This is a genomic window from Phenylobacterium sp. RIFCSPHIGHO2_01_FULL_69_31, from assembly GCF_001824475.1.
Lineage (GTDB): Bacteria > Pseudomonadota > Alphaproteobacteria > Caulobacterales > Caulobacteraceae > Phenylobacterium.
In genome coordinates this window covers 192,734-241,777 of sequence record NZ_MHXN01000046.1, presented here as the reverse complement: position 1 = coordinate 241,777, position 49,044 = coordinate 192,734, and the positions used below count along the sequence as shown (strand labels likewise).

The 49,044-nt window shown below is 67.1% G+C and carries 49 protein-coding genes and 1 tRNA gene; 28 read left to right on the top strand and 22 right to left on the bottom strand.

The features are described from left to right. The 6 genes from A2790_RS24370 to A2790_RS24345 form a co-directional block, all read left to right on the top strand. Positions 1 to 825, top strand: an 825-nt coding sequence (locus A2790_RS24370) for an isoaspartyl peptidase/L-asparaginase (RefSeq protein ID WP_293397833.1), incomplete at its 5' end; no start/stop codon positions are given. Further along, the gene (locus tag A2790_RS24365; protein WP_293397830.1) at positions 825 to 1,958 is read left to right on the top strand and encodes a homogentisate 1,2-dioxygenase; all 1,134 of its coding nucleotides are present in this window, start codon (positions 825 to 827) and stop codon (positions 1,956 to 1,958) included. The genes A2790_RS24370 and A2790_RS24365, both read left to right, overlap by 1 nt. After that, on the top strand, positions 1,955 to 2,320 hold the full coding sequence (locus A2790_RS24360) for a cupin domain-containing protein (RefSeq protein ID WP_293397827.1): 366 nt from the start codon (positions 1,955 to 1,957) through the stop codon (positions 2,318 to 2,320). The genes A2790_RS24365 and A2790_RS24360 overlap by 4 nt, the downstream gene beginning before the upstream one ends. 2 nt (positions 2,321 to 2,322) lie before the next feature. After that, positions 2,323 to 2,598: a hypothetical protein gene (locus tag A2790_RS24355; protein WP_293397824.1), complete on the top strand. Its 276-nt coding sequence runs from the start codon at positions 2,323 to 2,325 to the stop codon at positions 2,596 to 2,598. Further along, complete coding sequence (locus A2790_RS24350; protein ID WP_293397821.1) at positions 2,595 to 3,599, top strand: fumarylacetoacetate hydrolase family protein; 1,005 nt, start codon at positions 2,595 to 2,597, stop codon at positions 3,597 to 3,599. Before A2790_RS24355 ends, A2790_RS24350 begins: the two co-directional genes overlap by 4 nt. A 58-nt stretch (positions 3,600 to 3,657) precedes the next feature. Then, a complete protein-coding gene (locus A2790_RS24345; protein ID WP_293397818.1) occupies positions 3,658 to 4,161 on the top strand; it encodes a MarR family winged helix-turn-helix transcriptional regulator in 504 nt (167 codons plus the stop codon). 7 nt (positions 4,162 to 4,168) lie between these two features. Here the strand turns inward: A2790_RS24345 and A2790_RS24340 are convergent, their stop codons facing one another. After that, positions 4,169 to 4,465 (bottom strand): hypothetical protein, encoded by a 297-nt coding sequence (locus tag A2790_RS24340; RefSeq protein ID WP_293397815.1) that lies wholly within the window; start codon positions 4,463 to 4,465, stop codon positions 4,169 to 4,171. Between the two features lie 155 nt (positions 4,466 to 4,620). Between A2790_RS24340 and A2790_RS24335 the strand changes: the two genes are divergently transcribed. Beyond that, a complete protein-coding gene (locus A2790_RS24335) occupies positions 4,621 to 5,028 on the top strand; it encodes a DUF1801 domain-containing protein (RefSeq protein ID WP_293397812.1) in 408 nt (135 codons plus the stop codon). A 20-nt stretch (positions 5,029 to 5,048) separates the two neighbouring features. Here A2790_RS24335 and A2790_RS24330 read toward each other — a convergent pair whose 3' ends face one another. The 3 genes from A2790_RS24330 to A2790_RS24320 form a co-directional block, all read right to left on the bottom strand. Beyond that, entirely contained in the window at positions 5,049 to 5,369 is a 321-nt protein-coding gene (locus A2790_RS24330) for a hypothetical protein (protein WP_293397809.1), read from the bottom strand. Between the two features lie 92 nt (positions 5,370 to 5,461). Then, a complete protein-coding gene (locus A2790_RS24325) occupies positions 5,462 to 7,336 on the bottom strand; it encodes a ferrous iron transporter B (RefSeq protein WP_293397806.1) in 1,875 nt (624 codons plus the stop codon). Continuing rightward, positions 7,333 to 7,635 carry a FeoA family protein gene (locus A2790_RS24320; protein ID WP_293397803.1) on the bottom strand — a complete coding sequence of 101 codons (303 nt, stop codon included), beginning with the start codon at positions 7,633 to 7,635 and terminating at the stop codon, positions 7,333 to 7,335. The genes A2790_RS24325 and A2790_RS24320 overlap by 4 nt, the downstream gene beginning before the upstream one ends. 275 nt (positions 7,636 to 7,910) lie before the next feature. On the opposite strand from A2790_RS24320, the gene A2790_RS24315 reads away from it, so the two are divergent. The 5 genes from A2790_RS24315 (at position 7,911) to A2790_RS24295 (ending at position 11,449) form a co-directional block, all read left to right on the top strand. Further along, a complete protein-coding gene (locus A2790_RS24315) occupies positions 7,911 to 9,197 on the top strand; it encodes a site-specific integrase (protein WP_293397800.1) in 1,287 nt (428 codons plus the stop codon). Positions 9,198 to 9,283: 86 nt separating this feature from the next. Continuing rightward, a complete protein-coding gene (locus A2790_RS24310) occupies positions 9,284 to 9,601 on the top strand; it encodes a hypothetical protein (protein ID WP_293397797.1) in 318 nt (105 codons plus the stop codon). A gap of 80 nt (positions 9,602 to 9,681) precedes the next feature. Beyond that, positions 9,682 to 10,935: a site-specific integrase gene (locus A2790_RS24305; RefSeq protein WP_293397794.1), complete on the top strand. Its 1,254-nt coding sequence runs from the start codon at positions 9,682 to 9,684 to the stop codon at positions 10,933 to 10,935. Positions 10,936 to 11,039: 104 nt separating this feature from the next. Next, positions 11,040 to 11,124: transfer RNA gene (locus tag A2790_RS24300), tRNA-Leu, on the top strand. A gap of 133 nt (positions 11,125 to 11,257) precedes the next feature. Then, the gene (locus A2790_RS24295; protein ID WP_293397791.1) at positions 11,258 to 11,449 is read left to right on the top strand and encodes a hypothetical protein; all 192 of its coding nucleotides are present in this window, start codon (positions 11,258 to 11,260) and stop codon (positions 11,447 to 11,449) included. A gap of 1 nt (position 11,450) precedes the next feature. Here A2790_RS24295 and A2790_RS24290 read toward each other — a convergent pair whose 3' ends face one another. After that, the gene (locus A2790_RS24290) at positions 11,451 to 11,618 is read right to left on the bottom strand and encodes a hypothetical protein (RefSeq protein ID WP_293397788.1); all 168 of its coding nucleotides are present in this window, start codon (positions 11,616 to 11,618) and stop codon (positions 11,451 to 11,453) included. Between the two features lie 197 nt (positions 11,619 to 11,815). On the opposite strand from A2790_RS24290, the gene radC reads away from it, so the two are divergent. The 3 genes from radC to A2790_RS24275 all read left to right on the top strand — a co-directional run bounded on the left by radC (position 11,816) and on the right by A2790_RS24275 (position 13,943). Then, positions 11,816 to 12,517, top strand: a complete 702-nt coding sequence (radC, locus tag A2790_RS24285; RefSeq protein ID WP_293397785.1) for a DNA repair protein RadC — start codon at positions 11,816 to 11,818, stop codon at positions 12,515 to 12,517. Positions 12,518 to 12,651: 134 nt separating this feature from the next. Beyond that, complete coding sequence (locus A2790_RS24280; protein WP_293397782.1) at positions 12,652 to 13,392, top strand: toprim domain-containing protein; 741 nt, start codon at positions 12,652 to 12,654, stop codon at positions 13,390 to 13,392. A gap of 80 nt (positions 13,393 to 13,472) precedes the next feature. After that, positions 13,473 to 13,943 (top strand): GcrA family cell cycle regulator, encoded by a 471-nt coding sequence (locus tag A2790_RS24275; RefSeq protein ID WP_293397779.1) that lies wholly within the window; start codon positions 13,473 to 13,475, stop codon positions 13,941 to 13,943. Here A2790_RS24275 and A2790_RS24270 read toward each other — a convergent pair whose 3' ends face one another. Together A2790_RS24270 and A2790_RS24265 are read right to left on the bottom strand one after the other, a co-directional pair. Beyond that, the gene (locus A2790_RS24270; RefSeq protein WP_293397776.1) at positions 13,944 to 15,443 is read right to left on the bottom strand and encodes a DUF2779 domain-containing protein; all 1,500 of its coding nucleotides are present in this window, start codon (positions 15,441 to 15,443) and stop codon (positions 13,944 to 13,946) included. An 80-nt stretch (positions 15,444 to 15,523) separates the two neighbouring features. After that, positions 15,524 to 16,555 (bottom strand): class I SAM-dependent methyltransferase, encoded by a 1,032-nt coding sequence (locus A2790_RS24265; RefSeq protein WP_293397773.1) that lies wholly within the window; start codon positions 16,553 to 16,555, stop codon positions 15,524 to 15,526. A 138-nt stretch (positions 16,556 to 16,693) separates the two neighbouring features. On the opposite strand from A2790_RS24265, the gene A2790_RS24260 reads away from it, so the two are divergent. Beyond that, positions 16,694 to 18,622 (top strand): DNA phosphorothioation-associated putative methyltransferase, encoded by a 1,929-nt coding sequence (locus tag A2790_RS24260; protein ID WP_293397770.1) that lies wholly within the window; start codon positions 16,694 to 16,696, stop codon positions 18,620 to 18,622. 36 nt (positions 18,623 to 18,658) lie between these two features. Here the strand turns inward: A2790_RS24260 and A2790_RS24255 are convergent, their stop codons facing one another. From A2790_RS24255 to dndB, 6 genes are all read right to left on the bottom strand, one after another. Beyond that, positions 18,659 to 19,747, bottom strand: coding sequence for an HNH endonuclease domain-containing protein (locus A2790_RS24255; RefSeq protein WP_293397767.1), 1,089 nt, complete (start codon positions 19,745 to 19,747; stop codon positions 18,659 to 18,661). Positions 19,748 to 19,849: 102 nt separating this feature from the next. After that, positions 19,850 to 20,389, bottom strand: a complete 540-nt coding sequence (locus A2790_RS24250) for a hypothetical protein (protein WP_293397764.1) — start codon at positions 20,387 to 20,389, stop codon at positions 19,850 to 19,852. Beyond that, complete coding sequence (gene dndE / locus A2790_RS24245; protein ID WP_293397761.1) at positions 20,389 to 20,781, bottom strand: DNA sulfur modification protein DndE; 393 nt, start codon at positions 20,779 to 20,781, stop codon at positions 20,389 to 20,391. The genes A2790_RS24250 and dndE overlap by 1 nt, the downstream gene beginning before the upstream one ends. Then, positions 20,781 to 22,784, bottom strand: a complete 2,004-nt coding sequence (dndD, locus tag A2790_RS24240; protein WP_293397758.1) for a DNA sulfur modification protein DndD — start codon at positions 22,782 to 22,784, stop codon at positions 20,781 to 20,783. The genes dndE and dndD overlap by 1 nt, the downstream gene beginning before the upstream one ends. Next, positions 22,781 to 24,325 (bottom strand): DNA phosphorothioation system sulfurtransferase DndC, encoded by a 1,545-nt coding sequence (gene dndC / locus A2790_RS24235; protein ID WP_293397755.1) that lies wholly within the window; start codon positions 24,323 to 24,325, stop codon positions 22,781 to 22,783. Before dndC ends, dndD begins: the two co-directional genes overlap by 4 nt. Then, positions 24,309 to 25,403, bottom strand: coding sequence for a DNA sulfur modification protein DndB (gene dndB / locus A2790_RS24230; RefSeq protein ID WP_293397752.1), 1,095 nt, complete (start codon positions 25,401 to 25,403; stop codon positions 24,309 to 24,311). Before dndB ends, dndC begins: the two co-directional genes overlap by 17 nt. Before the next feature lie 85 nt (positions 25,404 to 25,488). On the opposite strand from dndB, the gene dndA reads away from it, so the two are divergent. The 6 genes from dndA (at position 25,489) to A2790_RS24200 (ending at position 31,468) form a co-directional block, all read left to right on the top strand. Continuing rightward, positions 25,489 to 26,628, top strand: coding sequence for a cysteine desulfurase DndA (dndA, locus tag A2790_RS24225; protein ID WP_293397749.1), 1,140 nt, complete (start codon positions 25,489 to 25,491; stop codon positions 26,626 to 26,628). Between the two features lie 325 nt (positions 26,629 to 26,953). Next, positions 26,954 to 27,886 carry a DUF2493 domain-containing protein gene (locus A2790_RS24220; protein ID WP_293397746.1) on the top strand — a complete coding sequence of 311 codons (933 nt, stop codon included), beginning with the start codon at positions 26,954 to 26,956 and terminating at the stop codon, positions 27,884 to 27,886. A 55-nt stretch (positions 27,887 to 27,941) separates the two neighbouring features. Further along, positions 27,942 to 28,694: a GntR family transcriptional regulator gene (locus A2790_RS24215; RefSeq protein ID WP_293397743.1), complete on the top strand. Its 753-nt coding sequence runs from the start codon at positions 27,942 to 27,944 to the stop codon at positions 28,692 to 28,694. Positions 28,695 to 28,801: 107 nt separating this feature from the next. Beyond that, complete coding sequence (locus A2790_RS24210) at positions 28,802 to 28,924, top strand: hypothetical protein (RefSeq protein WP_293397740.1); 123 nt, start codon at positions 28,802 to 28,804, stop codon at positions 28,922 to 28,924. A 53-nt stretch (positions 28,925 to 28,977) separates the two neighbouring features. Then, the gene (locus A2790_RS24205) at positions 28,978 to 29,637 is read left to right on the top strand and encodes a lasso peptide biosynthesis B2 protein (protein ID WP_293397737.1); all 660 of its coding nucleotides are present in this window, start codon (positions 28,978 to 28,980) and stop codon (positions 29,635 to 29,637) included. A 1-nt stretch (position 29,638) separates the two neighbouring features. Further along, positions 29,639 to 31,468, top strand: coding sequence for an asparagine synthase-related protein (locus tag A2790_RS24200; RefSeq protein WP_293397734.1), 1,830 nt, complete (start codon positions 29,639 to 29,641; stop codon positions 31,466 to 31,468). A gap of 13 nt (positions 31,469 to 31,481) precedes the next feature. Here A2790_RS24200 and A2790_RS24195 read toward each other — a convergent pair whose 3' ends face one another. From A2790_RS24195 to A2790_RS24175, 5 genes are all read right to left on the bottom strand, one after another. Further along, positions 31,482 to 31,877, bottom strand: a complete 396-nt coding sequence (locus A2790_RS24195; RefSeq protein ID WP_293397731.1) for a hypothetical protein — start codon at positions 31,875 to 31,877, stop codon at positions 31,482 to 31,484. Positions 31,878 to 31,915: 38 nt separating this feature from the next. Next, positions 31,916 to 34,357 carry a prolyl oligopeptidase family serine peptidase gene (locus tag A2790_RS24190; protein ID WP_293397728.1) on the bottom strand — a complete coding sequence of 814 codons (2,442 nt, stop codon included), beginning with the start codon at positions 34,355 to 34,357 and terminating at the stop codon, positions 31,916 to 31,918. Between the two features lie 9 nt (positions 34,358 to 34,366). Continuing rightward, positions 34,367 to 37,438, bottom strand: a complete 3,072-nt coding sequence (locus A2790_RS24185; RefSeq protein ID WP_293397725.1) for a TonB-dependent receptor — start codon at positions 37,436 to 37,438, stop codon at positions 34,367 to 34,369. 123 nt (positions 37,439 to 37,561) lie between these two features. Further along, positions 37,562 to 38,536: a FecR family protein gene (locus tag A2790_RS24180; RefSeq protein WP_293397722.1), complete on the bottom strand. Its 975-nt coding sequence runs from the start codon at positions 38,534 to 38,536 to the stop codon at positions 37,562 to 37,564. A 13-nt stretch (positions 38,537 to 38,549) separates the two neighbouring features. Then, positions 38,550 to 39,032, bottom strand: a complete 483-nt coding sequence (locus tag A2790_RS24175) for an RNA polymerase sigma factor (protein WP_293397719.1) — start codon at positions 39,030 to 39,032, stop codon at positions 38,550 to 38,552. A 57-nt stretch (positions 39,033 to 39,089) separates the two neighbouring features. On the opposite strand from A2790_RS24175, the gene A2790_RS24170 reads away from it, so the two are divergent. Both A2790_RS24170 and A2790_RS24165 read left to right on the top strand, forming a co-directional pair. Further along, positions 39,090 to 39,311: a helix-turn-helix transcriptional regulator gene (locus A2790_RS24170; RefSeq protein ID WP_293397716.1), complete on the top strand. Its 222-nt coding sequence runs from the start codon at positions 39,090 to 39,092 to the stop codon at positions 39,309 to 39,311. A 489-nt stretch (positions 39,312 to 39,800) separates the two neighbouring features. Beyond that, positions 39,801 to 40,391 (top strand): hypothetical protein, encoded by a 591-nt coding sequence (locus tag A2790_RS24165; RefSeq protein ID WP_293397713.1) that lies wholly within the window; start codon positions 39,801 to 39,803, stop codon positions 40,389 to 40,391. Positions 40,392 to 40,516: 125 nt separating this feature from the next. Here A2790_RS24165 and A2790_RS24160 read toward each other — a convergent pair whose 3' ends face one another. Then, a complete protein-coding gene (locus A2790_RS24160; protein ID WP_293397710.1) occupies positions 40,517 to 41,065 on the bottom strand; it encodes a hypothetical protein in 549 nt (182 codons plus the stop codon). A gap of 60 nt (positions 41,066 to 41,125) precedes the next feature. Between A2790_RS24160 and A2790_RS24155 the strand changes: the two genes are divergently transcribed. After that, a complete protein-coding gene (locus A2790_RS24155; protein WP_293397708.1) occupies positions 41,126 to 42,529 on the top strand; it encodes an efflux transporter outer membrane subunit in 1,404 nt (467 codons plus the stop codon). A gap of 228 nt (positions 42,530 to 42,757) precedes the next feature. Here the strand turns inward: A2790_RS24155 and A2790_RS24150 are convergent, their stop codons facing one another. Both A2790_RS24150 and A2790_RS24145 read right to left on the bottom strand, forming a co-directional pair. Next, a complete protein-coding gene (locus tag A2790_RS24150) occupies positions 42,758 to 43,177 on the bottom strand; it encodes a hypothetical protein (RefSeq protein ID WP_111275417.1) in 420 nt (139 codons plus the stop codon). A gap of 252 nt (positions 43,178 to 43,429) precedes the next feature. Continuing rightward, positions 43,430 to 44,017 (bottom strand): hypothetical protein, encoded by a 588-nt coding sequence (locus A2790_RS24145; RefSeq protein WP_111275416.1) that lies wholly within the window; start codon positions 44,015 to 44,017, stop codon positions 43,430 to 43,432. Positions 44,018 to 44,189: 172 nt separating this feature from the next. Between A2790_RS24145 and A2790_RS24140 the strand changes: the two genes are divergently transcribed. After that, positions 44,190 to 45,356 (top strand): helix-turn-helix transcriptional regulator, encoded by a 1,167-nt coding sequence (locus A2790_RS24140; RefSeq protein WP_293397703.1) that lies wholly within the window; start codon positions 44,190 to 44,192, stop codon positions 45,354 to 45,356. Positions 45,357 to 45,517: 161 nt separating this feature from the next. On the opposite strand, the gene A2790_RS24135 is transcribed toward A2790_RS24140, so the two are convergent. After that, entirely contained in the window at positions 45,518 to 46,534 is a 1,017-nt protein-coding gene (locus A2790_RS24135; RefSeq protein WP_293397701.1) for a hypothetical protein, read from the bottom strand. Between the two features lie 269 nt (positions 46,535 to 46,803). Between A2790_RS24135 and A2790_RS24130 the strand changes: the two genes are divergently transcribed. Then, positions 46,804 to 47,343: a hypothetical protein gene (locus A2790_RS24130; protein WP_293397699.1), complete on the top strand. Its 540-nt coding sequence runs from the start codon at positions 46,804 to 46,806 to the stop codon at positions 47,341 to 47,343. Between the two features lie 10 nt (positions 47,344 to 47,353). After that, positions 47,354 to 48,628 carry a DNA phosphorothioation-associated DGQHR protein 1 gene (locus A2790_RS24125; protein ID WP_293397697.1) on the top strand — a complete coding sequence of 425 codons (1,275 nt, stop codon included), beginning with the start codon at positions 47,354 to 47,356 and terminating at the stop codon, positions 48,626 to 48,628. Positions 48,629 to 49,044: the final 416 nt, after the last annotated feature.

Sequence of the window (49,044 nt, the reverse complement as noted above, 5' to 3'; positions counted from 1 at the left end):
GTCGAGGCGGCGATCCACATCCTGGAGGACGACCCGCTGTTCAACGCCGGGCGCGGCGCGGCCTTCACGGCCGAGGGGCGCAACGAGCTGGACGCCTCGATCATGGACGGATCAACGCTTGCCGCCGGCGCGGTGGCGGGGGTGACCACCACGCGGCATCCGATCTCGGCCGCACGGGCGGTGATCGAAGGCTCGGCGCACGTGATGCTGGGCGGGGAGGGCGCCGATGCCTTCGCCCGCAGCCAGGGCCTGGAGCAGGTGGACCCGCTGTACTTCTTCACCGAGCGGCGGTGGCGGTCGCTGGAGCGGGGGCTCGCCAAGCTGGGCCTGCCGATCCCCGAACGGCCGGTCGGCGCGCCGGAGGACACGGCGGGCAAGGCGGCCCTGGTCCACGAGGAAGGCAAGCACGGCACCGTGGGCGTGGTGGCCCTGGACGTCCACGGCAACGTGGCGGCCGGCACCTCGACGGGCGGCAGCTCGGCCAAGCGGTGGGGCCGGGTGGGGGATTCGCCGATCATCGGCGCGGGCACCTATGCCTCGAACGCCGGCTGCGCGGTCTCCTGCACCGGGGCGGGGGAGTATTTCATCCGCCTGGGCGTGGCGCACGAGATCAGCGCCCTGGTGCGGCACCGGGGCCTGTCGCTGCAGGCGGCCGCGGACCGGGTGATTCAGGACGAGCTGACCGCCCTGGGCGGGGACGGCGGCGTGATCGCCGTCGCCCCGGACGGGCAGGTGGCGTGGAGCTTCAACACAACGGGCATGTACCGGGCCCGCATCGCCGACGGCCAGCCGCTGGTCGTCGGGATCTACAAGGACGATCCGTGATGGCGAAGGGTGACTGGCTTCCGATCCGCGGCGCACAGGGGACGCATTCGCGCCAGGCGCACGCCGACCTGCCCGAAGGGACCTATGAGCGCGAGATGTCGAAGGAGGGGTTCTTCGGGCCCGCGGCCTTCCTCTACCACCCGCGGCCGCCCACGGGGTGGACCTCGTTCGAGGGGCCGCTGCGCCCGCGCGCCTTCGACCTGGCGCGGCTGAACGCGGCCGACCCCTCGCCCTGGGCCGCCGGCGTGGTGCTGCACAATGCGGCGACCGAGGTGCGCTTCTGGAAGCTGGCTGAGGCCATGCCGGCCCTGGCGCGCAATGCGGACGGGGACCAGCTGCTCTTCGTCCATCAGGGGATCGGAGACCTGTTCACCGACTTCGGGCGCATCGCCTACCGGGCCGGCGACTACCTGTACCTTCCGCGCGGGACCATGTGGCGGCTGGCGCCGGGCGAGGCCACGGCGATCCTGATGATCCAGGCGACCAACACCCACTACAAGCTGCCCGACCGCGGCCTGATGGGGCCGCACGCCCTGTTCGACCCGGCCCTGCTGGACACGCCGGTGATGGACGAGGCCTTCCGCGCCCACCAGGCCGAACCGGGAGAGGTGCGGGTCGAGGTGAAGAAGCGCGGCGCGGTCTCGACGGTGACCTATCCCTACAACCCGCTGGACGCCGTCGGCTGGCACGGCGAGCTGGCCCCGGTGCGGCTGAACGTGGCGGACATCCGGCCGGTGGTGAGCCACCGCTACCACCTGCCGCCCAGCGTGCATTCCACCTTCGTCTCGGACCGGTTCGTGGTCTGCACCTTCGCGCCGCGGCCCTTCGAGACCGATCCGGGGGCGCTGAAGATCCCGTTCTTCCACAACAACGACGACTACGACGAGGTGCTGTTCTACCACGCCGGCGATTTCTTCAGCCGCGACCACATCGAAGCGGGCATGATGACCTTCCACCCGAGCGGCTTCACGCACGGGCCGCACCCGAAGGCGCTGAAGAACATGCTGACCCAGCCCAAGCCGGCCACCGACGAATATGCGGTGATGATCGACACCCGCGACCCGCTGGACGTGGGCGAAGCGGCGGCGGCGGTGGAGAACCCGGCCTACGTCGACAGCTGGAAGGGCGCGTGAGCGACGCCATCGACATCGCGGCGAAGTTCGCGGGCTTCACCGAGCACTGGCGGCCGAAGGTCGCCGCGCGGCTCAATGGCCAGGACGTCCGACTGGTGAAGACCCAGGGACTGTTTCCCTGGCACACCCACGTCGACGCCGAGGAGATGTTCCTGGTGTTCAAGGGGCGCTTCCGGGTCGAGTTCCGCGACCGGGTGGTCGAGCTGGAGCCGGGCCAGATGATCGTCGTCCCCCGCGGTGTCGAGCACCGCACCGGGTCGGACGAGGAGGCCGAGGTGATGATCTTCGAGCCGTCCGAAGTGGTGAACACCGGCGACGCGCCGGTCTCGGAGTTCACCGCGCCCGTCGGCGTTGGAATCTGAAGATGGGCTTCCAGGACGACCTGACGGCTGCGGCCACGGAGGAACTGGACCGCGCCATGAGCCTGGGCTGGGCGCAGCTGTCCAAGCACACGCCCTGGGGCGACACCTTCGAGGGCTTCACGCCGGAGGGTCGCGAAGTCTGTTTCGAACGCGCCTACATGTGGGAAGGTGGAAGCGGTGGCGACATCCGCGTGGAGGTCAGCGTCTATGAGCCGCGAGCCTTCGAAGACGGGGTGCGGCTGACCCGAATGATAACCAAGGACGGGAGTGACGGATGAAGCTGGCGTCGTTGAAGGGGGGGCGTGACGGCCGCCTCGTGGTCGTCTCGAAGGACCTCGCCTGGTACTCGCCCGCCGACCGGATCGCCCTGACGCTGCAGGCGGCGCTGGACGACTGGGAGCGCTGCGAGCCGGACCTGCGGGGGCTGGCCGAGAGCCTGGAGCACGGCTCGGTGCCCAAGGCCCGGTTCCATGAGCACGACGCCATGAGCCCGCTGCCGCGCGCCTACCAGTGGGCCGACGGCTCGGCCTATGTGAACCACGTGGCCCTGGTGCGGCAGGCCCGCGCCGCCGACATGCCCGAGAGCTTCTGGACCGACCCCCTGATGTACCAGGGCGGCTCGGACGGGTTCCTCGGGCCGCGCGACCCGATCCCGCTGAAGGACGAGGCCTGGGGCTGCGACATGGAGGGCGAGATCGCGGTGATCACCGGCGACGTGCCCATGGGCGCCAGCCGCGAGGAGGCGCTGAAGGCGATCCGGCTGGTGCTGCTGTGCAACGACGTCAGCCTGCGCAACCTGATCCCGGGCGAGCTGGCCAAGAACTTCGGGTTCTTCCAGTCGAAGCCCGCCTCGGCGTTCTCGCCGGTGGCGGTGACGCCGGACGCCCTGCCGAACTTCAAGGACGGCAAGCTGCACGGCAAGCTGGAGGTGGAACTGAACGGCAAGCCGCTGGGCGAGGCCGACGCGGGCGTCGACATGACCTTCGACTTCGGGACCCTGATCGCGCACGCGGCCAAGACCCGGGCGCTGTCGGCCGGCAGCATCATCGGCTCGGGCACGGTGTCGAACCGTGGGCCGGACGGCGGTCCCGGCAAGCCGATCGGCCAGGGCGGGGTTGGCTATTCCTGCCTGGCCGAGGTGCGGACGGTGGAGACGATCCTGGATGGCAAGCCCTCGACGCCGTTCCTGAAGGCGGGCGACGTGGTGCGCATCCAGATGGTCGACGAGAAGCGCCACTCGATCTTCGGCGCCATCGAGCAGGCGGTCGCCGCGGGATGATCCTGCTTCGCCGAGGCTTCGCAGGACTTCGCCCTCGCGCTGCGGGGAGCGAGGCGGGATGAGCGGTCTGGCCAAGGCGAGCGGCGGGGAGGAGGCGGGGCTGCGGCTGGACGCCTATCTGCCGTACCGGCTGTCGGTGGCGTCCAATGCGGTCTCGGGGCTGATCGCGCGCGCGTACGAGGACCGGTTCGGCCTGACCGTGCCGCAGTGGCGGGTGCTGTGCGTGTTGGCCGAGGACGGGCGCCTCAGCCAGGTGCAGATCGTGGCCCGCACGGTCATGGACAAGGTGACGGTGAGCCGCGCGGCGCAGGGACTGGTGAAGCGGCGGCTGGTGGGACGCTCGCAGAACAAGGCCGACGGGCGAAGCCACGTCCTGGCCCTGACCGCCGAGGGGCGCAGCCTGCATTCGGAGATCGCCCCCCTGGCTCTGGCCTACGAGGCGGCGCTGATCGCGGGGCTGGCGCCGGAGGAGGTCACCTTGCTCAAACGCCTGCTGAGCCGCCTGCAGTCGGCGGCGGGCCAGCTGGCCGGCGAGGCGCCGCCGACGCCCAGCCTGCGGTAGGTCGGCCTCAGAACAGGCCGACGGCCAGGTGGGCCCAGGTCAGCAGGAAGGCCGCGGCGATGGCCAGGGCGATGGCGGTGCGCCAGGCCCGCGCGGTGGTGATCCGCAAGGCGACCTCATAGGCGGCGCAGGCTGTGACGAGCATTGCGGCGAACAGGGCGAAGTCCGCCGGGCCCCAGTTCACCTCCGCGGTGAACGGCATGGCCACGGCCGGGGCGAGCAGCAGGAGCGCCGCGCCGCCCCAGCGGACCAGGCGCCATCGGCGCCCGCCCTGGCGGCGGTCGTCGTGCTGAATGTCGGTCATGGCCCAGCCTCCGCATTTGTGAGCCGCCAGCTTCCCATCTCCTCCGCGCAGAGGTGATGGGCGCGTTGTGAGGTTGCGGTGCAGATCGGCCGGTGTCGACAGCGCCATGCGCGCCGTCGCAGGATGGCGGGTCAGTGAGAGGGAGGCGCCACGCCATGGATCGGACCACCGCGGGAGAGCCTTCGCCGTCCGCCCTGATCGACGCGCGGATCGCGGAGCTGGGGGACTGGCGGGGGCAGGTGCTGGCCCATGTGCGGGGCCTGATCCGGGCGGCGGATCCGGAGGTGGAGGAGACCTGGAAGTGGCGCGGCGTGCCGGTGTGGGAGCACGCCGGCATCCTCTGCACGGGCGAGACCTACAAGGCCGTCGTCAAATTGACCTTCGCCAAGGGCGCGTCGCTGGACGATCCGAAGGGGCTGTTCAACGCCAGCCTGGAGGGCAACACGCGCCGTGCGATCGACATCGCCGAGGGCCAGAGCCTCGACGAGGCGGCGTTCAAGGCGCTGGTGCGCGCCGCGGTGGCGCTGAACACCGCCAAGGCGGCCGGCCGCCGTCGGGCCTGACGCCGCCGGACGGGAGCGTCTTAGGCCGCGAAGGACTCGTTGCGGACGCTCCAGCGGTGCGACCCCTCGCCGAACGGGAGGTGGAAGCCGTAGGCGGCCCGCTTGCGTTCGTCGCGCCAGAACGCCTCGAACGACACGATGACCTGCTGCTGCAGCTCCTCGGGGATCTGGTGGACGTTGTGACCCAGGTTACGGGCCACTTGCTCGATCACAATCGATCGGTGCGCTTCGCCGCCGAGCGAAAGGAGGGCCTCACGGACGCGCTTGCACAGGGTTTCCTTGACCCGCACCGGCTTTTTGCCGTTCGGAGCGTCGTGGGCGATTTCGTGCTGGTTCTGCATGACGATACGAGCTTGCGCGCGTCTCGTTTATCGACGGGTTAAGGCGCACGGAAAAAGACGAGTTAACGCAACCGAAGCGCGAAAACCTCTTGCTAACCTCCGCCGAGGGCTACGGCCAGGTGGTAGACGGTGAAGGAGGCGAGGTAGGCGAGGGTGGTCATGTAGGCGAACATGACCCCGGTCCAGGCCCAGGAGTTGGTCTCCCGCTTCACCACCCCCAGGGTCGCCGCGCACTGGGGCGCGAAGATGTACCAGGCGAGGAAGGAAAGGCCGGTGGCCAGGCTCCAGTGCTGGGCGAGGCGCGCGCCCAGGGCGCCCACGTTGGCCTCGGCGTCGCCCACGGCATAGACGGTGCCCAGGGCGGCCACGGCGACCTCGCGGGCCGCGAAGCCGGGGATCAGGGCCACCACCATCTGCCAGTTGAACCCGATGGGGGCGAACAGCGGCTGGATCGCCTGGCCGATCATGCCGGCGAAGCTGTAGTCGATGGCGGGTTCGGTGGCGCCGGGGGGCGGGCCGGGGAAGGTGGACAGCACCCACACCGCCACCATCAGTGGCAGGATGATGCGGCCGGCCCGGTTCAGGAAGATCTGGGCGCGGAGCAGCAGGTTGCGGAACACGCTCTCGACGCTGGGCAGCTTGTAGGTCGGCAGCTCCATCAGGAACGGCTCGACCGCGCCGCGCCAGAACACCTTGCGGATCACGAACGAGACGGCCAGGGCGCTGAGGATGCCGGCGGCGTAGAGGCCGAACATGACGAGGCCCTGGAGGTTCAGGCCCGGGCCGACGGTCTCGTTGGGGATGAAGGCCGAGATGATCAGGGTGTAGACCGGGATCCGCGCCGAGCAGGTCATCAGCGGGGCCACCAGGATGGTGGTCATGCGGTCGCGCTTCTGGTCGATCACCCGGGCGGCCATGATCCCCGGAATGGCGCAGGCGAACGACGATAGGAGCGGGATAAAGGCGCGGCCGTGCAGGCCGGCGCCGCCCATGATGCGGTCCATCAGGAACGCGGCCCGGGCCATGTAGCCGAAGTCTTCCAGGAGGATGATGAAGAAGAACAGGATCAGGATCTGGGGCAGGAAGACCAGCACCGAGCCCACGCCGGCGATCACCCCGTCGGAGATGAAGTCCTTGATCAGGCCGTCCGGCAGCGCCTGGCCCACGGCGGCGCCCAGCCACAGGAAGGCGGCGTCGATGCCGTCCATCAGCGGCGTGGCCCAGGCGAAGACCGCCTGGAACATCACGAACAGCAGGGCGAAGAGGATGGCCAGGCCGGCCACCGGGTGCAGCAGGACGGCGTCGACCTTGCCGGTGAAGGTGTCGGGATGCTCCGGCGGGCGGACGTAGGCCTTCAGGATGCGCTGGGCCTCGCGGTGGGCGCCGCGGATTTCGGCGGCCGACGGCTCGTGCCAGACGTTGGTGGTGGAGATGGCGCCGGTGGCGACCAGCTCGTCGACCTTGGCGGTCAGCTCGGCGATGCCGCGCTTGCGGGTGGCCACGGTGGTGACGATGGGACAGCCCAGCTCGCGCTGCAGGCCCTCCAGGTCGATCCGCAGGCCCTGGCGCTGGGCGATGTCGTACATGTTGAGCGCCAGCACCATCGGCCGGCCCACAGCCTTCAGCTCCAGGATCAGGCGCAGGACCAGGCGCAGGTTGGTGGCGTCGGCCACGGCCACCACCACGTCGGGCTCGGCCTCGCCCGCCAGGCGGCCCAGCACGGCGTCGCGGGTCACCGCCTCGTCCGGGCTGCGCGCCCGCAGGGAATAGGTGCCGGGCAGGTCGAGGATCGACAGCGAGCGGCCGGCGGCCGTGGTGATGAACCCTTCCTTCCGCTCGACGGTGACGCCGGCGTAGTTGGCCACCTTCTGGCGGCTGCCGGTCAGGGCGTTGAAGAGGGCGGTCTTGCCGGTGTTGGGATTGCCGACCAGCGCGACCCGGGCCGGCTGCAGCGCAGATTCGCTCATTTCGGATCCAGCCGCACCCAGACATCCTCGGCGTCGCGGCGGCGCAGCGCCACGCGCATGTCGTCCAGCCGCACGGCGATGGGGTCGGCGCCGATCAGGCCCTGGTGGATGATCTCGAAGGCCGCGCCCTCGACGAAGCCGAACTCCAGCAGTCGGCGCTCCAGCTCGTGAACGTCCACCCCGTGGCCGCCGGCATGGTCGGCGCGCACGTCGACGATGACGCCGCGGTCGCCGGGCCGGGCCTGGCTGAGCTGCGTGAGCTCGGCGTCCACCGCCTGGCCGGCGAGCATCTCGTGCATGGAACGGAACATCCTGACGTCCGCCGAACTTTGCGAACGATTATCAGTTATGGCCTTGGCCGTTCCGGCGCAAGGCTCGTCTCGCCGCAGGCGCGCGCATGTTGCACCGTTGAACCCAATCTCTATAACCCCGACCCGATGCGGGCGTGGTGAAACTGGTAGACGCGCCGGACTCAAAACGAAGTCTGAATTTTTTCGTCAACAAAATCAGACGCTTAATTTTCTGAGCGACTTACACACGTCTTACACACTGCCGAGAGGCAGGAGGAGGCGCTGTGAGCGACAGTCTGACCATCATGGATGGTCGAGTTCACATCTACCGACGCGACCACAGTCGATTCTGGCAATGCGCAGTGTTTTTGGGCGGCCGGAACTACCGCCAATCCACCCGACAGGAGAATGTCGCCTACGCGATAGAGTTTGCTCGCGAGTGGTTCCTCGACAGGGTTGCCGAGGACAGGCTCCGTCGGCGCGGCATTGAGCCCCCCGCGGCTCCGGTGGCCGCGCAGCCGGTCCGACGCATCGTTGCCGAGCGAACTTTCCGCGAGGCGGCGGCGGACTTCATCGAGGAGTATGTCGCGCTCACCCAAGGCGAGCGGAACCCTCAATACGTCGCGAACAAGGAGCGCGTGCTCCGGAGGTACCTCACCCCGTTCTTCGGGGACCTGCCGCTCTCCCAGGTGAACGCTGGCCGCATCCAGGAATACCGGATCCACCGGGCCACGCCGCCCGACAAGCCACAAGCCCGCAGGATCCGCTACAAGAACCGCGACCTCATCGGCCGACCCCTGCCATGGCGAAAGCCCAGCCGCAGCAGCCTGCACAACGAGATCGTGTGCTTGCGGCAGGTCCTGAAGATGGCCAATCGCAAGGGCTGGATCAGCGGCCTCCCAGACATGTCGGCGCCCTATCGCGCCTCCGGAAAGGTCTCCCACCGGGCGTGGTTCTCGCCGGAGGAGTTCAAGGTCTTCTTGCGCGCCGTGAAGGCGCGCGCCGCCAATCCCAAACGGGACCGTTGGCGCGGCGAGTGCGAGCAATTTCTGGACTATGTGGAGTTCATGGTCAGCACCGGGCTTCGTCCGGACGAAGCCTCGCGACTTGAGTATCGAGACGTGAAGATCGTGCTGGACAGAGACACCCGGGAGCGGATCCTGGAGATCGAGGTCCGCGGTAAGCGCGGCGTCGGCTACTGCAAGAGTATGCCGGACGCTGTGGAGCCGTTCCAGCGGATGAAGGCCCGAAACAGCCCTAAGCCAGGCGACATCATCTTCGGCGCGGTGCAGCGAGAACTGATGAATGCGCTGCTGCATGAGGTCGAGCTCAAGACCGACCGTGAAGGCAATGCGAGGACCGCCTACAGCCTGCGCCACACCTACATCTGCTTCCGCCTCCTGGAGGGCGCGGACATCTACCAGCTGGCCAAGAACTGTCGAACCAGCGTGGAGATGATCGAGAAGTTCTACGCCGCGCACCTCAAGAACGCGCTCGATGCGTCCGCCATCAACGTTCGTAAGCCCACGCCGCGGCCGGCGCGCAAGTCGGCAAGACGCTCAGTGGCGTGACGAGTTGGCTCGTCCGCGATATGCAATCATGAGCTGTGAGTAGAGGCGTTGTGATGATGAGCTCTGAGGCAGACTGGGACGCCCTGGTGAAGGCCTACGAGTCAGCGCGAGCCCAGTCCGATCAGGCCTTCGACGCTTATGACGCTTTGGACCCTGCCACGAGCGACGACACGCCGGAGGAGCAACACTACGAGGCGTGTCGGCGTCTCTTCGAGGCTGCGGAGGACCAACTCCTCGATGCCGTCGCGCCAAGCCTCGAAGGCGTGGCCTACCAGATCCGCATCTTCGCTGAGCGCTTCCACCAGGCGGTGTTGGACGAAGCCGAGATGTCGGGTGAAGACCGCCCGGCGGGTGAATTTCTCCGCCGAATTCTGACGGGTCTGGAGCGCGCGTCGGCCGCGTAAAGGTACGACCGTAAGGCTACGACTTCTGCGCCGTGCTTCGGTGACCTTAGCCTTTCCTCCTCCCAGCGAGGCGCGAGGCTGTGACGGAGCGTCACCGGGTCATCGACGGCAAGGTCTACGTCTATCGACGCGAGAACAGCCCGTTTTGGCAGTGCGCCGTCTACCTGAGTGGACGCAACCATAGGCAAACGACGGGCCAGGAGAGTCTTCCGCTCGCGATGGAATTCGCAAGGGAATGGTACGAGGACCGGGTCGCGGAAGACCGGATGCGGCGGCGAGGTCTCATGCCGTCAGAAGATGGCCGGACGCGGCCGCGGACGGCACGACGAAGGCCGGGGGAGAAGTCGTTCGCGGACGCGGCGCACCTGTTCCTGCGACAGTACCGGACCCTTGTGGCCGGCGAGCGCAACGCCGCCTATGTCGCGTCCAAGGCGGCCACCCTGAAGCTGCACTTGCTTCCGTATTTCGGCGAGTTCGGCCTGGCCGAGATTAATAGCGGTCGCGTGCAAGACTACCGGATCGAGCGGCTGAGCCCGCCTGCCGATCCGCAGCGGCGCACGCGCCAACTGGGCGGGCGCCGACGCTGGAGCCGCCCGAGCCGCAGCACGTTGCACAAGGAAATCGTTTGCCTTCGCCAAGTGCTCAAGACCGCGGTCCGCCGCGGGTGGCTGACGGCCCTGCCGGACCTGTCGGAGCCCTATCGCGCGTCGACTAAGGTCTCTCATCGCGCCTGGTTCTCCCCGGCCGAGTACAAGCAGCTCTACGAGGCCACCCGAGCGCTAGCTCGCCGTCCGCGCCGCGAACGTTGGCGAGCGGAGAGCGAGCGGTTGCACGACTACGTGCTCTTCATGGTCAACACGGGTCTGCGACCCGACGAGTGCGCTCTCCTAGAGTATCGTGACGTCGCGATCGTCGAAATGCCCGAGGGCGACCCGATCCTCGAGATCGAGGTGCGAGGCAAACGGGGCACCGGCTACTGCAAGAGCATGCCAGGCGCCGTGCGGCCGTTCGAGCGGATGCGCGCCCGCGCAGCGGCGCAGCCGCGGGACAAGGTGTTCGGCAAGACACCGCGTGAACTCTTGAACCGGGTTTTGTCCGAGCTCGACCTCAAAACGGACCGTGAAGGGCGCGCCCGCACCGCCTACAGCCTGCGGCACACCTACATTTGCCTGCGGCTCATGGAGGGCGCGGACATCTATCAGGTGGCAAAGAACTGCCGCACCAGCGTGGAGATGATCGAGAAGTACTACGCCGCCCATCTGAAGGACGTGTTGGACGCGTCCGCCATCAATGTGCGTCGGCCTCGCCAGGCAGCTGTAGAAGCTGTGAACTAGCGGCCCGGACTTGGCGGCTCGGATCCGACGGAGCTGAGCGAGCGCACGTTCCAGTATTGCCCAGATTGCGCGGACGGGCCGAGGCGGTGTAACCAAAGCCCGCGGCCCCTGTGGTGAAATTGGTAGACGCGCCGGATTCAAAATCCGGTCCCGAGAGGGGTGTCGGTTCGAGCCCGACCGGGGGCACCACCGCTTCAAGTGACATGGACCTTGCGAGCGGGGCATATCCTGACCCGTTCACTCAGGTGACAACCCAGTTGCCCGCCAGGTCACCCGCGGGCGCTCCGGTGACGCAGCTCGCGTCGCGTCCTAAATCACCGTCATGCCCATTCCGCCGCCCGTTGACCCTCGATTGCTGGCCGCAGAGATCGAAGCTTCCGTCGCCGAGTTCAACCGGCTGGCGGCGCTGGCGACATCGCTCCACATCACGGTTCTTGCGGAGATCCAGCTTCAACCTTCGCCGGACGGGCCGACCCGGCCCGTGCTGGCCGTACAGGTCGTAGCACCACTCTAGGTCAGGCGCGTTCGCTTTGCGGCCGCTCGGCGTCGGCCGCATTCAGCAGCGATGCGGTGTGTTCGGCGTCCGCGAGTGACATGCCTGTTTGCGGCGTCATCGCCACCACGGCGGCCTGACCGGTCCAGATGTCCTGGATCGTAAAGCCCTCGGCATCGGGTCGGATCACATAGCGAGGGCTCATTCGGACATGATGCCTCTGGCGCCGCCCGCTGCAAAGCGAGCCGTGGGGCCGGGCGCAAGGAATGTGTGGATCGCGCCCGGCGCGTCTCACCCGGTTCGAGCGGCCGGTGCAGCGGAGGGGGAGGGACGCGCGTGGTGGGGTGGCCCCAATCAGGCGGGTCGTAGCCCATCCGGAGGCTTCAGATGCCCTCCTCGTCAAAGCTATCCCAACTCGCCGAACGGCGCGCGCTTTGGCCTGCTGCCGCGAACGCGGCGCCAGCGACCCTCGCAGCCCGCGCGCTGGTGTTCGGCGCTCAGACCCTGACGGATGCGGAGGCGCTCCAGCTCGCGGCCGCGATCACGAGTGCTGAGGCGGAGGCGCTGCTGACGGAGTTCGGCAGTCTGCCCGAGGTGCTTGCCGCTACCGCCGCAGACCTGGCGCGCCACGTGGACCGGGAAGCGGTAGCCCGCTTGACCCTCGCGCGCGAGCTTGGGCGTCGCGTGCTGGAGACGCCGTTGCGAGACCGGCCGGTGATCTCCTCATGGACCGCCCTGGAGGCCTATTTGCGTGCTGTGATGACAGGGGTTCGGCGCGAGGCCTTCCATGTCCTCTTCCTCGACCGCAAGAACCAGCTGATCGCCGACGAGGTGATGGGGCAAGGCACCGTCGACCACGCCCCCGTATACCCGCGCGAAGTGGTTCGACGAGCCTTGGAGCGCAATGCCTCCGCGCTGATCCTGGCGCACAACCATCCAAGCGGCGACCCGACCCCTTCGTCAGCCGATGTCGACATGACGAAGCAGGTCGTTCAGGCGGCGCGAGCCTTGGGGATCGCTGTGCACGATCACGTGGTCGTTGGCGGCCAGAAGACGGCGAGCTTCAAAGCCCTGGGGCTCATCTCGTGAAGACCTTGGCGGCCATCGTTCGCGCGCTAGGCGGAGACCTGTACGACGGCGGTCGTAGAGCTCTTATCCCTGGGCCAGGCCATGGCGCCGGTGACCGCTCCGTCTCGTTGGTCCTAAGCCAAGGCCGCGTCGTCGTGCACTCCTTTGCAGGCGACGATTGGCGGATCATTCGCGATGAATTGCGCGGTCGAGGTCTGATCGGCGCGGACGCAAGCCTGCATGAGCCCGGCGACTCAACATCCTTGACGAGCTTGTCGTCAGCCGCGCGGCGTGAGGTGGCGAGAAAGCTCTGGCGTGAGGGGTCGCCCGTCCCGAGCACGCTCTCCGAAAAGCACTGTCAGCGCCGCGGCGTGACGGCGGTGTCGGACGCGCTTCGCCACCATTCTGCGGTTCCCCTTCGCACCTACGACGGCGAAGGGCCCTTCCACGAAGCGTTGCTGGCCGCGATCACCGCAGCGACCGGTGAGCTCTGCGGTGTGGAGGTGACCTTCCTGGCGTCTGACGGCGCGCGCGCGCGGGTCAAGCTCCCGCGCAAGACAATCGGGCAACGGCCCGCAGGCTCCGCCGTGCGGCTGTCGCCGCTCGGTCCCGCACTGCTGGTGGGAGAGGGAGTCTTCACCTGTCTGTCGGCCGCCATGCATTTCGGCCTTCCGGCGTGGGCCCTCCTCTCTACCAGCAATCTTCGCAGCTGGCGGCCTCCTGAGGGCGTGGGCGCCGTGCTCATTGCCGCGGACCGCGGGCGGGACGGAACACGGTCCGCTGCGATCCTGGCGTCACGCCTGCGTGCAGACGGTCTGGACTGCAGCGTGCGCGCCCCGCCGTCCGGGTTCGGCGACTGGAACGACGCGCTCTGTGGGCCCCGCCTAGGCGTCTGAGCCGGCGCCGGGAAGAGGAGCGGGAGTAAGGGCGCGACCGGGGTGGCCGGGGTGGTCCCGGTCGAACCGGAGTTCCCACCATGCCCTCCAAACAAGTGACCCCGATGGAGCGCGACGGCGCCCAGTGGACCGACGCCATGGTCCAATCGCTGCGCGAACTCTGGGGCGCTGGACTGACCGCCGCTGCCGTCGCGCTTCAGCTCGGCGTCTCGCGCAATGCCGTGCTCGGCAAGGTCCATCGCCTGGGGCTGGAGCCGCGGCGCAAGGGCCGGCCCCGAACCCCGAGGCGCGCCGTTCGTCGTCGTCCTGCCCCCAAACCGCGGCCTGAGCCGAAGCTTCGCTCAAAGCGCTTCGTGGAAGCGGCGGACGCCGTGGGCGGCCCGCTCGTCGCCCGTTTGGAAGACCTCGCGCCCCGCACGTGCCACTGGCCGTTCGGAGACCCGCAGGACCCCGACTTCGGCTTCTGCGGCCGTCCCTCAGCTGGAGGCTGCTACTGCCCGCCGCACGTCGCGCGCAGCCGTGCGGAGCCCGAGGGGGCCGCTGATCATTGACTACGGCCGGGGCGCCGCGTTGAGCGCCGCGCTCAGAACAGCTCGGTTGGCCGCGAAGCGCGCCCAGAGCGCCACCATCGCCAGGGTGTCGAGATGGCAGTAACGCCGCAGTTGGGCCTCGAGCGTCGCCTTGCGTTCAGGCGAACAGTTCGGGTGGATCAGCTTCAGATAGGCTTCGATCGCCATGCCGCCTTCCTTCACGCCGTCGAGGAGGTCGTAACGGAGCTCCGGGACAAGGCAGGGGAGCACCTTCTTGATGCTCCAGCTCCCCCGCTGGTCGGGGTGGTAGTAGCGCGCCTTGGCCACAGGTTGCAGGTCGACCAGGCGCGCCGCGATCGCTTCGAGCTGGGGCGCCAGCGCTTCGTATCGTTGTGCGAGGTCCTTGATGCGGCCCCGCTCGAAGCCTGCGTTATAGACAACCACCGCACCCTCGCTGCGACAGGCCGCGATCAGGGCCTCGGCGAACCTCCGTGACGGGTCGTTCCCGTCTGTCAGGAGACACTCGGTGTGGGCGAGCGTCCCGTCCGCCTCCAGCAGGTGCAGACTGAACTGGAACGGGATCTGCGCGTAAGGGCGGGTCCCCGCCCAGAGCGGCACCACGGGGTTGGCCGTCTCGAAGTCGAGGAAGTGGAGGGGCGCCGTCCAGTCAGCCACGTCGGCCGCCGCTTCAGCCTCGTCGAAGCGCGCGACGCCGGCCAAGGTCTGCGCCTTCACTCGCGATTGGGTCTCGTTCAGGACCTCGTCGGGCAGGTCCTCCATCTCGCGCGCGCCAGCTTCAACGAGCTCTTTGGCCGCCTTGCTCAGTGCGCCGGGCAACCACTGGATGGGGTGGGTCGCGGTGGGATCCTGCGCAGCGCACGCTTCATAGAAGGCGCACGGGTAGGGCGTATCGCAGTGCGGCCCGGTCGGCCGCGCGGGGGCGGTGGGTAGGGCGATTGTCGCCTTCGCCTCCGCCACCCAGTCTCCGACGCTGGCGACGAGCGCGCCGACGTCGTCGGTTACCTCTGCGATGGCGAAGAGGCCTCGATAGTCGTCTCCGCCCGGATAGGTCCAATCGGTATCGACGTGCGTGATGCAGATCCGTTTCGGCGCGAAACCCGACCGCTGAGCGGCGGCGGCCTGGATGGCGACGTCGTCCAGGTGGTGGGTCTTGACCGACCCGGCGTCCTTCACCTCCAGCAGTTCCCAGCCATCCGCGGCGGGGCGCACGACGTCTGCATAGGCGGCGAGGTCGTCGTCGCCGAACGCCGCTTCGAAGAGCGTCCGGCCAAGAGACGCCATCTCCGTAGCGGTTTGATCCAGCGCAGAGCGGCGCCCGGCGCTTCGTCGGTCGATCGTCACGGCGTCGCCGTCACCGAAGACGACGCGCGCCATCCGACCCACGGTTTCGCCGCGTTGAAGCTTCGATGAGTCCGTGGGCGGCGCGGGGTCGCCGTGCGTCTCAAGCCAGAGCCGCTTAGGGCATTGTCGCCAGGACATCAGCTGCGATTTGGTCAGCACGGCACGCCTCCGGCGAAGAGCATGGCGCCGCAGCTCAGGGTCGAAAATGCTGTTCTTCGATGTGCAGGGCGAGCCTGCTGCTATGGCTCGCGAACGACGACTGTCCGCCAGGAAACGCCAGGCCGGCCGAGGAGGTCGGGCGACTCGCCCAGGTCGTCGACGACAAGGCCATGAGGCTTCGCCAGGCCGCGAAGCTCCGCGACGGTCGTGGGGAACATGGCCCGTTCGGGCGTGCTGGGTCCGTTCCGAAGTGTCATGTAGATGAAGCCGCCGGGCGCCCTGAGGGCTTCGAGACGGTCGAACGCTTCGCTGCGATCCTGCGGATGGAGGTGCATCCACACCGCGCTTAGGGCGATGACGTCGTAGACGGTCCCCGCCTTGATCGCCGCCAGCTCCGGCAAGCTGCCCTTCGTCCAGCGGACCAGCGCCTGCGGATGCAGCTCACGCGCCAAGCGAAGCATGCCGTCAGACGGCTCGACAGCCGTCACCGTGTGGCCGGCCGCGGCCAGCCAGGCCGCGTCGCGGCCCGTGCCGGACCCCACGTCGAGCACCCGCAAGCGCGTACGCCCCTGGAGCTTGGCGACGAGTGCGGGATGCGCCTGTTCGAAGGGGAGTCCTTCGTAGCTGTCAGCAAGGTCACGCGCCTGCCGGTCGTAGAACCCGACCGAGGCTTCGCTCTTCGATTGGGGCAGGAGCCCCAGCTGTTTGGCGGGCGCAATCATGAGGATGAGACTCGCGACTGCGGCGAGACCTAACATGATTTGGAACACCCGACGAACGCTCAAGGGGCGGTTCAGAAGATGGGTGCCTGGCGCGCTGACGAAGCCCTCGGCGTAGGTCGCTTCCAGCCAATTCAAGTAGCGCTCCATGATGTAGCGCAGCCGCGAGAGCACGATCGCGAGGCCGACATTGCCGGCGAAGGCCAGGAGTAGCAGCCAGAACTGGAATGTGGGGGTCGCCTCGGCCTTCGACACGCCGAACCACAGGCCGCCGGTCAACGTCATGGCGATCAAGGGGATCTGCCACATCAGTTGGTTCAGCGACCGGAACGTCTGCGAATTCTGGTCATAGAGCGCGAGGGTCTTGGTGAGCTCTTTCTCTTCCGCGTCCACGTGCGCCGCCCTCACACTGGCGGTCGATCGCCAGAGCCCAATCTTGGCTGAAGTCGTGCTTCAACTCAAAGCCGTCTCCGCCCTCGTTTCACCCCGGCGTGGCGCCTAGGATGCGGCGCACGGCAGCATGGAGTGGTGATGTCCGTCGCGGAGCTCGGCAAGAGGGTAGGGCGTCATGTGTACGCCCACCGCGACGCCGCGGGGGATTGGCCGGCGCCCGTCGCCGAGCGCGTGTTCGCGGCGGAGGCGCTCGCGGGGACCCAGGCGTGGAATGTCGTGAAATGGTCGGAGGTTGATGAGGCGCGGCTCACGCTCCTGACCTATGAGGATCTCGAGGAGGCCTTCCCGGCGCTTCTCGAGAGCCTGACCGTGGACCTTGGCCGCCGCGCCGTGCTGCGGCGGTCCTATCGACTGCGAGCCAACCCACCGGTCCTACATCGCAAGGAGCTGTTGCTGGGCCGCGACGACCCGCGTCGTGCGCGCTTCGCCCGTCTGACGGCGCAGCTCGAAGCGCTCGGCCTCCTAAACGCCACGACGACGATCGGGACCCGCCTCGGCTGGGCGCGGCGGCTGAGAGAAGCGGGCGTTCGGGTCGTGGACCATGACGTTCTGGCGGCCGCGCATGACGACCCGCCGGTGGTCGTTCGCCGACACCTTGCGGCGCTTCAACGCTCCAGTTTGTCGACCCCCGTTCAAGCCCTGCTGAAGTACGGTCTGATCGCGGCGGGGGACCGCGTGTTCGACTACGGCTGCGGGTTCGGGTCGGACGTCGAGGGCCTGCAGGCTGCGGGTATCGCCGCGAGTGGTTGGGACCCCTACTACGCGCCGGGCGCCCCCAGGACTTCGGCCGAGGTCGTCAACCTCGGGTTCGTTCTCAATGTGATCGAACGGCCGCTCGAGCGCGCTCAGGCGCTCCGGGAAGCGTTTGGTCTGGCGGAGCGATGCCTGGCTGTCGCCGTGATCACCTCGAGCCGCGCGTCGCTGGCGTCCTGCCGCCCCTACGCGGATGGTCACCTCACCCGGCTTGGCACCTTCCAGAAGTTCTACCTACCCGAGGAATTGAAGAGCTTCATCGAGACCACCCTTGGCGCCGAGGCTCACCCCGCCGGGCCTGGCTTGATGTTCGTCTTCCGCGACCCCATCGCTGAGCAGGACTTCTTGGCGGCGCGGCAAGCTCGGCGGACCTTTTCCCCCCTGGCGTCCCTAGCGCAACGGCGGGTTCGGACCGCCGCCCGAATGGAAGCGGTCCGCGCCGAGGTCGAAGGGCTTGCAAGGCTCAGCTACGAGCTCGGCCGCCCGCCGGCGCCTACCGAGTGTGCCCCAGACCTGCTCGTCCGTTTGGCGGAGGCGAGGGTGACGCTCGCCGCGGCGATCCGCGACGCCCTCGGGCTCTGCGACGCCGCCGTCCTCGACCGCGCGCGCCGGCAGAGGATTGAGGATTTGAGCGTCTACTTCGCGCTCAACCTCTTCAACTCCCGGCAGAGCTTCGGGACCCTGCCGGACGGGCTCCAGCGCGACGTGAAGGCGTTCTTCGGATCCCTGTCGTCCGCCGAGACCGCAGGAAGGTCCCTGCTGCAATCCTTGGCGTGCGAGGAGACCATCGCGGCCGCGGCCGACGAGGCCGACGCGGCCGGTCTAGGTTGGCGAGACCCGGAGGGGGACCTTTGGGCCGGAACCGCCAAGCTCTCTCATCTGCCGCCGCCGCTCCGCTGCCTCGCCGGTTGCGCCGAGCGGTTCGCGGGTGGCCTCGACGCCGCGCAGGTTCTCAAATTCCATGTCGGGCGCAGCAAGGTGAGCGCGCTCCGGTACGCCGATTTCGGAACTGCTCTGCTTCCCAGGCTGGAGACGCGAAGCAAGGTGGACCTGCGGGCGCTCCGAGTTCGCCGCTTCGATCACTACGCCGAAGACCAACGCCTGGTGTTCAAGTCGCGGCTGATGGACCAGGACAATCCTGACTATCCGCGTCAGGCGGAGTTCGACGCTCGGCTCGCCGCGACCGGCCTCGTTGTCGATGGCCTTCGCGCACGCTGGCTGGACATTGTGAGCGCCGTGCGAGCTCGGAGCTAGCCCACAGCGTCACGATGACCGCGGCAGCAGCAGCGCCTAGAGCTCCGCGGGGGCGTACCGCCAGGACCCGGTGAAGCCTGCGTTTAGGGCCGCGATGAGGTGAGGTCGAAAGCGGTCTTCGAACCGCTGGCTGAAGTCCGACCGCGGCAGGTCGCGGATGGTGCGCGGCTCCTCTAAACCGAGGAATTCCGCATGGTCGATGAGCAGGTCCTGCGCCGTCGCCGGCTGGGCCTGGAGCGCCTCGAACTGCCAGTCGGCAAGCCAACCGAGATAGGCGTCCGGATCAGGGATGCGGGCGGACTTGGCGATGTTGATGGCCGAGGTTGTGGGCACCAGGTTCCAAAGAAGATCGTGCGCCACGAAAGCCCAGGGCAATACGTGATCATAGTGCGCGCCGTTCAGCTCCAAGGCGGCGTCTGCATAGAAGTCGCGCAGGCCGCCAGGCTGCGCGGCGAGGGGGCCCCAGAAGCGTCGAGCTCGCGCCAGATTGCGCCGCGTCTCGCCGCGGATCTTGCGCAGGACGGCCGGTGACCCCGGGTTCCGATCCTGCAGGAACTCCGCGAACTCGCGCTCCACATAGGCCCGCAGGAAGGTCATGTGAGTCCGCGCCCAAACGCTCCAGGCCGGATCCAGCATCACGTACAGCCCCGTACGTTCGAGGCTGTACGGCGCAGCCCTCTCCGTCTCTCTGTGTTCGGCGGCGAGCGTCGTGATCGCACGGTCCTTCTTGGCCTCGGGGACGCCGCGGAGCTCGCGCTCGAACCAGGGAGCTAGAAACCGCTGCGGAACGTAGCGCGCCAGCGCACGGGACTGTCCAAGCAGCTCTGGATCCGCCCGCAATCGGCGAACCACCTGCGTGGGCGCGGCGTTGGGCGGGAGACCCGTGCGCGCCGCGATGGCGCCGCAAAGCCTCTGCAGCTGGTCATAGTGGCCTAGTCGCAGCCGGTGGAACTGAGTGAGCTTCCAGGCGCGCGCGACCATCGCCACCAGCAGATCGTCGAGCGGGATCTGCTCCCGCTGTTGTTCGGCGGTGTCGAGCAAGGCCTGCAGCCACAGGAACTTGTAGGAATTGGTGGTGTGGGTGAGGGCCCGGGCGAGAGGGCGGATCTGGTCCGGCTGCAGCAAGTGAGGCGGGCTCCCATCCGCGTTCCGAACCGGTCGCTCGGGAGAGGAGTCGTGCAACGCTTGGCGTCGGCCGCCAAGGCCACATGTCCATAGTGCGAGCGACTACCCGACCATCTGGCCAAGCGTCACCAATGCGAGGGGCCGCGGGACGAGCCGCTGATTGCGAACGCGAAGCTCGACGATCTGTCGCGCATTTTGCGGCCCGATGCTGACATGCAAGGGGCGGTCGTCGCCATAGAAGTAGATGCGATCGAAGGGAGTGGTCTCGGCGAGGTGCAGGGCCACGCGGCTCGCCGGAACGCCTGGGACCCGAAAGTCGGCGGCTTGGCCGCCGCGAGGACAAATGAGGGCGCCGGTCCGGTTGCGCTCATAACCGGCATGCTGATCGAGGCGCGGCGCGATCCGGCGGTGAATGAGTCGGGTCAGCGCCGGTCCCGCGAAACCGTAGGTGAGCTCGAGCGATCCGAAGGCGGCGTAGGCCGGCTCGAGGATCTCCGCGCAGAGCTGGCGGATCGCCGCGTAGGTGTCGGGCTCCCGGGGGGTGTTGGCCACGCGCGTTCGTCGCCAGGTCTCGCTGCAATGGCAGAGATCGCCGTAGGTGAAGTTTTCGGTCGCCCGAGCGTCCAGGTCGGGCGTCGCCATCACGCGGCCCGCGGCGTCTCGTCAATCTTCCGCGCGAGGCCGCCGATCGAGCGGATCGATTTGTCGGCGGCCAGGTAGCCTAGCCCGCGGTGCAGGTGCAGGCGGAACTGCTCATGCAGTGTGGCGTCGTCGACGGCGAGGCCGTCATGGATGCAGCGCTGCTTCAATAGCGCGAGGTAGAGATTGTGGTGGACCCCGCCGAACACTCGCCAGGCGATCTCAAGCGCCGGTTCGCCCTTGAAGAGCCGCAGGGGCGGACGGGTCGGCTCCGCAAGGGAGGCGCAGAAGGCCCACCGCGCGAGAACGTTGAAGTGCTCAATGCCGGTGTGCCGCTTCAGTCGGATGAGCTGTTCGCGGCCCTGCTCGTCGATGCGAACGGTCTCGATGGCCATTACGCCGCCTCCAGCTCATCGGGCGCCGCGAAGGCGTAGCCCGGAAGGACGCGGCTGCCGCGCGTCTCGGCGTCGTAGGCGATGGTGAAGCTCCGCGTGAGCCAGGGCTCGAGCCGCGCGTAGAGCTTGGCGTCGATCTCCTCGTCGGTGGAGAGCAGGATCACCTGCTCGCCGGCGCGGCCGAAATAGCGTTCCACCAACCGCTCGCGGTGGGTGGAGTCCAACCTGCCCAGAGGCGTGTCGATGACGGTCGGAGCCGCCTGGCCTGAGGCCTTTGCCAGCGCCCACAGGAGGGCCACCGCGAAGAGCTGACGCTCGCCTGCGGAAAGCTGTTCCGGAGGAAGCGGCGCCCAGCCGCCGTCGCGCAGGGTGATGGCGAAGGTCTCGGGATCGATCTCCACGCTAGCGACCAGGTCGTCCTTGCGCAGCAGCTGCTGCAGCGCATCCAGCATGAGGCGTTCGAGACGATGCACATGATGGCGCACGACGTCGCGACGAAACTGCGCCAGCGTCGCCCGCGCCCGGGCGGCGTGCTCGATGGTTCGTTGCGCGTCCTCTTCCCTGAGCTGGTGCTGGACGTGCTTGTCGAGCAGGCCCTGATAGGCGGAACGCAGGGACGTGACTTCGCGGAGCGCCGCTTCGTACGCGGCGTCCGCGTCTTCCAAAGCCGCTTGCGCGGTCTTCAGCTCGGCTTCGGCAAGCGCAACGGCGTTCAGCAGCGGTGCGATGGCCTCGGGCGCGGGGATTGCGGCCAGCTTGCGCTCGACGATGTCGAGGGCGGCTTGCAGCTGGTCCAGCTCGCCGAGCAGTTCTGCTTGGTGGGCCCGTGCGGCGGCGAGGCCGTCGGTCATCAGGCCCTGCAGCTGCCCGTAGGCCGCACTGGGCAAGTCGAGGTAGCCGGCGACCTGCGCCTGGGCGGAAAGCGCCGCGCAATCTTCGGCGAAGAAGGCGCCGAGGGCTGCGATCAAGGCGGGCGAGGCGCCCTTCGTATGCATGGCCTCCAGGGCGCGTGCATCCCGCTGGGCCAGGTGGCTGAGGATCGTGCGAGTATCGGCCGAGGCGGCTTCCTCCGCGCCTTGAGCGGCGACGCTGGCGATCAGCTGCGGCGCGAGCAGCATCGGCGCGCAGTCGGCGGCCCAGGTCCGAAGGGACTTTTCGACGCCGTCGATGGCGCCCGCGAGCCGCGCCCGTTCCGCGGTGAGCTCTTCGCGTGCCTTGAAGAGGTCGCCACCTTCCGCGGCAAAGGCTTGGCGGGCGCGAACGGCCTGGGCCTCGCGACGCTCTGCGACCTGTCGCGCCGCGCCGACGGCTCCGTAGGCGGTCTGCGCGGCGTCCTCGGCGGCATGAACTGCGCGCTCGGAGTCAGTGAGAACGGCGCGGGCCTGCTTGTTCACCGAGGCCGCCTTCTTGCGGCGTTCGAGCACCTCCAGGTCGAGGGTCAGGCGCTCGACGAGATCCAGGCCCAGCAGCGCATTCACCGCAGTCCCGATGACCGCGGCGGACCGGTCGATGTCGGCGAACTGTTCGATCCGCTCGCCGTCGAAGAAGAACAGCGGAGCTATGCGGGGCGGCAGCATCTCTTCCACGAACTCGGCCCATCCATCGATGAGGACCCGGTCGAGCTTTCCGTCGACCACGACCTCGAAGACCTCCTTCAAGCGGTCCTTCTGAACCGACCAGGCGCGGCGGATGCAGAACACCTGCTCGCGGCCAGAGACCACGCGCCGGAAGGTGACCTGCACTTCCGCGCCGTCTTCTGGAGCGACGCTGCGGTTGATCCCGCGGCGCAGGTAGTCCTCATAGCTGACGCTGCCTCTCAAGCCCGCCTGGGCGAGAGGCCCGAAGAAGGCGAGCTGGAGCCCTTCCAGGAAGGTGGTCTTGCCCGACCCGTTCTGCGCGCCGATCAGGACGATCGGCCGATCCGGCGACTGAGGGGTCAGCTCGAAGCGCTGGCGGCCTCGATAGACCCCGAAGTTGTGGAGGACGAGCTCGTCGAGGATCACGACCGTTCTCCGGCGTCTAGCTCGTTCAGGAGTTGGGTTGCGGCCGCGGTGACGTTGGCGTTCGCCGCGCCCACCTTCTCGACCAGCCCGCCCAGTGTGCGCTCGCGGACAGCGCGTTCGGTGGCGTCTTCCACCCCGTCGTAGAAGCTGCGTTTAAAGGCGTCCTCCAGACGCTCGTGCAGCTTTGCGCGACGCGAAGTCGTGCGGTAGCTGCGCTCGACCTCGAGCAGCTCTCGGACGAGCTCGAAGTGCAGCTGGTCGTCGCCGGCGCAGGCCTTCAGCAGCCGCATCTCGGCCGGGCCGAAGGGTTGGGCGTCGTCGAGCTTTTTGGCCGGGAACGGCTGGCCGGTCTCCTCCTCGAACAAGGCCGGCAGGATGTCTTCGATCTCGTACTTCTCAACCACCCAGATCCGACGGATCTCGTGCAGCTCATCCATGGTGATGAGGTCGAGGCCGCGCACCTCAGGCGGCGCCTTGGGATGGTTGCGCACGATCTGCTGGGCCCGAAGCAGACGCCGCAGCCAGTCTGCGCGCGAGGTCTGGGTGTAGGGTCCCGGGATCGGCTTGTCTGCCTGGTTGAACAGTTGGACGTGTCCGCCCATCCGCCGGAAGTCACGCTTCTCGTGGTCGGGCTCGTCCAACGCGTTGCGAAGTTCCAGGAGCGGGGACATCCACTCCTTCTCCTCGTCGTTCTGGATCATCGCCGACATCGACTTGTCCTGCGTGACCAGCGTGCAGACCCAGCAGCCAAAACGGCTGTCGCCGCAGCTGGGTGTGGAGGTGTCGAGAACGATCGGACACTCCGCGTCGGCCGAGGCGCCCTGGTACATGTTGAGGAGGGCTTTGTTGTCGTACTTCCAGGGGTTCTTGACCTGCATCAGGAACAGCCAGACGTCGTCGTTCGACCAGTCGGCGATCGGGCTATAGACGAAGGCGTTCGGGAGCGAGGCGTGCGTGCTCAGGTTCTCACGCACCCGGCCAGCTTCGTTGGCGTTCATGCGCGCCGCGCGCACCGTGCTTTCCGCCTTGCGCGTGCCGAGCACCACAATGGCTTCGCCGTTCTTGCGTACGACATCGCCGATAAAGGCGTCCGCCGGACGAATCTTCATCCGCTCCGTGCACCAACGGAATTTCGGACGCGGCGCGGGGTAGCCGCGGCCGATAAGGTTGACCCAGAAGGTGCTCTGCACGTCGGGCGTTAGCTTGTGCGGATAGATCGGCAAGCCAGCGGCCCGCGCCGCGTCGCCCATGACGTGGTGGGAGCGGTCAACCCAGGCGGCGACCACGGGGTTTTCAACCAGCGTGTCCGTCGAGATGACGTGCACGTCCTTCCGCGCGGCGCCCTTAGGCAGTTGGGCGAGCGCGAGCCAAACCAGTTGCAGGACCGCAGTGGAATCCTTGCCGCCGCTGTAACCCACGACCCAGGGGATCTCGTCGGCCAAATAGGTGTCCTGGATCCGCTGCAGGAGCGCCGCCAGCGTCGGCCGGAACCCAGCCTCCGTGAAGGCGGACCGCCGCGCCGGTTTATCCGTCTCGCTCATAGTCCCCTCGCAGGAAAGCGTCCTCAACGCGCTGGTCTTCGGGGGTGAGCTCGAGGCCGATGCGCTGCTTGATGTAGTTGGCGGTGAGAAGCACGTTGGTGGTCGCCTTGGAGAGGCGCCCCCTCATCACAGCCCGCCCCGACCAGTCTGGATTGTTGCGAGACCAATCGATGTCGGACAAGCCGGCGAGCCGTTTTGTCCACCCCTTTGGATCAGCCCTCAACAGGGCGGCGCCCACCTTGCCCAGAGCGTGCAGGACAACGCCGTGGGAATGGATGAGGTCCTGGCGCACCTCGCTGGCGGCAAGCCGGCCACGCCGCACCTGCTCCCATTCGGGAAGGTGCCGAGCCGCGTCCGTCCAGAACTGAGCGGCGAGCGCCAGGTTGGCGTCGAAGTCTTCATCGCTCGTGTCGCCGAGGAGCGCGCTTGTGGCCTGATAGATGGCGCTGAAGGTGAAGAGCCGGCGCGACCGGAGCGACAGGTTGCTCCGCTCCATTTCCACGAGGTCGCGGAAGGGCGGGGCCTGCTGAATAAGCTGGCGAACGAGCTCCGCGCCGCGGTCGCGGTGGTCGTAGAGGATGGAGATCGAGGTCGCCGGACGAATGGCGTAGCGGTTCAGATCGGCGAACATCTGCTGCGACCGCGCCAGCCCGATGTCGCTGAAGAAGACGACAGCGATGCTTTCATCGCCGAGCCGCGGGTTGTCGCGCAGCGCGACTTCGATGGCGGCGCGCCGGTGCTGACCGTCGTTGATGATGAACTGGCCGGCCATGGGGATGCGCAGCAGGCCGAGGCTGGCGTTCTGCTCCGACGTGGGCTCGAACTCGAGGTCCGCGTCGACCGAGGCCGTGATCGCCGAGAACACGTAGCCTTGCGGATTGTCGGTGATGTAGCGGGCGATGTCCGGGACCCTGGCCTTGTTGAGGGTGCGCTGCGCCCGCAGCTCCGGCGTGAGCTCCTCTTCGTTGAATAGAAAGATCTTCGGAATGAGCCGCAGAGGGCACATCGAGACATAGTATTCTCGGCCCGCCTGGACGCCCCGGATCGCGGGGAACACATATTGGAAGGCGTCGTCCATGCGCCGCGGGCGCCCTTTCGCAAACTGTTTGTCAATCGGGATAACAAACAGATAGCGTTCTAGACGCGCCTTTTTGAGTCGGCAAATGCCCGTCTACCTCGACAACAACGCCACCACGCCCCTCGCGCCACAGGTCCGCGAGCTCATGTTCCGCTACTTCGACGAGGAGTACGGCAACGCGGCGAGCCGCACGCACGAGTTCGGCTTACGCGCGAAGCAGGCCGTACAGCGGGCGCGAAGCGAGGTTGCGGCCGTGGTGGCGGCGGACCCTGCCGAGGTCGTCTTCACCTCAGGCGCGACGGAGGCCAACAATCTGGGCCTCCTCGGCCTTGCGCCGCATGGCGACGCCACCGGCCGCCGCCACGTCATCACGACAGCCATCGAGCATAAGGCCGTGCTCGAACCTCTCGGGATCCTGGTGGGCCGCGGCTTCGAGGTGACCTATGTGCCCGTGGACGCCTCCGGTCGCGTCAAGGCCAAGGACGTGCTGGCCGCCGTGCGCCGTGACACGCTGCTGGTGTCGGTGATGCAGGCCAACAACGAGACGGGGGTGCTGCAGCCGATTGCTGAGATTGCGGGCGGGCTCATTGGCCATGACGCCTATTTTCACGTGGACGCCGCGCAGGGGTTCGGAAAGTCGGTGGCCGAGTTGAAGTCGGCAAGGGTCGATCTGATCTCGATCAGTGCGCACAAGGTCTATGGCCCCAAGGGGGTCGGAGCGCTCGTGGCGCGCAGGCGGCAGGGCGTCCGGCCACCGCTGACGCCCCTCATGTATGGGGGCGGCCACGAGACGGGCCTTCGGCCCGGGACGTTGCCGGTCCCGCTGATCGCAGGATTTGGCGCAGCCGCCTCGCTCGCGAACGAGGAGCATGCCCGCCGCCAGGCGATCTGCCAGGCCCACCGCACCGCAGCCCTGGCGGCGTTCGCGCCCTTGGGCGCGGTCCTGGTCGGCGACCAGGCCCACGTCATGCCGCATGTCCTTATGGTGGCGTTCCCCGGGGTCGACTCTGAAGCGTTGATGCTCGCCGCGAAGGATGTGGCGGCGATGTCCAATGGGTCCGCCTGCACGTCGGCGAGCTATGCGCCGAGCCACGTGCTCACCGCCATGGGTCTGCCGGCCGACATCATCGAGGGCGCGGTGCGGCTCTCGTGGAGTCATTTGGGCGACGCGCCGCCCTGGCGGGAGTTGGCGGCCCGCGTCGCTGACCTCAGCGCTTTCGCCTAAAGGCCTCTTCCTCGAAAGAGCCGTCCCTCCTGGCTTCAAGCTGATCCTTCGCATCAAGACACGCAGGCGACACAGCTGACGAATGGGTCTTGCGGCGGCGTGGATCGGGCCCGCATGGAACGCTCGACATCCAAGTCGGCTGATCGCGCGGCGCAACTCGGGCATGTCTGAACCCTCAAGCGGGTATCCGAAGCCTGCGCGGAGCGAGCCGCAACCGCCCAGGCCCGGCAAGGGTCCGCAAGCCGCCTTCGGCGCCCTGGCCTGGCCCGCGCGGACGCGGCTTTCGAGTGCGCGAGCTTCAGCTCACGCCCTTGAGGAGTTTCACATGCGCCCGGCCAATCCTTTCTTCGATACAGCGGACCTCGATGCGTTCGACGCTCGGACGGCGGCTCTGCAGGATCCGCGTCCCCATCCCACCGAGCCGCAGCTAGTCCAGCTCGGCCGTGCCCTCATGGACGAGCTCCTCGACACGCTATTGGGCTCGGCCTTGGAGGATCATGTCACGACCATCGCCGAGACCTTCATCGGCGGGCTGCATGCTGGAGTTCAGCGACTTGAGCGGGAAGCGGACCGGCGACGTGAGCGGCTTGCGGAGCAGCTCCATGCCTTCGATGGCAGCGAGGTCGCCGACGTTGACCTGCAGGAGGCGACCCGCCAGGCGGCTGCACTCGAGGTCGCGGTTGCGGCTCTGGAGTTCGTCCGCGACAGCGCGGCCGGGGCTTATGGGGCGGCGACGGGCGAGACCTGGAGCCCTTGGCGCGGCCGGGTACGTCGCGGTGTCAGCGCCGCGCAGATCGACGCGGAATCCGCGCTCAGGCTTGCCGAAACTCGGCGTCGCGAGGGCGCAGACCCTGGGGCGCACGTCGTCGCCTTCCGAGCTTCGCCACGGACCGACGCGCCTGAAGACGCCTCCCGGATCTTTGATGCTCTAAATTGGGCCCAGGCGCAGTGGCCTCAGATGAGCCTCGCGCTGACCGGCGCGAAGGGCGGCGAGCGCCTCGCCAAGCGTTGGGCGCAGCAGAAGGGCGTCCGTCTCGTGTTGGCGCGGGTCGACTTCGAGCGGCATGGTCGCGCGGCGCCATTCCGTGCGAACGACCAGCTGATGGCGCTACAGCCGGTGTGCGTCCTGGTGATGCCCGAGACCCTCGGTCCAGCCGCCGCGGCTCATGCCCCGCCCTTCGGGCCCGCCATGAACCTGGCGGACCAGGCCTGCCAGCGCGGAGTCCGTTGCGTCCGGATCACGGCCCGCCCGACCTAGCCCGCGCGCGAACATTCACGCCGCGATCTGCGCAGATTTACTACGCTCAACTGCCGTGAGCCTCGGTCTCGGGCTGTCACGCGGTAATTTTACCTCCTGGCGTGGCGATATATTGGGATTGCCATCCTGGGGGCTCGTTCAACAACTGCCGCATGATCCCTCGGTCCGACACCCGACTTGGCTGATGGCTATCCGGCGCCTCGAGCCCTATCGGCATGCCGTCACCGACCTGCGGGACCGTCTGCGCACCGGCGTGCTTGCGCCGGGGACTCGGATCGTCGCGAAGGATGTATCCGAGGACTTGGGGCTCAGTCCCACACCGGTTCGCGAAGCCATGGCCCGCCTGGCCGGCGAGGGGCTTCTCGTTGAACGCAGAGGCGACGGGTTCTTCGTGCGCGTGCCGACGGCGCCTTATCTCGCGGAGCTCTACCGTCTGAGTTTGGTCATTCTCCTAGAGGCGCAGCAAGGAGAGCGCAGGCCGCGTCCGGACTTGTCCCTCGTGCTGGGCGGTGAGGCGCAGCGGGACCCCGTGCGCGCCGTGGAACGGCTGTTTCTAGCCTGGGCTGGCGAGTCCGAGGGGACAGCCCTGGGTGCGTTCTACGGTCTTGTCCTGAACCAGCTCGGGCCCGTGCGACGAGTTGAGGCGCAGCTCCTGCCAGATCTCGCGGCGGAGGCGCAGGCCCTCGTCGCCCTGGCCGAAGTTCCCAATGATCACCTGCGACGTGACGCGCTGACCGAATTCCACGCGCGGCGCGTCCCGTTCGCAGCGGCTTTGGCGCAGCTGCTCGCACCGGCGGATGATGGATGAACTGAACTATAGTTCAATATAGTCCGATATAGTTTGAATATAGCCCGTGCGGGGCGCCTCCTGATCCCGTCGCCACTTAGGCGGCGTACGTCAAACGGAGGACCGAAATGTCCATTCACCTGCTGACCCCGACCTCGCGGCTCATCTGCTTCGGCAGCGCGAAGGCCTGCACCAACGCGACCGACCTCGGCAATGACGAGGACGATCCGCGCTTCGGCAAGCCCGAGTAAGGCTCGTCGGTCCGGCGTCGGCGCTCCGCCGACGCCGGACACGAGCGACGTCTATGCCGCTTCAGCCCGAAACTCTGAGCCTGTCCGCCGCCGTCTTCGGTCTTGGTCACGATGGTGATCTTGTCTTCCTCGATGTGTCACGTGACCGGTACGTCTGCCTGCCGGACGTCGGCGAGGGCGCGAGCCTTTCGCCCGACCGCCGTCAGATCATCGTCTGCGACCCAGGGCTTGGCGCTGAATTGCGATCCGCGGGCCTCGTGCACGACGGCGCTCCAAGCCCAGGGCCGGCGCGGGGCCCGAGCTGTGCGCCGAGCCGGTCCGCACTACCCGATGATCTCGGACCGCCCGAGCCGGGCGATCTCATCGACATGACGCGCTGCGGCGTCGACCTCCTGTTCTCGTATCGTGGCCGAAGCTTTGCCGAGATCCTGGCGCGCGCCGCGACGCCGTTAGGTACCGAACCGTCTGAGCCTTTGGAGGCGGTGGTTCAGCGCTTTCACCGGTGGGCTCCTTACGCGCCGTTCTCCGGTAAATGCCTGCTGCGCTCGTTCGTGCTGTTGCGACACCTGCGTCGCCACGGTCATGACCCCGCATGGGTGTTCGGGGTGACCACCTGGCCGTTCGGAGCGCACTGCTGGCTCCAGCATGACGACGTCGTGCTCGACGACACCTGTGACCGTGTCGCGCTCTTCCGCCCGATCCTGGTGTTGTGAGATGGCGCGGCTTGGCTACCTCGCCATCTCGTGGCGCGCGGAAGCTCGTGACAGCGTGCTCGCCGCGACGGCTCTCCGACGTCGATTGGACGAGGAGGCGGCGTGGTCGCGCCTCGCGGACTTTGAAAGCTTAGTGGTCTGGGCCGGGCGGAGAGAGGTTCTGCCGAACCGCACCTTGCCGGGTGGGGCCGGCGTGGTGCTCGGCGACCTCTACCCCATGCCTGACGCAGGTCGTGGCTGTTCGCCCTTCAATTGGCAGGGTTCGGGGTCAGACGACCCCAGAGCCCTGGCGCGCGGATTGAGCGCCGCCCATTGGGGGCGCTATGTGGCGATCACCGCGCCCGCGCCGCACCGGCCGCTCTCGGTATTCCGAGACCCAAGCGGTCAGTGGCCGGCGCTGGTTTGGGACCTTGCCGACGAAGTGGTCGTGATCGCCTCGGATCTGGCTCGCGTTCCCGGATGGTTGAAACCAAGGCGGCAGGCTCTCGATTGGCGGCGGATCGAGCGCTACGTCGCCGCGCCCTCGGCTTCGACGACGCAGCCCTTGTTCGCCGACATGGAGGCGGTGGGGCCCGGCGAGCAGTGGGTTCGGCGAGACCAAGGCGGCTGGGACCGGCACGCCGTTTGGCAGCCCGCAGACTTCATCAAGGATCTTGGCGCCGATCCCGCTGAAGCCCAACATGAGGTGGTCTCGCGTGTCGATGCCAGCACCGCGGCGCTGGCGGACCGCCACACGCGGTTGGTCGTCGAGGTTTCTGGGGGGCTGGACTCGGCCGTGGTCGCCGGCGCCTTGGCGGCGACGGGTCAAACCGGAAAGGTCGTCTCCTGGGTCAACCGCCATGGCGCGCGGCCCGAGGGCGACGAGCGCGGCTTCGCGCGCGCTGTCACGGACGCGTTGGACGTGCCGCTCACGGAAATTTCCAAGCCCATGATGCCGCTGACCGAGGCGGACTTCGCCGAAGTCGCGCGCGGGACTTGGCCTGGGATGGACGGGGTGGACGCGTCGGCAGATCGGGATGACGCCGCACGCTTCGAAGCCCTTGGCGCCAGCGCGCTCGTATCAGGTCACGGCGGCGACGCGATGTTCTTTCAGATGCCCAGCGCCCTGGTGCTGGCCGACGCGATTCGTGCGCGCGGCCGGCGAGCCCTGTTTTCCCCGCTGGCTGGCGCGATCGCGCGGCGCACACGCCGCTCGGTATGGGATCTCTATCGCGAGATCCGCAACGACCGCCGGGCGCCGCAGGCGGCTGTGCCGGCCTCGGGCTTCATCAGTCGGGAGGTGGCTTGGGCCCATCGCGACGCCGTCCACGCCTGGGTCGCTGACGCCATCGCCCGAGATGTCCCGCCGGGAAAGCGGCTGCACATCCGCGTCGTCGCCAACTGTCAGGCCTACAACGGCGAGAGCCGCCGCCGGCAAGCCGGCGACGTGCTGTTCCCGCTAATGGCTCAGCCGGTCGCAGAGTTCTGTCTTGGTCTGCCGACGCCACTTCTTGCTGGCGCGGCCTATGACCGCCCGTTCGAGCGGCAGGCGTTCGCGCATCGCGTGCCGGCTGAGATCCTGGCGCGGCGTCTCAAGGGTGATCTCACCGCCTACTGGTCACAGCTGATCGCCGTCAGCCTTCCGGCGCTGCGGCCGCTGTTGCTCGAAGGAAATCTGTGCGCGGCCGGCGTCCTCGACCGCGTTCAGGTGGAAAAGGCGCTGCATCCGAGCGCCCTGATTTGGACCGCCTACACCCGAGAGGTCTTGTGGGCGGCCGTAACCGAGGCGTGGGTGCGCTATTGGCAGACGAGGGTGCCAGACGCGCTCCACGCTCAACGTTGGGACGCCTAAGGGATATGCCGGATTATGCGGGTCGATAAACCTTGATGGTGTCCGACAGCTTCTGGATGTCGGGCCAGCGCACGCCGTGATGACCGATCGTCCGCATCGAGAAGAGCGGCTTTATCGGGCAGATGTAGATGGCGCATCGACCGTCGCCGAAGTCGCGGAACATCATGATCTTGTCCAGGTGGTGCCAGGCCTGCGACCCGAACGCATTGTCGTCCCGCCCCGGGGTGCTGATCATCGCGCCCTCCTCATCCGTGTATGCGGCGAAGCGGCATCGGCCGTAGGGCGGGAAGTCCAAGGTGGCGTCATCCACCGCCGAGGCGCCCTCAAGGTTCACCAAGGCGAAGGCCATGGCCTTTCGCCGGTTCGCCAGCTGGTGGCCGTTGCCGGACTGCAGAAACGTTTTCGCCATGCCCGCGAGCCTAGACGGGCTGCTGCAGGTCGCAATGCTTAAGGCGCAGCTTCCAGGACCAAGGGATCGGACGTGATGAGCCGAGCGTCCAAGAAGGCGAAAGCGCGGGCGTAGAAGTCCCGCACATTGCCTGGGCTTCTGAGTCCGTGTCCTTCGCCAAAGTAGGTCAGCAGGATCGCGTCCTTGTTCTGCCGATAAAGGGCCGTGAACATCGCCTCCGACTGAGGGAGCGGGATAATGTCTTGGTCCCCATGCGCGAGCAGCAAGGGTGTGTGGACCTGGTCAGCGAAAAGCAGCGGGCTGTTGCGGAAGTAGCGTTGAGGATCGCGCCACGGTGGGACCTTCATTCCGGCCTGACCTTGCTCGACCGACCCTGTGCTCCAGTTCGCGCGCAGCCCATCCTCGGTGGCGACGCGATGGACGCCGGGCAGCGTCGCCCATTTCGAGATGAGATCGCTGTAGCCCGCGATCGCCACCGCCGCTCGGAATCGGGACGTCTGGGTGATCGTCGCCATGACGGTGTAGCCCCCGTAGCTGTGGCCCCATAGCGCGAGACGGTCAGGGTCAAACGCGTTCGCCAGTTCCGGGTCGGACTGCGCGGCCTCGACGACCGCGAGGATCCGCGCCGCAAGACCGGCCATGGGATCGGTCGCCGAAGCCGGGATCGGCAGACTTGGCACGAGGACGGCGTAGCCGTGGCCAACCAGCATGCGCACGTCCGTCATGAAGACGCTCTCGCCGTAGAGCTCCCGAGGCGGCCGCGGGTAGTTGGCCCCTGAGTAGGGGCGGACGACGAGTGGCGGCGGGTGCGAGCCTCGGGACGGGGGCAAGTAGAGCCAGCTCGTGAGCATCTCCCCATCCGGACCTAAATGCCGGACCGGTCGCAGGAGCGGAGGGTCGGTCTCCGCCAAGGCTTGGTTGAGGCGCGCGACCGGTTGACTGCCGAACCTCGGGACGAAGAGGCGCAGGGTCTCTTCTCCGCGGGGATCGGTGTCGCGGACCACGACCTTACTCGCGTCCGGGCTCATCGCGAGAAGGTCATGGTCCTCGCGCCTGAGCGCAACCGGCGTCGGGCTCATCGTCGCGTCTTGAACTTGCAGTAAGCCGCCATCCGCCTCGCGTTCCAGCCAACGAAGTCTCGGCAGAGCATTGTCCAGGCGAGGGGCGTAGCCGTTCATTGCCGGCGCGATTGGCGACACTGCTGCGGCCTCACACGCTGAGCCCTTTGGCGTCACGCGCCACACCCTTCCGGAGACGCGCACGAGGAGGTCTGTCCGGCCGACCGAAACCAGATCACGTGGGCCGGTCGGCAAAGCCCCCGTGAGGTTCTTCGGGCCGTCCGGGCCGAGCAGAAACCAGTCGAAGGTTCCTGCTCCCGGACGTCGCGCGAGAACAAGGGGGTCGCGGCCCAGCCATCCGCCGCGGACAAGGTCGGGCCGGAAGCGCAGCCAGGGTTCGACGGCAGCCCCAACGGTGTCGCAACGGTCCGTGGATCGCACGACGCGGACAAAGCGCCCTTGGGGCCAAAGCGCGCCGGCCGGGCGCGCGAAGACGAGAAGGGCGCGGCTGTCGGGCGACCACGCGAGCAGAGTGGGCAGCATGTCGTCCTTCGGACAGGCGACGCGGCTGTCGCCGGTTCGAAGATCGACGATGACGAGCCGGGACAGCTGGGTGGAGGTCCCGGCTTCGCCTTGCGCCGGCTGGTCGCCTTCTGGCTGACGGTCCGGCCCAGCCGCCAGCAACGCGACCGTTCCGCGGTCAGGCGAGACCTCAAGGTCCTGGAAGGCGCCCGCTGCAACCGTGTGAGCTTCCCCTGTGGCAGTGTCAACCCGAACGAGACGGTTGGGGGTCCGTTGGTCCCGCAAATCGCGATAGGCGCCGCTGCCGACCGCCGTCGCGCCTCGCTCGCCTCGGGCGCTAGCCGCCCAGAGCTTCGGGAGCTCCGTCGCCGAGGCCCATCCATTTCGCAGGTACCAGGGGGGTAGGCCGTCAGGACGTTCGATCACCAGCAGCTCGCGGTCGCTGAGCCACTGCAGGGTCCGCCCGAAGGGCGGGTCCTCTGGCGTGATCGGCAGCCAGCGCACCGCCCCTGTGGCCAAGGTCACGACTCCGAGCGCCCAGCTGTGACCGCGTAGGCGGCTGACGGCCAGTTGCGCGCCGGAGGGCGAGAAGGCGACGATTGAGACACCCCGTCCTTCGCTCTCCGAGAGCAGTGGCTTGGCCTCAGCGGGGCGGCGCAAATCCACGATATAGAGCCGGCTCAGGGCGGCGCTCATGGCGCCGTCGTGGTCGAAGCGCTCGGCCGTCTCGTACGGGTCGCGTCGTTCGAACACGAACCAACGACCTTTGGGGTCGATCAGACGGGCGCCCAGAGTCTCCTGGCGCAGCAGGTCGTCTACGGTGAAGGCGCGCGCGGCCGCGGGCGCGGCAGCGCCCAGGGCCGCCGCCGCGAGGGTCGCGGCGAGCCAGGTGCGGAGCATGGCTGCGCCTCACCAGGTCTTGGTGAGCTGGATGGAGACGTACCGGCCGATTGGATCTGCGACGGCGGCGTCGTAGCCGATGTTAGGGCCCACGTTGTTGTAGAAGGGCGGGTCTGTGTCGAAGACGTTGCGGGCGTTCAGCGTCAGGGCGACGCCCCGCCAGGGGCCGTGGTCCGGACCCTCCAAGCGCGCCTGCAAGTCGACCGTGAGCTGGCTGTCGATGCGATCGCCCAAGGGCGAGCGATATCGGTCGATGTAATTCACGGCTCCGCTAAGGGTCAGGCGATCGCGCGTCCAGTCGGCCGTCGCTCGGCCGCGGAACTTGACCGGGTAGTTCGCGATGCCGGCCCGGTCCACGACCTTCGCGGTCGGCGTCACCTGTTCCTCGAAATCGAGGGTGTAGGTGGCCGTGGCGCCGAGAACGACCTGGTCGTCGCCGAGGTCGAACCTGTAGCTTCCGGCGAAGTCGATGCCGCGCACCTGGAGCGTCGAGGTGTTGACGTAACGGTTGTCGATGATCCCGCCGTAGTCCTCGGGCGCGAACACGCCATTGCTGCTGTTGTGGGTGGGCTTGGCCAGTAGCGCGGCGACCTTGGCCACGTCGGCCGGGTTCGTTGGCGAGATGCGGGTGACGAAGGCCGACAGATTGGGGTCGCTGAGCGCCCCTACGATGTTCCGGATGACGGGTTGGTCGATCCGATTGCGGAACCGGATGTCGAAGCCCGTGGCGGAGAGACTAAGGCCCGGGAGGCGGCTCGGGCGGAGATCCACCCCGAACGTCCAGGAGTGCGCCGTCTCGGGCTTCAGGTCGGGATTGCCGCCGTTCAGCAGCAGGGTCCGGACCCGGACCGCCCCGAGCGGGAAGAGCGACGGATTGGAGCTTTCCGGGTCGCGCACTTCGCGCAGGGACGGAGCCCGGAAGGATCGGCCGTAGGTTGCGCGGACCAGGACGCCCTCGGCAGGAGACCACAGGACCCCTGCTTTGGGATTGGTGGTCGTCCCGACCGCCTCATAGTGCTCCACACGGGCGGCCAGCGAGAGCTCGAGCCGCTCCAGCCCAGCGCGCCGATTATCGGCGCCGAACAACGGCGCCCGCAGTTCAGCGAAGGCCGCCGCGACATCTCGGGACGCGTCGAAGCTGGAGGACGGGACCGGCGCGACCGTCGATTGGAAGCTCGACCCCGACCGCTGCAGGGTCTCGCGCCGGGCTTGAGCGCCTGCGGCGAGCTTGAGCGGACCGCCGGGCAGCTGCCAGACGGTCCCGTCCAGCTGCAGGCTCGCGGATGCGACCTTGCCGGTGTAGCGGATGTTGGTGAAGCCGGAGCCGATGAATGCAAGGACGGTCGGGTTGTTGGCGCCGGCTATGCCGACAAAGGGATTGAAGTAGCCGTCCCGCGCCGCGCTGAACGGGGTGTCGGGCCGGTCGGCGATCGTGCCCAGCGCTTCGTTTAGGGCCAGGGAGTTCAGGAGGCGGCCGTTGCGAGCTTCGCCGATCTCCTGGGCGTAGGTGGCGTAGGCCTCGGCCCGCCAATCGCCCTTCAGCCGGTAGTCGCCACCGAAGGTGACGCCAAGGTTCTCGGTCGTGCCCGACTGGGACTGCGGCGGCAGGTCGTTGTCGAACGCATACGAGATCGTGTGCGAGGCCGACCCGTTGGGCGAGACGAAGAACGGGTTCGAGCGATTGACCACGAGGTTGCTGGTCGGCGCGGCCAGCTGGTTCTTGAAGCGTCGGGAGCTGAACCGCACGTCGCCGGAGACCTTAAAGCGGTCGCTCAGCGCCTGGTCGGCCGCGAGGTAGACCGACTGCAGGGTCTGCTTGGGCAGGGTGTAGATGCCGGCGCGGCCGTTTCGCAGGTTCACGGCGCCCGCCAAGAGATCGTTCGGGCGCAGGCCTACGCCGTTCTGGCCCGATGGGATCGCCCAGCCCGGAACCGTCGCGCCGGTGGCGGGGTCGGTGCGCAGGATATTGCCGGGCGCGGCGTTCACCTGGCGAAGATCGGTTCCGCCCAGCGCGCGTAGGTCCGCGCTTGCGGTGAAGTCGCGGGCCTCGCTGGGCAGGGCGTCGCGCCGCTGCAGCTCGAAGGACATGAGCATGCCGCCCTCCGACCAGCGATGGCCGAAGGTGTGGGAGACCTGCCCCTCCAGCGGCTCGCCCTTTGTGGCGGCGCCGGCGAGAAGCCGGGTCTCCGCGCCGTCGTAGTCGCGGCGCAGGATGATATTGACCACGCCGCCGACCGCATCGGCGCCGTAGACGGCCGAGGCGCCGTCGAGCAGGACCTCGACGCGATCCACGGCCGCCGTCGGAATGGCCGAGACGTCGGCGAAGTCGCCGAAGGTGCCTGACCCCGCCATGCGCCGGCCGTTGATGAGCACGAGCGTGGCGTTCGCGCCGAGCCCGCGGAGGTTCAGCGCGGTGGCGGCCGTACCGTTGCGCTGCAATGGATCCGCGCCGTTGATCGAAGCGCCCTCGCCGGCGCCGCCGGAGAACACTTGTGGCAGCAGGCGGAGCGCGCTCACGACCGTCGTGCGGCCTGACCGCTCGAGGTCGGCGCGCGTGACGGTCACGAGTGGAGACGGGGAGGGCGCGCCGCGGATGTTGGACCCGGTGACTGTGACTTCCTCGAGCAGCGCAGGCGCCGAAGCGGGCGGCGCGGTTTCGTGAGACGCCGGCGCAGCGCCTGCCGTGATTAGTTCCCGTTCCGAAGTCCGGCCGACGCCTTCAGAGGGGCCGACCGCCATCGCCTTCTCGGGCGCAGCGGACGTGGTTCGTTCGACGATGATGAGACCTGAGGTGACGCGGCGGGCTCGCAGCCCTGTCCCCGCCAGGAGACGCGCCAGCGCCTGGTCCACCGTCAGCTCGCCCGCAACCCGCGGCGCTTTGATCTCCGCGACGAGGCCGTTCTGGAAGAAGATCTTCTGGTCTGTCTGCGCCGCAAGGCTCAGGAGCGCCGCGTCCAGACCCCCTCCACCGACAGCGACCTTATGAACGGCCTGCGCTTGGGCGGCCCCCGCGATCAGCGCCGCGGCTGCGGCCCCCAACACCATCAACGACCGACGCGACCGGAACTCCACTTGGCTCATGTCTCCCCCAGACGAACCCGGTTCCCGGCGCGGCCGGAGTGTCGCGCGATCACGGTTTGAAGGGTCGTCTGCTGGGTTAGAGGGAAGCTGATGGCCGCAACCCTCGCGGCCTTCGAAAGAATTTCATCCCGGCGAGAGGCGGATCTCTCTCTCGGTGGTCGAGGTCACCTTCAGTCCGTAGACGGCGCCCATAGCGGCGACGAAGTCATCGGTGTCGCCAGTGTCGAACCGGCCGCTGACCCGTTCCTGCCGGATCGTTGCGGGTGCGGTCAGGACGATCTTGCGGGTGGTGTAGCGATTGACCTCGGCCACGGCGGCTTCGAGCGGGACGCCGCTGAAGTTCAGCTGCCCCGTGGTCCAGTCGGTGGTGTCGGCGATGTTGCGCGCTTGGGGCTTCGTGACGCCTTGCGCCGTGACAGTGAGACCTTGGCCGGGCGCTAAGGTCGTCGCTGCTGTGTCGCCGTCGCGACGGACTTCGACACGGCCCTGAATGAGGGTGACCTCCACTTGGCTTTCGTTGCGGTGGACGTCGAACTTCGTGCCGACGGCACGAACGCGGGCGCCGTCGGCTTCAACGATGAAGGGTCGCGACCCGTCGTGAGCGACTTCGAAGAAGGCCTCACCCTTGAGAAGGCGGACCTGTCGCTCGCCCTTGGTGAAGCGGACCTGGAGCTTGGTGTCGGTATTCAGGCGCACGCGAGAGCCGTCTGCCAGCTGCTCCAGGCGTTGGCCGCCCACGGGTGTCGAGTAGGTGGGAACCCACGGCTGTTGGCTGACCAGCGCCGCGGCGAGTCCCAGCACGATGGCGGCGGCGCCGCCGGCGAGCAGCGGACGCAGCTTAAACTCGGTCTTGGGCAGCGGCTTCGGTGGATACTTGGCCAGGACGTCGGCTGTCGCCGCCTCGATCGCCGGTCGCGCTGAGAGGGCTTCGGCCCGTCCCCACATGCGCTCCACGCGTTCGAAAGCTGCCGCGTTCGCTGGATTTGCCCGCCACGTTCGGAAGCGGTGCAGATCCTCGAGCGAGATCGCCGGGTTGGTGACGACGGTGAACCAGCGGGACGCTTCTTCTGCGCGCGAAGACTCTTCTGCCTCGCTCATGTCGCGTCCAGCCTTAGTCCCGCATCAGGGCCGCGCACATCTGCCGCGCTTTGGTGATCCGCGCCTCGACGCGCTTGACGGAGAGGTTACAGCGGTGGGCGATCTCGACATTAGACAGGCCCCCAAACCGGCTCAAGAGGAACACCTCTCGGAGCGGCTTGGGTAGCCGTAGAATTACCTGTTCCAGGGCCGCAGCCTCGTCGCCGTTCGGAGGTGCGTACGCGGGAAAGAGCGTCTCCACGTCGATCGGTTGAGGGTGGCGGCGGGCGGCTTCGCGGGCGGCTCGGATGGCGACCTTGATCAGGAAGGCGCGGGGATTGCGGACATCGCTGCCGGCTTTGAGCGTACGGGTGAAGGCTTCCTGGACGAGGTCCTCTCCGACGAGTGGACCGAAGCGGCGATTTAGGTACGAGAGCAGCCAACCACGATGCTGACGATAGTGGCTCTCCGGAGGGGCGACGTTGGCTTCGAGCTCATTTTTCGCGCGCGGCTTCATCGGACGATGAGTCTCCCTTCCGCGTATTATAATACGTCGCACTAAAATACACATGCGGTGTCCATCCTGCTGATGGACATCCGTGAGTTGTTCGGCCGGAATATGCGCAAGGCTCGTCGCCGGCTGGGCATCAGCCAGGCTGCACTAGCCGTTCGTGTTGGTGTGGATCGCGCGCACGTCAGTCTGATGGAGCGCGGGCAACAAAACGTGACGCTTCTGACGCTGTGGCAAGTGTCGCAGGCGCTGGAGGTCCGACCGGCGGAGCTTTTGGAGGATTAAAAGAGCGGCGCGGGATCTGAGGCGAAATGGTCGTGGTCCGGTCTCTCGCACTCGCAAAGGTGCGTCGTAGCCTTTAAGAACGGCTTCTGACTCTTCACTGACCTTGGGAAGGTCCGCTCGTTGACGCCCCTCGCAGTTGCAGCTTGTGAGAACAAAGAAGGAACCATAAATTGAGTTCTGCGGCGCAGCGGAACAGGCGTCATGAACTCGATCGCCATTGAACCCCCTCTCCGTCGCGCTTGTTGCTCATCGCACAATTCATCTCCGGGTGGTCCAGTCCCCCCAGCAGACTCCGATCCGCGTAGAGTGATAGCGCGCCTACCGCGCCTCCTGAGGTTGCGTTTGTCGTGGCCCACAGGCACACCTAGCGTGGCACTGTCGGGGGGCAGGCGATTTGAACAGTATCCGAAGCAACAAGCCGGCGGGGAGCTGGCGCCGCAGGCAATCTCAAGCCTCGGCTCCTCTTCTGCGGTCGCGAACGCGTCCTCTATGACAACCACGATCGAGACTTGGGACGGCGACGATTGGGAAAACCACGTTGGCCGCCTGCTGCAAGATCGCCACGGGGCGACAAATGTCCAGAAGGTCCCCGCCAAGCACTTCGGAGATGGCGGCCTGGACTACTACTGTACGTCCGAAACGGTAGTGTACCAATGCTATGCCGTGCAGGAACCCGTCGACATCGCGACGCGCGCGCTCAAGCAAAAGACCAAGATCACAACCGACATAGGCAAGCTTTGCAAGGCTGACGGGCTCGCCGCTAAGCTCTTCAAGTCCAAGCCTGTCTCCCGGTGGATTCTCGCTGTCCCGAAGCACGACAGCCAAGAGGTTAATAGTCACGCGGCCATCAAAGCTGAGGAAGTGCGGAGCATGGGCCTCGCCCATAGGCAACAAGAAGCCGCCGAGATCAGCATCGGCGGACTGCTCAAGGAGGCCGCCCGGATTGGTAAAGCGGGAGCCCAGGTGATCATCGCCACCAGCGAGCGTCTTGAGACCGTCAAAGAGCTTTCGGCGGGTCTTCCCTACGAACTAATCGTCTATGGAGGTCGCCTTATTGGTCCAATCCCGGATGAGCGTTGAATCATGCTACCCTGGCGAGATCTGAGACGGCCCATTGCACTGGCCCAGTCTGCGTCGGCTTCGCCTAGCCTGATCAGGCTGCAGAGCTCGCCTTTCGACAATGCCTCGACTTCGCATCTAGCGCGTCAAAGTCCGCTTTGCGCAGACCCAGCATCTTCGGCGTCAAGGTCATCAAACTCGAACCAGAGCAGGATGCTATCCATGGTGCGCAAGACAACTCGGAGCTGGTCACGAATGTCGACTAGCCGGGCCGTCGAATAGCCCTCGATCGACCGAGGCCCTTCCTTCTTCCACCGATACAGCTTGTGGCTGCCGTCGAAGGGATGCCCGTCGTAATGGCCATGTGTGACCATGTTACGGTGGTGGTGCAACTCCCGCAAATGCTCAAGGTCCAGTTGGTATAGGTGTGCGAGCTTGGGTGCTGTAGCGCGCACGAGGTCAATTGCGTCGAGGCGGGTGCCGAAAGGCCCGCTCATGCTTTCTGGAGTACGTGTCTTAAGTTCGATGTCGATGCAGGCGAGGAGATAGCTCAGACGATAGTCGAGTGCATTGTAGGCGAGGATTACTTGGCCAAGCGCCAGCTCGTAGTCCGTGCGAGCTCCCGGTTCAGCCCATTCGAATTCGTCTTCCTCGTGCAGCCTGTCATAGATTCCTGGTGCGTCAGGCGTGGGCATGAGTGAGGTCTCGGGCGCAGACCCGCAGGGCGCCGGCCAAGTCTCCCAAGAGGCTGCCTGATGGCTTTCAAGACCCTCGTCGCGGCCCTGATGGCCGCGACCGCGCTGGGCGGCTGCGCGACGATGGCGCCGCGTTACGAACGGCCGGCACTCCCGGTCGCGCAGAACTGGCCCACGTCAACGCAAGACGCGACCGGCGCTTCCGGCGCGGACGTCGCCTGGCGTGACGTCTTTCAGGACGCACGCCTGCAGGGCGTGATCGCGCTCGCCCTGCAGCAGAACCGCGACCTCCGCGTCGCGGTGGCCGACATTGAGCGGGCGCGGGCGGCCTATGGCGTCCAGCGCGCCGATTTGCTGCCGTCCATCGAAGCCACCGCGCTGGGCGGGCGCGGGCGCACACCCGCATCCCTGTCCCAGACCGGGCAGGCGGAGACGAGCGCGCAATACCGCGTGACCGCCGGCTTCACGGCCTACGAGCTCGACCTGTTCGGCCGCATCCGCAGTCTCAACGAGGCGGCCCGCCAGTCCTACCTCGCCACCGAGGAGGACCGCCGCGCGGTCCAGGTCAGCCTGATCGGCGAGGTGGCCAACGCCTGGCTGACCCTGGCCGCCGACCAGGAGTTGCTGGCCATCACCGACGATACCCTGGCCACCCGCGACGCGGCCCTCCAGCTGACCGACAGGCGGTTCCAGGCTGGCGCCGCTTCCGAGCTGGACCTGCGGCAGGCGCAGACGTTGGCCGAGCAGGCGCGCAGCGACGCCGCTGTTGCCAAGGCGCGGGTGGACCAGGACCGCAACGCGCTGCGGCTCCTCGCCGGAGCCGAGATCCCGTCCCATCTCCTGCCTCCGCACCGCCTCGCCGAAGCCGGAGCGCTGGCCAATGTGCCGGCCGGCCTGCCGTCGGATGTGCTGACGCGGCGGCCGGACGTCGCCGCGGCCGAGCGCCGGCTGCAGGCCCAGAATGCCAACATCGGGGCCGCGCGCGCCGCCTTCTTCCCGCACATCAGCCTGACGGCCGCCGTGGGGACGCTGAGTCCGGCGCTGAGCGGCCTCTTCGGCGCCGGCTCCGGCACATGGAGCTTCGCGCCGCAGATTGGCCTGCCGATCTTCGCGGGCGGCGCCAATGTCGCGAACCTGCGCGGCGCGCAGGCTTCGCGCGACGCCTACGTCGCCCAGTATGAGAAGGCAGTGCAGATCGCTTTCCGAGAGGTGGCAGACGCATTGGCGGTCCGTGCGACCGCAGAGGACCGCGTTGCGGCGCAGACACGGCTCGTGGAGGCGGCGAGCGCAGCCCAGAGGCTGACCCAGGCGCGCTACGACCGCGGCGTGGACAGCTATCTTGAACTGCTCGACGCTCAACGCACGCTCTATGCGGCCCGGCAAAGCCTGGTGGCTGCGCAGCTGGCCCTGGTCGCCAACCGCGTGGAGCTCTACCGCGCGTTGGGCGGCGGGGGTCGGAGCTGACAGCGGAGCTGCGCCGCACGGGGCCGTCAAGCCAGGGCTTGAAGGCCCGCGAGGAAGGTGAATCCGGGCCCCTCCACCCGGACCTACGGAGGTTGGCCTTCCGGGCTGACGCCAACGTCCGCGCCTCGTGCCGTGGACGGCTCTCTATCCCGCGCCAGCTCGGTCCCGAACCTCGCTTGTGCTGGAGCACAACCGCTTGCCGTCCATCTGCGCGAGGCTGGAAGTGCTTCAAGCCCTGAGCATATTCGCCGCCTGCGTGTAATTGTACGCCTCGTACAGCGTCCACATACCGCCCGCGATGAACACGACGCCGACAAGGATAAATAGGGTCATCAAGCCGAGCGCGATGAGTGTCGCGCCCATCAGATAGCCAACCGTTGTCGGGATGCTGTAGACGGCGCGTGTCTTGTCGTTGCGCAAGGCTAGCGCCTTGAACACGCCGTTCTTCTCGCGTCCGGCCAGCGTCACCTCATCGCCGTCGCGGAGATCCGGAACATCGGCCAGCTTGATTTGCGCCGAGCGTTCGCCCACGCGAAAGGCGATGACCTGTCCGGTCTTCACGGACCCGCCATTACGGCCGAACGTGCCGCGTGTTTCCGTCGAATGACGAATACCGCTGACGGCGCCGCTCAGTGTTGTCAGTCCCATATCAATCCCCTTTGCGGCTGGAAATAGCTGTGCCCTCGCGGCCTAGAGTCTCGGCGCTTGCGCCTGTGCGTCCGCCTTGCGTTTGGCTTCGGCCCTGATGCCGTTGACCCATGCGGTGGTGCGCGTGTCCGCCGCCCAAATCGCGCCCACGTCGAGCTGCGAAGCGCGGGCGACGATGACAGGGCCGTAGGTGCAGTGAACGTAGGACAAGACCTGCCCGCAGGTGGCGATATCCGCGGGCAGCGACCAGGATCAGCCCGTCACGTCGCTGATATCGTTGGCGCGCCAATCAGGCGGCATGCTCGATTGGACGCAGTAGCGCGCGCTGCGGTCCCAGCCGTGCTCGCTCTTGGCGGTGAAGGCCGTATCCCCCTTGAGGGTGTAGATGGATGTGCTGGTTTCCGACGGGGCGCTGCCCTGCAAATCCCCGCAGGCTTCGGTGACACGGTAAGTGTTCGGTCCCGTTTGCTCGATTTTCTTGAATTCGCAGAAGTCGCGCGCGCCACCAATGCCTTCACGACGCAGGAGCGTCGTGGTGGCGTTGGAGGCTTGGCCGCACGGGGTATCGCTATCGACGTAATAGCCGTGCTTGAGCGGCAGCCCCGCGACGGTGGCCACTTGCGCCTTGGCCGGAACGGCTTCCGGCGTGGCGGTCGCGGCAGCTTGGATTGCGGTGACGGTATTGGCTTTGACCTCAGTAATTTCAGCGGTGTTGCCGGTCTCCACGGCCACCACGGCCCCCGTGGCGGCGGTATTCTCCGCCGTCGCAGCTTTCTGGCCGCAGGCGGCAAGCCCCGCCGCGAGCAGCAACAGCACGATGAGAGGGCGGGTTTTGCTCATGACATCTCCGCGCGCAAAAGTCCTTTCGGTATGGTTAGGGCGCCACTGGCTGGCTTTCGTCCCCTAAAAAGGGGAGGAATCAGGCAGGGTAGGACGGCTGAGCGCCATCCCGCCGTACTGCTCAGGCAGGGCTAATTTCAGCTGGTGTAAGTTAAGTTTAGCTATCGGATGAATGAAGGGGCGTTTCACTGCCATGGCGCCACAAGAATTCTATGAGTTTTCACGAACATCGGGATTGATTGCCCATCTTTACGATGCGGCCATAGATGACGCCTTGTGGCCCGGCACCGCGAACCGCATCGCGGAAACCCTCGGCTCGACCAGCACCGTTCTCAAACTCCACGGCGAGGGCGCCCGCGTGAACCTACTGGAATGCACCGACAACCTGATGGTGTCCGAGCGGGAGCAGGCATGGGCCGACGACTGGCACCGCAAGGATCTATGGGTGGAGCGCAGCGTCGCCTACGGCATGGAACGAATAATAACCGACGAGGACTTGGTCACGCGCGAGGAACAGGCGCGCAGCGGCTTTTATCAGGAATGGCTCCGGCATCTGGATATTCATCACATGCTCGGGGCGGTGTTCCCCGCAGCTGATGGCGCTATCGGGGTGCTCGGCGTCCATCGTCCGTGTGAGGCCGGACCCTATAGCGTAGCGGAGCGGCAGCAGGTGGCGCTGGTTCTGCCGCACTTGCAGCAGGCGCTGCGTCTCGGGCAGCGCTTCGCAGCGGTATCCCAAGCCCATGCCGCGAGCTTGCAGGCGCTCGACAAACTGGACACCGGCGTTCTGATGGTGGACGGCACGGGCCGCGTCATTCAGGCGAGCAGCATGGCGGAGCGCCTGTTGCGCGAGAACGCGGAGATGGCCGTTGTTGGCGGACGGCTGGCGCTACGGACGCCCGCGCAGCACAACAAGCTGCTGTCTCTGGTACGCGGCGCGGTGGATACTGCCCGGGGCAGGATTGCCGAACCCGGCGTGACGCTCTCCATTCCGCGTCCGCACCGCATGCCGCTGGCGCTTGAGGTCGCCCCCTTGCGCGAAGCTGTATCGACCTTTGGAGCGCAGCGGCCTGCCGTTCTGGTCTTCATCCGCGACCCCGAAGCACCGATCTCCGTCGCGCGGCTTCGTGAACTCTTTGGTTTAACCCGCACCGAAGGCGTCGTTGCCGCCGCACTCGGGCAGGGAGCCTCGCTGGAGGAAATCGCGGCAACCATTGGCATCGGCCTTGCCACCGTGCGCAGCCATCTCAAACGCATCCTCGCCAAGACCAGTACCCATAGACAAGCGGAAGCGACGGCATTGCTGGCGCGCAGCGTTTCGACTGTTTCAGATCAATGAGCCTTTGGGCGCGTCCGGCCTTGCCGGGTTCCGACGTTGCGATGCTCGCGCGAAGCTGACGCGCCGCGATCCTCAACGAATATCTCGTTCCCGGTGCACAGCCGAGGACCGCTTGTGGCGCGCTGTTGACGTCCGCCGTTGCTGCTGGAAGCGTTCCTCGTTCACAATGCCAGGAGCGACGCAATGTCTCGATAGGTTGGCGCGCGCATGAACCGCCTCGCCAGTCGGGAAAGGTCAGGCTCGTGCGGCCGCGCGCGTCGGAAGCTCTCCAGGGTGCGCTTGTCGACGAGCGTGGCGTCGGCGTAGGCGCAGAGACAGGCGAGGTGTCCGTCTGTGATCTCGCTTCCGTAGTGCCGACGCACGGCGGGCGGATGACGCTCAAGCGCTCTGGTGATGGTCCTCGACGGAATCTGTTCCATGCGAACGCTCGAGCTTAGGGCATCGGGAGCGCAGTTCAGGTTCTCGGCCACAATGCGCAGCTGTGTGCGGAAGACGCCGAGATCCAGCGTCTCGCCCAGTGTCCGATCAGGGTCGATGTCGGCTGCCGTAAGCCCCTGGAGCGCCAGCAGGCGGAGCGCGAGGTCCCGCGCCGTCGCCGGCAACGGGTGGGCCATGTTGAAGGCCTGGCGCATGAACTCGTCGGCCACGCCGGCGGGGTCTTCGATCGCGTCATCGCCCCGTAGAGCGATGTCGATGGCGTAGCTCCCAGCGATGAGCTCCAGTCGGCGCGCAAGCTCGGGGCCGCGCCGGATGCCGCCATTGAGGAGCTCGCCCATCTTCATGGCCGAGAGGTCGATCAGTTTTCCGCGTGTGAACGCCGCCAGAGCGCGAGCCTTTTCGGCTTGGGCGGCGAAGACGGGCCGCATCTCCAGCCAAAGGTCCGGCTCAGGTCCGATGGCGTCTACGCCCGCGCCGACCTGCAAGATCTTGGGGCGGGCTCGGTCGCGGATTTCCACGATGTCGGCGGAGGGGAATGCGAGCGCTGCGCGAACCTCCTCCGTCAGGAGGGAGACCACTGTCCCCAGGCCCTGCTCGGCATTGGCTGTTCCGACCCAGGCCATAAGCTTGAGGTCACCGATGAAGTGCAGGCGCGTGCGCGCGATCTCGATGGTCTGGTGGTTCGCGAGCTCCGCCAGGTGATGAAGGCAGAGAAGCGGAATCCAGCCGTTGTCCTCCAACCATCGCTCGAACGACTTTGCGGCCCGACGTTCCGTCGGCGTCGTGGACGTTCGGTCCCGCACCCACTGCGCGAGGTGCGAGGAGTCCAGAGCGAGGTACCTTGGTGAGACTAGGGTCTGCGACATCGGGGAATCAGGCCGGGGCCAGCGTATCGCACCGATGCCCGGCGGATCAGGCGCGCGTACCGATCGGCCGAATCGACAGCCAAGCTGGCTAGCGTTTTCTGACCTCGCCCTGATAGGTTGTCTTCGTCAACGTGGGGGACGGCGTGAACGAGTCCGAGCGGAAGCCGCTGGTGAGCGGTTGGCGCAAGCTCAAGCTTGAGCTGAAAGACCGAACCATAGGGCCGGTGGTCGAAGGTCATGTCACCTTCGGTCTCTACTTCTTTATCGGCGTCGTCGTGTTTGGCGGCTTGGGGTTCTGGTACGAATGCGCGCGCCTCTGGAACAACCCCGCGGCCGGGCCGTCAGCGATGCTGACCTCTCTCGTGACATTCTTCCCGGCGCTGGTCGGGTCCACCTCCATCCAGATGATCTTCGAGGAAGATGAGAACCGGCGGATGCGCGCGTTCGCGGTCACATACCTGATTGTCTTCGCCTTGCTGGCCACCGCCCTGACGTTTTTGGAGCGGATTCCCACCTGGGTTTCGTTTGTCGTCTCCGGCGCCGCGTCCTTGGCGGCTCTCTGGATCTGGTGGGTCGCCAACGCCAAAAACCCTGCGTTCCGGGACGAGGTGAACGACGAGACGCCGCTCGGTGGGTCGGTGGCGCAAACGCCGGCGGGCACGCTCGACGGTTTCAAGTCTTAGGGGTTAGACGATGATCACATTCCCCTATGAGGCCCGCGCCTTGCGCGTCGACCAGCCCCTGGGCACCTACTACGTCACTGTGTTGCCGGCGCGTCTTCTGCTTGAGGTAGCTTACAGCCATGCGATGACCGCCCGCCTCAATCCGGATGGGGTCGGTTACACCGTCGACGGCACCCAACGGCTTTCGCAGCCGAAGCGCCTCGATCAGATCACCGACTATATCGATCGGTTCGACGCAGCCTTCCCGAACTCGATCATCCTGGCGGCCAACTTCGACGCGGAAACCGGTCTGATCGTCGACCTGGAGGACGACGAGGCCGATGACGACGATGACGAAAACACGCTGACCTCGCCGCAGACTCAGGGACAGGGCGCGTCGGCTCCTACGCCGCAACTAGATCTGCGCGCCTGGACAGTAACCGAGGCCGCGGACGGCTGCTATCACTTGCGCATCCCCACGGCCGACAAGCTCGCCGCCATCATCGACGGTCAACACCGCCTTTACGGGTTCGCAGACGCAAAGACCGAGCGGCTCGACATGGATCTGATCTGTGCAGTGTTCCTGGACCTACCGAAACCCTTCCAAGCCTCGCTCTTCGCGACGATCAACTCGACGCAGAAGCAGGTCGACAAGAGTCTTACCTACGAGCTGTTCGGCTACAACCTCGATGAGGAGCCTGAGAGCCGCTGGACACCAGACAAGCTCGCTGTGTTCCTGACCCGCAAGCTTAACACCGAGGCAGAATCGCCGCTGCGTGGACGGATCGTCGTTGCTCCGAAGCGAGACGTCGGCTTGATGGCGCTGAATTCCGCGACCTCTTGGAAAGTGTCCACCGCCGTAATCGTGGAAGGGATTCTCAAGCTCATCTCATCGAATCCCAAGCGGGACACCAATGAAATGCTTACGCCGCCCACAAAGGCGAGAGCGGAGCTTCGCGCGCGCTATCGCGATCGGTCGCCACTCCGCGAAGCCTACCTGCAGACTCAGGATCTGATCCTCTACACGATGGTTCTGAACTTCTTGAAAGCGTGCCAACAAGTCTTCTGGACGCCGGCGCAAGAAGGTTCGTTCATCATCAAGACGGTTGGTGTGCAGGCGCTCTTTGATGTGCTGCGTCGGATCTCGGCTGAGCTCTACGAGACTAAGGACATCCGTGTAGAGACTTTCGTGCGTAAGCTTCAGCCTGCAGGCGCAATCGATTTTTCGCAGGATGTATTCCGCAACGCGTCAGGCTCCGGTCGCTCGTTGATCCGCAGAGCCATTGAGGAGCGGCTGCAGCGTTAGTCCAGCCGGTTCGGGTCGCGTCGCTGACGTCCACGCGCCTTGACGCGTTATGCTGCATCAAAAAACTTGCTTTCGGGCCGTTCGCCGCCTCTTCTCCGGCGGGGGTATCGAGATGGCGTACAATCATAGAGCGAGTGGCTCTCGCGTGCCTAAGTGCATCCGCCGCGCGTGATGTGGTTGCGGTCTCTGCTGGCGCGGTTGACCGCCCGGTCTTCGCTTGCGCCTACCGCGCGTCCTGACCCGCCCGTCGACAGCGGGCACTCGAACGTGCCTCAGGGCCCCTTGGCGGCGCCCTCTGAGGACGTGAGCCTCTCCACCGTCGCCGACGCCGCGCTGACGGTCGCGGTTGACTCAGTCGCCGGCCCGCAGCCACGCAACCGCGAAGCCGAAGCCGAAGCCGAAGCCGAAGCCGAAGC

Excerpts from the sequence above, each read along its gene's own strand:
- A2790_RS24175 (WP_293397719.1), bottom strand. The coding sequence starts at position 39,032 with ATGAAGCCGCGCGCGAAAAATGAGCTCGAAGCCAACGTCGCCCCTCCG.
- A2790_RS24140 (WP_293397703.1), top strand. The coding sequence starts at position 44,190 with ATGAAGGGGCGTTTCACTGCCATGGCGCCACAAGAATTCTATGAGTTT.
- A2790_RS24205 (WP_293397737.1), top strand. The coding sequence starts at position 28,978 with ATGCCGCTTCAGCCCGAAACTCTGAGCCTGTCCGCCGCCGTCTTCGGT.
- A2790_RS24345 (WP_293397818.1), top strand. The coding sequence starts at position 3,658 with ATGAGCGGTCTGGCCAAGGCGAGCGGCGGGGAGGAGGCGGGGCTGCGG.
- A2790_RS24160 (WP_293397710.1), bottom strand. The coding sequence starts at position 41,065 with ATGCCCACGCCTGACGCACCAGGAATCTATGACAGGCTGCACGAGGAA.
- A2790_RS24320 (WP_293397803.1), bottom strand. The coding sequence starts at position 7,635 with ATGCACGAGATGCTCGCCGGCCAGGCGGTGGACGCCGAGCTCACGCAG.
- A2790_RS24295 (WP_293397791.1), top strand. The coding sequence starts at position 11,258 with ATGCCCATTCCGCCGCCCGTTGACCCTCGATTGCTGGCCGCAGAGATC.
- A2790_RS24350 (WP_293397821.1), top strand. The coding sequence starts at position 2,595 with ATGAAGCTGGCGTCGTTGAAGGGGGGGCGTGACGGCCGCCTCGTGGTC.
- radC (WP_293397785.1), top strand. The coding sequence starts at position 11,816 with ATGCCCTCCTCGTCAAAGCTATCCCAACTCGCCGAACGGCGCGCGCTT.
- dndA (WP_293397749.1), top strand. The coding sequence starts at position 25,489 with ATGCCCGTCTACCTCGACAACAACGCCACCACGCCCCTCGCGCCACAG.
- A2790_RS24340 (WP_293397815.1), bottom strand. The coding sequence starts at position 4,465 with ATGACCGACATTCAGCACGACGACCGCCGCCAGGGCGGGCGCCGATGG.
- A2790_RS24185 (WP_293397725.1), bottom strand. The coding sequence starts at position 37,438 with ATGAGCCAAGTGGAGTTCCGGTCGCGTCGGTCGTTGATGGTGTTGGGG.
- A2790_RS24180 (WP_293397722.1), bottom strand. The coding sequence starts at position 38,536 with ATGAGCGAGGCAGAAGAGTCTTCGCGCGCAGAAGAAGCGTCCCGCTGG.
- A2790_RS24155 (WP_293397708.1), top strand. The coding sequence starts at position 41,126 with ATGGCTTTCAAGACCCTCGTCGCGGCCCTGATGGCCGCGACCGCGCTG.
- A2790_RS24145 (WP_111275416.1), bottom strand. The coding sequence starts at position 44,017 with ATGAGCAAAACCCGCCCTCTCATCGTGCTGTTGCTGCTCGCGGCGGGG.
- A2790_RS24195 (WP_293397731.1), bottom strand. The coding sequence starts at position 31,877 with ATGGCGAAAACGTTTCTGCAGTCCGGCAACGGCCACCAGCTGGCGAAC.
- A2790_RS24275 (WP_293397779.1), top strand. The coding sequence starts at position 13,473 with ATGCCCTCCAAACAAGTGACCCCGATGGAGCGCGACGGCGCCCAGTGG.
- A2790_RS24220 (WP_293397746.1), top strand. The coding sequence starts at position 26,954 with ATGCGCCCGGCCAATCCTTTCTTCGATACAGCGGACCTCGATGCGTTC.
- A2790_RS24330 (WP_293397809.1), bottom strand. The coding sequence starts at position 5,369 with ATGCAGAACCAGCACGAAATCGCCCACGACGCTCCGAACGGCAAAAAG.
- dndB (WP_293397752.1), bottom strand. The coding sequence starts at position 25,403 with ATGGACGACGCCTTCCAATATGTGTTCCCCGCGATCCGGGGCGTCCAG.
- A2790_RS24355 (WP_293397824.1), top strand. The coding sequence starts at position 2,323 with ATGGGCTTCCAGGACGACCTGACGGCTGCGGCCACGGAGGAACTGGAC.
- A2790_RS24335 (WP_293397812.1), top strand. The coding sequence starts at position 4,621 with ATGGATCGGACCACCGCGGGAGAGCCTTCGCCGTCCGCCCTGATCGAC.
- A2790_RS24210 (WP_293397740.1), top strand. The coding sequence starts at position 28,802 with ATGTCCATTCACCTGCTGACCCCGACCTCGCGGCTCATCTGCTTCGGC.
- A2790_RS24365 (WP_293397830.1), top strand. The coding sequence starts at position 825 with ATGGCGAAGGGTGACTGGCTTCCGATCCGCGGCGCACAGGGGACGCAT.
- A2790_RS24190 (WP_293397728.1), bottom strand. The coding sequence starts at position 34,357 with ATGCTCCGCACCTGGCTCGCCGCGACCCTCGCGGCGGCGGCCCTGGGC.
- dndC (WP_293397755.1), bottom strand. The coding sequence starts at position 24,325 with ATGAGCGAGACGGATAAACCGGCGCGGCGGTCCGCCTTCACGGAGGCT.
- A2790_RS24200 (WP_293397734.1), top strand. The coding sequence starts at position 29,639 with ATGGCGCGGCTTGGCTACCTCGCCATCTCGTGGCGCGCGGAAGCTCGT.
- A2790_RS24250 (WP_293397764.1), bottom strand. The coding sequence starts at position 20,389 with ATGGCGACGCCCGACCTGGACGCTCGGGCGACCGAAAACTTCACCTAC.
- A2790_RS24150 (WP_111275417.1), bottom strand. The coding sequence starts at position 43,177 with ATGGGACTGACAACACTGAGCGGCGCCGTCAGCGGTATTCGTCATTCG.
- A2790_RS24125 (WP_293397697.1), top strand. The coding sequence starts at position 47,354 with ATGATCACATTCCCCTATGAGGCCCGCGCCTTGCGCGTCGACCAGCCC.
- A2790_RS24165 (WP_293397713.1), top strand. The coding sequence starts at position 39,801 with ATGACAACCACGATCGAGACTTGGGACGGCGACGATTGGGAAAACCAC.
- A2790_RS24325 (WP_293397806.1), bottom strand. The coding sequence starts at position 7,336 with ATGAGCGAATCTGCGCTGCAGCCGGCCCGGGTCGCGCTGGTCGGCAAT.
- A2790_RS24260 (WP_293397770.1), top strand. The coding sequence starts at position 16,694 with ATGTCCGTCGCGGAGCTCGGCAAGAGGGTAGGGCGTCATGTGTACGCC.
- dndE (WP_293397761.1), bottom strand. The coding sequence starts at position 20,781 with ATGGCCATCGAGACCGTTCGCATCGACGAGCAGGGCCGCGAACAGCTC.